The organism is Candidatus Merdisoma sp. JLR.KK006 (assembly GCF_036941035.1).
GTDB lineage: Bacteria > Bacillota > Clostridia > Lachnospirales > Lachnospiraceae > Laedolimicola.
Genome location: NZ_JAYMNS010000015.1, coordinates 1 through 57,671, shown reverse-complemented (window position 1 = coordinate 57,671; position 57,671 = coordinate 1). Strand labels below are relative to the sequence as shown.

The 57,671-nt window shown below is 45.0% G+C and carries 58 protein-coding genes and 4 pseudogenes (1 of these 62 running past the window's edge); 50 read left to right on the top strand and 12 right to left on the bottom strand.

Annotated features, from left to right (window positions below):
- The 7 genes from VSQ61_RS12785 to VSQ61_RS12755 form a co-directional block, all read left to right on the top strand.
- Positions 1-1,325, top strand: the 3' portion of a protein-coding gene (locus tag VSQ61_RS12785; protein ID WP_334344808.1) for a GldG family protein. The gene continues 130 nt to the left of window position 1, outside the view; the window shows 1,325 of its 1,455 coding nt (coding positions 131-1,455); its start codon lies beyond the left edge, outside the window; its stop codon occupies positions 1,323-1,325.
- Positions 1,312-2,736 carry a DUF4340 domain-containing protein gene (locus VSQ61_RS12780; RefSeq protein WP_334344807.1) on the top strand — a complete coding sequence of 475 codons (1,425 nt, stop codon included), beginning with the start codon at positions 1,312-1,314 and terminating at the stop codon, positions 2,734-2,736. Before VSQ61_RS12785 ends, VSQ61_RS12780 begins: the two co-directional genes overlap by 14 nt.
- A 167-nt stretch (positions 2,737-2,903) precedes the next feature.
- On the top strand, positions 2,904-5,666 hold the full coding sequence (locus VSQ61_RS12775) for an NYN domain-containing protein (protein ID WP_334344806.1): 2,763 nt from the start codon (positions 2,904-2,906) through the stop codon (positions 5,664-5,666).
- Positions 5,667-5,802: 136 nt separating this feature from the next.
- On the top strand, positions 5,803-6,972 hold the full coding sequence (locus VSQ61_RS12770) for a DUF4317 domain-containing protein (RefSeq protein ID WP_334344805.1): 1,170 nt from the start codon (positions 5,803-5,805) through the stop codon (positions 6,970-6,972).
- On the top strand, positions 6,947-7,447 hold the full coding sequence (locus VSQ61_RS12765; protein ID WP_334344804.1) for a GreA/GreB family elongation factor: 501 nt from the start codon (positions 6,947-6,949) through the stop codon (positions 7,445-7,447). Before VSQ61_RS12770 ends, VSQ61_RS12765 begins: the two co-directional genes overlap by 26 nt.
- Before the next feature lie 325 nt (positions 7,448-7,772).
- Complete coding sequence (locus VSQ61_RS12760; protein ID WP_334344803.1) at positions 7,773-8,390, top strand: flavodoxin family protein; 618 nt, start codon at positions 7,773-7,775, stop codon at positions 8,388-8,390.
- 239 nt (positions 8,391-8,629) lie between these two features.
- Entirely contained in the window at positions 8,630-8,800 is a 171-nt protein-coding gene (locus tag VSQ61_RS12755) for a hypothetical protein (protein ID WP_334344802.1), read from the top strand.
- Between the two features lie 638 nt (positions 8,801-9,438).
- Here the strand turns inward: VSQ61_RS12755 and VSQ61_RS12750 are convergent.
- Both VSQ61_RS12750 and VSQ61_RS12745 read right to left on the bottom strand, forming a co-directional pair.
- Complete coding sequence (locus tag VSQ61_RS12750; RefSeq protein WP_334344801.1) at positions 9,439-10,560, bottom strand: M56 family metallopeptidase; 1,122 nt, start codon at positions 10,558-10,560, stop codon at positions 9,439-9,441.
- On the bottom strand, positions 10,557-10,994 hold the full coding sequence (locus VSQ61_RS12745) for a BlaI/MecI/CopY family transcriptional regulator (RefSeq protein WP_334344800.1): 438 nt from the start codon (positions 10,992-10,994) through the stop codon (positions 10,557-10,559). Before VSQ61_RS12745 ends, VSQ61_RS12750 begins: the two co-directional genes overlap by 4 nt.
- Positions 10,995-11,151: 157 nt before the next feature.
- Here VSQ61_RS12745 and VSQ61_RS12740 point away from each other — a divergent pair, with 157 nt between their 5' ends.
- Positions 11,152-11,364, top strand: coding sequence for a hypothetical protein (locus VSQ61_RS12740; protein ID WP_334344799.1), 213 nt, complete (start codon positions 11,152-11,154; stop codon positions 11,362-11,364).
- Between the two features lie 188 nt (positions 11,365-11,552).
- The gene (locus VSQ61_RS12735) at positions 11,553-12,383 is read left to right on the top strand and encodes a hypothetical protein (RefSeq protein WP_334344798.1); all 831 of its coding nucleotides are present in this window, start codon (positions 11,553-11,555) and stop codon (positions 12,381-12,383) included.
- A gap of 15 nt (positions 12,384-12,398) precedes the next feature.
- Here the strand turns inward: VSQ61_RS12735 and VSQ61_RS12730 are convergent, their stop codons facing one another.
- The gene (locus tag VSQ61_RS12730; RefSeq protein ID WP_334344797.1) at positions 12,399-13,328 is read right to left on the bottom strand and encodes a LysR family transcriptional regulator; all 930 of its coding nucleotides are present in this window, start codon (positions 13,326-13,328) and stop codon (positions 12,399-12,401) included.
- 60 nt (positions 13,329-13,388) lie between these two features.
- The gene (locus VSQ61_RS12725) at positions 13,389-13,694 is read right to left on the bottom strand and encodes a hypothetical protein (RefSeq protein WP_334344796.1); all 306 of its coding nucleotides are present in this window, start codon (positions 13,692-13,694) and stop codon (positions 13,389-13,391) included.
- A 91-nt stretch (positions 13,695-13,785) separates the two neighbouring features.
- Here VSQ61_RS12725 and VSQ61_RS12720 point away from each other — a divergent pair, with 91 nt between their 5' ends.
- A complete protein-coding gene (locus VSQ61_RS12720) occupies positions 13,786-15,189 on the top strand; it encodes an alanine/glycine:cation symporter family protein (protein ID WP_334344795.1) in 1,404 nt (467 codons plus the stop codon).
- A 133-nt stretch (positions 15,190-15,322) separates the two neighbouring features.
- Here VSQ61_RS12720 and VSQ61_RS12715 read toward each other — a convergent pair whose 3' ends face one another.
- Positions 15,323-15,655 (bottom strand): winged helix-turn-helix transcriptional regulator, encoded by a 333-nt coding sequence (locus tag VSQ61_RS12715; protein WP_334344794.1) that lies wholly within the window; start codon positions 15,653-15,655, stop codon positions 15,323-15,325.
- A gap of 140 nt (positions 15,656-15,795) precedes the next feature.
- Here VSQ61_RS12715 and VSQ61_RS12710 point away from each other — a divergent pair, with 140 nt between their 5' ends.
- The 10 genes and pseudogenes from VSQ61_RS12710 to VSQ61_RS22955 form a co-directional block, all read left to right on the top strand.
- Positions 15,796-16,341, top strand: a complete 546-nt coding sequence (locus VSQ61_RS12710; protein WP_334344793.1) for a flavodoxin family protein — start codon at positions 15,796-15,798, stop codon at positions 16,339-16,341.
- Positions 16,342-16,352: 11 nt separating this feature from the next.
- Complete coding sequence (locus tag VSQ61_RS12705; RefSeq protein WP_334344792.1) at positions 16,353-16,901, top strand: flavodoxin family protein; 549 nt, start codon at positions 16,353-16,355, stop codon at positions 16,899-16,901.
- Positions 16,902-17,060: 159 nt separating this feature from the next.
- Positions 17,061-18,968 carry a BglG family transcription antiterminator gene (locus VSQ61_RS12700; protein WP_334344791.1) on the top strand — a complete coding sequence of 636 codons (1,908 nt, stop codon included), beginning with the start codon at positions 17,061-17,063 and terminating at the stop codon, positions 18,966-18,968.
- A 177-nt stretch (positions 18,969-19,145) separates the two neighbouring features.
- Positions 19,146-19,454, top strand: coding sequence for a PTS sugar transporter subunit IIA (locus tag VSQ61_RS12695; RefSeq protein WP_334344790.1), 309 nt, complete (start codon positions 19,146-19,148; stop codon positions 19,452-19,454).
- A 23-nt stretch (positions 19,455-19,477) separates the two neighbouring features.
- Entirely contained in the window at positions 19,478-19,786 is a 309-nt protein-coding gene (locus tag VSQ61_RS12690) for a PTS sugar transporter subunit IIB (RefSeq protein WP_334344789.1), read from the top strand.
- Between the two features lie 34 nt (positions 19,787-19,820).
- Positions 19,821-21,104, top strand: a complete 1,284-nt coding sequence (locus VSQ61_RS12685) for a PTS sugar transporter subunit IIC (RefSeq protein ID WP_334344788.1) — start codon at positions 19,821-19,823, stop codon at positions 21,102-21,104.
- Positions 21,097-21,750, top strand: coding sequence for a ribulose-phosphate 3-epimerase (locus tag VSQ61_RS12680; protein WP_334344787.1), 654 nt, complete (start codon positions 21,097-21,099; stop codon positions 21,748-21,750). The genes VSQ61_RS12685 and VSQ61_RS12680 overlap by 8 nt, the downstream gene beginning before the upstream one ends.
- A 20-nt stretch (positions 21,751-21,770) precedes the next feature.
- A complete protein-coding gene (locus VSQ61_RS12675; RefSeq protein WP_334344786.1) occupies positions 21,771-22,745 on the top strand; it encodes a DUF7916 family protein in 975 nt (324 codons plus the stop codon).
- 13 nt (positions 22,746-22,758) lie between these two features.
- Positions 22,759-23,207 (top strand): annotated as a pseudogene (gene rpiB / locus VSQ61_RS12670) (ribose 5-phosphate isomerase B).
- Between the two features lie 251 nt (positions 23,208-23,458).
- Positions 23,459-23,713, top strand: a pseudogene (locus VSQ61_RS22955) (family 1 glycosylhydrolase); the annotation flags it as partial.
- A 246-nt stretch (positions 23,714-23,959) separates the two neighbouring features.
- Here the strand turns inward: VSQ61_RS22955 and VSQ61_RS12655 are convergent.
- Positions 23,960-24,382, bottom strand: coding sequence for an acyl-CoA thioesterase (locus VSQ61_RS12655; protein ID WP_334344785.1), 423 nt, complete (start codon positions 24,380-24,382; stop codon positions 23,960-23,962).
- Between the two features lie 114 nt (positions 24,383-24,496).
- The gene (locus VSQ61_RS12650) at positions 24,497-25,555 is read right to left on the bottom strand and encodes a LacI family DNA-binding transcriptional regulator (RefSeq protein ID WP_334344784.1); all 1,059 of its coding nucleotides are present in this window, start codon (positions 25,553-25,555) and stop codon (positions 24,497-24,499) included.
- 271 nt (positions 25,556-25,826) lie between these two features.
- On the opposite strand from VSQ61_RS12650, the gene VSQ61_RS12645 reads away from it, so the two are divergent.
- The 9 genes from VSQ61_RS12645 (at position 25,827) to VSQ61_RS12605 (ending at position 36,879) form a co-directional block, all read left to right on the top strand.
- Positions 25,827-26,561, top strand: a complete 735-nt coding sequence (locus VSQ61_RS12645; protein WP_334344783.1) for a D-lyxose/D-mannose family sugar isomerase — start codon at positions 25,827-25,829, stop codon at positions 26,559-26,561.
- A 75-nt stretch (positions 26,562-26,636) separates the two neighbouring features.
- Positions 26,637-27,761, top strand: a complete 1,125-nt coding sequence (locus tag VSQ61_RS12640; protein WP_334344782.1) for a substrate-binding domain-containing protein — start codon at positions 26,637-26,639, stop codon at positions 27,759-27,761.
- A gap of 120 nt (positions 27,762-27,881) precedes the next feature.
- Positions 27,882-29,372, top strand: a complete 1,491-nt coding sequence (locus tag VSQ61_RS12635; RefSeq protein ID WP_334344781.1) for a sugar ABC transporter ATP-binding protein — start codon at positions 27,882-27,884, stop codon at positions 29,370-29,372.
- A 48-nt stretch (positions 29,373-29,420) separates the two neighbouring features.
- Entirely contained in the window at positions 29,421-30,389 is a 969-nt protein-coding gene (locus VSQ61_RS12630; RefSeq protein WP_334344780.1) for an ABC transporter permease, read from the top strand.
- A 49-nt stretch (positions 30,390-30,438) separates the two neighbouring features.
- Entirely contained in the window at positions 30,439-31,926 is a 1,488-nt protein-coding gene (locus tag VSQ61_RS12625) for an FGGY-family carbohydrate kinase (protein WP_334344779.1), read from the top strand.
- A 33-nt stretch (positions 31,927-31,959) separates the two neighbouring features.
- Positions 31,960-33,474 (top strand): FGGY-family carbohydrate kinase, encoded by a 1,515-nt coding sequence (locus tag VSQ61_RS12620; protein WP_334344778.1) that lies wholly within the window; start codon positions 31,960-31,962, stop codon positions 33,472-33,474.
- Positions 33,475-33,491: 17 nt separating this feature from the next.
- Positions 33,492-34,499, top strand: a complete 1,008-nt coding sequence (locus VSQ61_RS12615; protein WP_334344777.1) for a class II fructose-bisphosphate aldolase — start codon at positions 33,492-33,494, stop codon at positions 34,497-34,499.
- 214 nt (positions 34,500-34,713) lie between these two features.
- Positions 34,714-35,928 (top strand): mannitol dehydrogenase family protein, encoded by a 1,215-nt coding sequence (locus VSQ61_RS12610; RefSeq protein ID WP_334344776.1) that lies wholly within the window; start codon positions 34,714-34,716, stop codon positions 35,926-35,928.
- 102 nt (positions 35,929-36,030) lie between these two features.
- On the top strand, positions 36,031-36,879 hold the full coding sequence (locus tag VSQ61_RS12605; RefSeq protein WP_334344775.1) for a DNA adenine methylase: 849 nt from the start codon (positions 36,031-36,033) through the stop codon (positions 36,877-36,879).
- Between the two features lie 70 nt (positions 36,880-36,949).
- On the opposite strand, the gene VSQ61_RS12600 is transcribed toward VSQ61_RS12605, so the two are convergent.
- From VSQ61_RS12600 to nudC, 4 genes are all read right to left on the bottom strand, one after another.
- Complete coding sequence (locus VSQ61_RS12600; RefSeq protein WP_334344774.1) at positions 36,950-37,633, bottom strand: LrgB family protein; 684 nt, start codon at positions 37,631-37,633, stop codon at positions 36,950-36,952.
- Between the two features lie 110 nt (positions 37,634-37,743).
- Positions 37,744-38,103 (bottom strand): CidA/LrgA family protein, encoded by a 360-nt coding sequence (locus tag VSQ61_RS12595; protein WP_334344773.1) that lies wholly within the window; start codon positions 38,101-38,103, stop codon positions 37,744-37,746.
- Between the two features lie 43 nt (positions 38,104-38,146).
- Entirely contained in the window at positions 38,147-38,881 is a 735-nt protein-coding gene (gene ymfI, locus VSQ61_RS12590) for an elongation factor P 5-aminopentanone reductase (protein WP_334344772.1), read from the bottom strand.
- A gap of 63 nt (positions 38,882-38,944) precedes the next feature.
- The gene (gene nudC / locus VSQ61_RS12585; RefSeq protein WP_334344771.1) at positions 38,945-39,790 is read right to left on the bottom strand and encodes an NAD(+) diphosphatase; all 846 of its coding nucleotides are present in this window, start codon (positions 39,788-39,790) and stop codon (positions 38,945-38,947) included.
- Between the two features lie 304 nt (positions 39,791-40,094).
- Here nudC and ispF point away from each other — a divergent pair, with 304 nt between their 5' ends.
- The 5 genes from ispF to VSQ61_RS12560 all read left to right on the top strand — a co-directional run bounded on the left by ispF (position 40,095) and on the right by VSQ61_RS12560 (position 43,180).
- Positions 40,095-40,646, top strand: a complete 552-nt coding sequence (gene ispF, locus VSQ61_RS12580; RefSeq protein ID WP_334344770.1) for a 2-C-methyl-D-erythritol 2,4-cyclodiphosphate synthase — start codon at positions 40,095-40,097, stop codon at positions 40,644-40,646.
- Between the two features lie 3 nt (positions 40,647-40,649).
- Positions 40,650-41,495, top strand: a complete 846-nt coding sequence (locus tag VSQ61_RS12575; protein ID WP_334344769.1) for a GNAT family N-acetyltransferase — start codon at positions 40,650-40,652, stop codon at positions 41,493-41,495.
- 295 nt (positions 41,496-41,790) lie between these two features.
- On the top strand, positions 41,791-42,630 hold the full coding sequence (locus tag VSQ61_RS12570) for a DegV family protein (RefSeq protein ID WP_334344768.1): 840 nt from the start codon (positions 41,791-41,793) through the stop codon (positions 42,628-42,630).
- 159 nt (positions 42,631-42,789) lie between these two features.
- A complete protein-coding gene (locus tag VSQ61_RS12565; RefSeq protein ID WP_334344767.1) occupies positions 42,790-43,035 on the top strand; it encodes a hypothetical protein in 246 nt (81 codons plus the stop codon).
- A 4-nt stretch (positions 43,036-43,039) separates the two neighbouring features.
- Positions 43,040-43,180: a hypothetical protein gene (locus VSQ61_RS12560; protein WP_334344766.1), complete on the top strand. Its 141-nt coding sequence runs from the start codon at positions 43,040-43,042 to the stop codon at positions 43,178-43,180.
- Between the two features lie 46 nt (positions 43,181-43,226).
- Here the strand turns inward: VSQ61_RS12560 and VSQ61_RS12555 are convergent, their stop codons facing one another.
- Positions 43,227-44,453: an argininosuccinate synthase gene (locus tag VSQ61_RS12555; RefSeq protein WP_334344765.1), complete on the bottom strand. Its 1,227-nt coding sequence runs from the start codon at positions 44,451-44,453 to the stop codon at positions 43,227-43,229.
- 359 nt (positions 44,454-44,812) lie between these two features.
- On the opposite strand from VSQ61_RS12555, the pseudogene VSQ61_RS22950 reads away from it, so the two are divergent.
- The 16 genes and pseudogenes from VSQ61_RS22950 to VSQ61_RS12485 form a co-directional block, all read left to right on the top strand.
- Positions 44,813-44,909: pseudogene (locus tag VSQ61_RS22950) on the top strand (IS200/IS605 family transposase); the annotation flags it as partial.
- A gap of 67 nt (positions 44,910-44,976) precedes the next feature.
- Positions 44,977-45,177 (top strand): annotated as a pseudogene (locus VSQ61_RS22845) (transposase); the annotation flags it as partial.
- Positions 45,178-45,283: 106 nt separating this feature from the next.
- Complete coding sequence (locus tag VSQ61_RS12550; RefSeq protein WP_334344764.1) at positions 45,284-45,418, top strand: hypothetical protein; 135 nt, start codon at positions 45,284-45,286, stop codon at positions 45,416-45,418.
- Positions 45,419-45,501: 83 nt separating this feature from the next.
- Positions 45,502-45,648, top strand: a complete 147-nt coding sequence (locus tag VSQ61_RS12545; RefSeq protein WP_334344763.1) for a hypothetical protein — start codon at positions 45,502-45,504, stop codon at positions 45,646-45,648.
- 93 nt (positions 45,649-45,741) lie between these two features.
- Positions 45,742-45,987 carry an NAD(P)-dependent oxidoreductase gene (locus VSQ61_RS22945; protein WP_502877036.1) on the top strand — a complete coding sequence of 82 codons (246 nt, stop codon included), beginning with the start codon at positions 45,742-45,744 and terminating at the stop codon, positions 45,985-45,987.
- A gap of 51 nt (positions 45,988-46,038) precedes the next feature.
- A complete protein-coding gene (locus tag VSQ61_RS12535; protein WP_334344762.1) occupies positions 46,039-46,836 on the top strand; it encodes a sirohydrochlorin cobaltochelatase in 798 nt (265 codons plus the stop codon).
- 84 nt (positions 46,837-46,920) lie between these two features.
- A complete protein-coding gene (locus VSQ61_RS12530) occupies positions 46,921-48,276 on the top strand; it encodes an MATE family efflux transporter (protein ID WP_334344761.1) in 1,356 nt (451 codons plus the stop codon).
- Between the two features lie 220 nt (positions 48,277-48,496).
- Entirely contained in the window at positions 48,497-49,657 is a 1,161-nt protein-coding gene (locus VSQ61_RS12525; protein WP_334344760.1) for an FprA family A-type flavoprotein, read from the top strand.
- A gap of 246 nt (positions 49,658-49,903) precedes the next feature.
- Positions 49,904-50,857, top strand: coding sequence for a ComEC/Rec2 family competence protein (locus VSQ61_RS12520; protein ID WP_334344759.1), 954 nt, complete (start codon positions 49,904-49,906; stop codon positions 50,855-50,857).
- Between the two features lie 133 nt (positions 50,858-50,990).
- Positions 50,991-51,968, top strand: coding sequence for an NYN domain-containing protein (locus tag VSQ61_RS12515; RefSeq protein ID WP_334344758.1), 978 nt, complete (start codon positions 50,991-50,993; stop codon positions 51,966-51,968).
- Positions 51,969-52,320: 352 nt separating this feature from the next.
- On the top strand, positions 52,321-53,556 hold the full coding sequence (locus VSQ61_RS12510) for an ABC transporter substrate-binding protein (protein ID WP_334344757.1): 1,236 nt from the start codon (positions 52,321-52,323) through the stop codon (positions 53,554-53,556).
- Between the two features lie 195 nt (positions 53,557-53,751).
- Positions 53,752-54,633, top strand: a complete 882-nt coding sequence (locus tag VSQ61_RS12505; protein ID WP_334344852.1) for a branched-chain amino acid ABC transporter permease — start codon at positions 53,752-53,754, stop codon at positions 54,631-54,633.
- A 9-nt stretch (positions 54,634-54,642) separates the two neighbouring features.
- On the top strand, positions 54,643-55,719 hold the full coding sequence (locus VSQ61_RS12500) for a branched-chain amino acid ABC transporter permease (RefSeq protein WP_334344851.1): 1,077 nt from the start codon (positions 54,643-54,645) through the stop codon (positions 55,717-55,719).
- Between the two features lies 1 nt (position 55,720).
- The gene (locus VSQ61_RS12495) at positions 55,721-56,479 is read left to right on the top strand and encodes an ABC transporter ATP-binding protein (protein WP_334344756.1); all 759 of its coding nucleotides are present in this window, start codon (positions 55,721-55,723) and stop codon (positions 56,477-56,479) included.
- A 13-nt stretch (positions 56,480-56,492) separates the two neighbouring features.
- Positions 56,493-57,203 (top strand): ABC transporter ATP-binding protein, encoded by a 711-nt coding sequence (locus tag VSQ61_RS12490; protein WP_334344755.1) that lies wholly within the window; start codon positions 56,493-56,495, stop codon positions 57,201-57,203.
- A gap of 206 nt (positions 57,204-57,409) precedes the next feature.
- Positions 57,410-57,589, top strand: a complete 180-nt coding sequence (locus VSQ61_RS12485) for a hypothetical protein (RefSeq protein ID WP_334344754.1) — start codon at positions 57,410-57,412, stop codon at positions 57,587-57,589.
- The last annotated feature ends 82 nt before the right edge of the window (positions 57,590-57,671 follow it).

Here is a 57,671-nt window from a genome sequence, read left to right as displayed (position 1 = left end):
TCTCAGTGCTGCCTGCGTCACTTACGAAATTTGACATCAGCGCTGCGAAGCTTTATTCCATTACCAGTAATACGAAGGTAGTTGTAAATGCCCTGGAGCAGGATGTGACCATCTATTGGATCGTCCAGTCCGGTCAGGAGGATGAGGTGATTGAGAATCTCCTTGATAAATACGACAGCCTTTCCGAACACATTGAGGTTGTCAAAAAGAATCCGGATGTATTTCCTACCTTTGCCCAGCAGTATACGGATGAGATGGTTCAGAACAACAGTCTGGTGGTGGAGTGCGGGGAGCGAAATCGGTTTATAAGCTATGCCGATATCTATATTCAGGAGGCGGATCTCTATTCCTATGCCTACAATACCTCCTTTGACGGGGAAGGCGCTATTACCTCCGCCATTGATTATGTGGTCAGTGAGGAGCTTCCAAAGGTGTATGTTCTGGAGGGACATGGAGAGGCGGAGCTTCCCGCATCCTTCCGTGAACAGATTGAGAAGGAAAATATGGAGCTTCAGTCCTTTTCCCTGCTGACGTCGGAAGGGATTCCTGAGGATGCTGCCTGTGTTCTGATTTATGCGCCGGAAAGTGATATTTCGGAGGAGGAAAGGAACCTGCTGGCCGATTACATGGCAGAGGGCGGAAAGCTTCTGGTTGTGGCAGGCCCTTTGGAGAATGGAGCATTGGAAAATCTGTATGGTCTCCTTGAGGACTATGGGGTTGAGGTGCAGGAGGGAATTGTGGTAGAGGCGGACAGAGATTATTTTGCATTCCAGACGCCTTATGTATTGATTCCGGATATGGCGGACGGTGAGATAACGGATTCTCTCATTGAGGAACATTATTATCCGATTATGCCCATAGCTTCGGGGCTTACAGTAAAGGAAGAGACCGGAAACGGCACGGTGACGGAGCTGCTTACTACATCCGACTATGCTTTCAGCAAGGTATCCGGCTATGGCCTGTCTACCTATGAGAGAGAGGAAGGGGATATGGACGGCCCCTTTGCGCTGGCGGTTTCCATAGAAAATGATAAGGAAGGGAAGCTTGTCTGGTTTGCGTCCTCCGGTTTCCTGGAGGATATGTACAATGCCTATTCTTCCGGCGCCAATGGGGATCTGGGCATGAATGCCTTATCCTCTCTTATCGGGGAGAGTGAAGCAATGGCGATCCGCAGCAAGTCGCTGAATTATAACTATCTGACTATCAGTGCTTCTACGTCATCTTTCTTGAAGGTGATGATGATTGGCATTTTCCCGCTGCTTTATCTGGGATTTGGAATTGGCGTGGTTCTTAACAGAAGGAGGTTGCAAAGTGAAGCGGTTTAAGAAAATATATATTCTGCTTGGGGTTCTTGCTGCGGCCTGTATACTGACCTTTGGCGCCATGCAGATAAAGGAGCGTAAGGAACAGATTAAAAACAGTGAGGAAATTATTCTGGAGATTCCTGCGGATTCGGTTGAAGCCCTGTCCTGGGAATATGGAGCGGAGACACTGGCATTTCATAAGGGTGAAGTGTGGGTTTATGACGAGGATGAGACATTCCCGGTGGATGAGGAAAAAATAAGCGGGCTTTTGGACATTTTTCAGCAATTCGGGGTTTCCTTTGTGATTGAGGAGGTGGAGGATTACGGGCAGTACGGCCTTGAGGACCCCATCTGTACTATCCGGCTTACGACAGGGGAGCAGTCCTATGAGATTCTGCTGGGGGATTACAGCAGCATGGATTCCCAGCGGTATGTTTCCATTGGGGATGGAAATGTGTATCTGGTGAAACAGGATCCCCTGGAGCTGTATGACGGACCCCTCAGTGAGCTGATTCGGCATGATAAGATTCCGCTGTTTGACGGGGCAGATGAGATTCGTTTTACGGGAAATGAGGCTTATACGATTGCCTATGAGGAAAACAGTACGGATACCTACTGTAAGGATGACGTATATTTCACGGAGCAGGACGGTCAAAAGCAGCCCCTTGATACCTCCAGGGTGGATGGCTATCTGAGTGATATCAGCTATCTGAATCTGACGGATTATGTAACCTATCATGCATCGGAGGAGGAGATTAAGGATTGCGGCTTGGACGCGCCGGAGCTGTCCGTGGAGGTGAGCTATACAAGGGAAGATGAGGATGGTCAGGAGGTATCTGACACGTTTACCCTGCATGTGAGCCGGGACCCGGATGAAAAGGCATCCGCCACGGATGGGGAAGCGGAGGATGAAGCGGAAAATGGCGAGGATACGGAGGAAGAAGAGGTAACGGCTTATGCAAGGGTGGGAGAATCCGGAATTCTTTATCGGATTTCCCCGGAGGATTATAAAAGGGTTATGGATGCTTCTTTTGATTCCCTTCGGCATTCCAAGGTATTTACCGGGGATTTTGCGGATGTGACCCAGATCGATATTGCTTTGGAGGGAGTGACTTACACCCTTACCTCCGAGAAAAAGGATGATGAGCGTATCTTTTATTATCAAGGAGAGCAGATTGAGAGCCTGGAGCTTCGAAGAGCCATAGAGGGGCTGAATGCGGACAGCTTTACGAAGGAGCAGCCTGCAGGAACGGAGGAGATCGGGTTGACACTGTATCTGGATAATGAGAATTTTCCAAGGATAGAGATTGAATTGTACCGATATGACGGGAAGGATTGTCTGGCGGTTGTGAATAAAGAGCCGGTGTCGCTTGTGGAGCGGGCGTTGGTGGTGGATTTGATGGAAGTGGTTTATGGGTTTGTTTTAGAATAGTGGAAATGAAGAGGAAATTCAGTTTGTAGTTGATTCACAGACTGGATTTCTTCGTATTTAGAGCAATTAAATATATTTGAAATATGAAAATACAAAACATTTATTCGACTTATGCCCTTATTTGTGCTATAATGGCTCATTATAGATAGCAGAAAGTGACATTTTCTATGGGAGATGTATTAGAAAATAAGCCTAAAAAATATATGAGCGTGGGCCTTTTGGCCCATGTGGATGCCGGAAAGACAACCCTTGCGGAGGCTATGCTCTACCAGTGCGGCAGCATCCGGAGCCTGGGGAGAGTGGACCATGGAACGGCCGTTTTGGATACTCATGAGCTGGAACGGCAGAGAGGAATCACGATCTTTTCCAAGCAGGCCAGGCTTACATTGGGGGAGCAGGAGGTAACTCTTCTCGACACGCCGGGACATGTGGACTTTTCCGCAGAGATGGAACGGACCTTGCAGATCCTTGACTGTGCGGTGCTGATTATCAGCGGAGCCGACGGGGTACAGGGACATGTGCGGACCTTGTGGCGGCTTCTTAAGCGTTACCAGGTGCCGACATTTCTTTTTGTCAATAAAATGGATCAGCCGGGGACGGATCGTGAGAAGCTTTTGCAGGAATTAAAGGAAAAGCTGGATGAGCGGTGTGTGGATTTTTCTTCGGACAGGCAGGAGGATGATCTATGGGAGGATCTGGCCGTGTGTAAGGAAAGTCTTTTGGATGCTTACCTGGAACAGGGCAGTCTGCAGGATGAGCAGATCGGGGAGCAGATTCAAAAGAGAGCCGTATTTCCCTGTTACTTTGGATCGGCCCTTCGCCTGGAGGGTGTGGAGGAACTGCTTGCAGGACTGGCACGTTTTGGCCCGGCACCCTTATACCTTTCAGAATTCGGGGCCAGGGTGTATAAGATTAGCCGGGATGCACAGGGAAACCGGCTGACCCATCTCAAAATTACAGGAGGGAGCCTGAAGGTGAAGGCTTTGCTTAAGGGGAGAGGGGAGGAAGGGGATTGGGAGGAAAAGGCAGATCAGATTCGCCTTTATTCCGGCGAGAGCTTTCGAACTGTCCCGGAAGCCCCGGCCGGAATGATTTGTGCACTGACAGGCCTCACACAGACAAGGGCCGGCGACGGCCTGGGCTTTGAGAAGCGGGCATCCGATCCGCTTCTGGAGCCGGTTTTGACCTATCAGCTGCTCCTTCCTCCTGATTGTGATGTTCACGGAATGCTTGCAAAGCTTCGCAGGCTGGAGGAGGAGCTTCCGGAGCTGCATGTGGTCTGGAAGGATGCCCTTGGAGAGATCCATGTACAGGTTATGGGAGCAGTTCAGCTTGAGATTTTAAAAAGCCTGATTTTGGAGCGTTTTGGGGAGAATGTGGAATTTGGCCCAGGCAGCATCATATATAAGGAAACGATTGCCTCTACCGCAGAGGGTGTCGGGCATTTTGAGCCCTTGCGCCATTATGCGGAGGTGCATCTTCTTCTGGAGCCTGGAGAGCCTGGAAGCGGTGTGGTTCTTGACACCAATTGCAGCGAGGATGTGTTGGATCGGAACTGGCAGCGGCTTATTCTCACCCATCTGGCAGAGCGGAAGCATCCGGGGGTTCTTATGGGAGCGGAGCTTACGGATGTGAAAATCACACTGGCAGCAGGAAAAGCCCACTTAAAGCATACGGAGGGCGGGGATTTCCGACAGGCGACCTACCGGGCGGTCCGCCAGGGGCTTTGCCAGGCGAAGTGTGTGCTTCTTGAGCCTTTTTATGAATTCCGTCTGGAGGTTCCCCTTGACAAAGTGGGAAGAGCCATGGCGGATATTCAGAAAATGTCAGGAACTTTTTCAGAACCGCAGCAGGGAGGGGATACACCCTACGGGCATACCTTTATGTCCGGAAAAGACGGACAAATTGGGGATACTGCTGTTCTGACGGGCACGGCTCCGGTATCGGCTATGGGAGATTACCAGGGGGAGGTTTATGCTTACACCAGAGGGACAGGCCGTCTGTTCTGTGCGCCGGGCGGCTATGGCCCCTGCCACAATGCCTCGGAGGTAATTGCGGCCGCAGGCTACGATCCGGAGCAGGATGCGGAAAATCCCACCGGCTCGGTTTTCTGCGCCCATGGGGCAGGCTTTTATGTTCCCTGGAACCGGGTACAGGACTATATGCATCTGGAGAGTGTGCGAAAGACGGCGAACCGTCCTATCACTGGCCAGGCATTTGCCAGGCAGAGCGCAGCGGCCAGGGACTTTGCGGACCCGAAGGAACTTGAGGAGATCTTTGTGCGCACCTACGGTCCTATCCGCAGGGACCGCCAGGGAGTGGGGCGGGTGGAAAAAAGCTTTCACAGAGAGCCGGAACAGCAGCCGGTGAGAAAATCCGCACCCAGGAAGCCGGAGAGGGAATATCTTCTGGTAGATGGGTACAATATTATATTTTCCTGGGAGGATCTGAAGGAGCTGGCCAAGGTGAATTTGGAAGCGGCCAGAGGGAAGCTTAAGGATATCCTCTGCAATCTCCAGGGGTATCGGAAAAATACGGTGATTCTTGTATTTGACGCCTATCGTGTGGAGGGCAGCAAAGGAAGTATTTCCAAATATCACAATATCCATGTGGTTTACACAAAGGAAGCGGAGACGGCGGATCAGTATATTGAGAAGACGGCCCATGAGCTTGGACGGCAGTATGACGTGACAGTTGCCACCTCGGATGCTCTGGAGCAGGTGATTATTCTGGGCCAGGGGGCAAAGCGGATGTCTGCGCAGGGGCTTCTTGAGGAAGTTCAGAATGTAAATGCCGAGATTCGGGACAGCTTTCTTGCGCAATATTCCGGCAGTAAGCAGTATTTGCTTGAGAATCTTCCGGATGAGCTTGCGAAGTTTATGGAGGAGGTGCGCTTGGGAAAGCGCAGCTTTGAGGAAGAACCGTCCTGATTCTATTTATGGAAAATGTACGTTTTATAGAATCATTTAATAGGTTTTCCTATTTTCTTTATAGATTGTAAAAAAGGAATTCAGGAGTACAAAAGTCTGCGTTTATTGTAATAAAAGCAAGGAGAGTTTACATAATATGAACAAAAAAGAAATATCAGAGATTAAAAAACAGTTTACCCCGGAGCATTGCGCCCTCACACGCTTATGCGGCTGCTATGTGGATGGAGAGAAGAACAAGAAAACCGAGATGGAGGAAGCTTTTCTGTCATTGCCGGAAGAGGAAGCTTTTAAATATTTTGAGATATTTCGAAAGGCTCTGTCCGGGACAATAGGAAAGAATCTTTTGAATCTTGAGTTCCCTTTGGATACGGAGATGCCCGGAGGAACCCAGGAATTTTTGATGAAGCTGAAAAAAAGCCGTCTTCAGGAGGAGGCTTTGGTAGAGGCATTCTATGATCGGGTGATTGAGACCTTTCCTTATGGGGAAAATTATCTGATTCTGCTGGTTCACGGCGCTTACGATATTCCGGGGAAAGCTTCGGATAATGAGGAGCTTTTTGATGCTTCCGATGAGGTTTACGAGTATCTGCTCTGCACCATCTGCCCGGTGAAGCTGTCTAAGGCAGGCTTAAGCTATGATGCGGACGGCAACCGCTTTGGGGCTCGGACAAGGGACTGGCTGGTGGAGCTTCCTATGGCCGGATTTTTGTTCCCGGCATTTCAGGATCGGAGTACGGATCTGCACAGTATGCTCTATTATTCCAAGAATCCGGAGGAACTGAATGAGATCTTTGCGGAGAGTATGTTCGGCTGTCCCATGCCCATGTCCGCAGGGGGACAGAAGGAAACCTTTAATGCTATTATTGAGGAAACTTTGGGTGAGGATTGTGCTTATGAGGTGGTTCGGAATATCCATGAAAAGCTCCATGAGCTGGTGGAGGAACGCAAAGACGAGCCGGAGCCGGTGACTTTGGACAAGACGGAGGTAAAGCATATCTTAGCAGCCAGCGGTGTGCAGCCGGAAAAGCTGGAAGAGCTGGAGGAACACTATGAAGCATCAGCCGGAGAGAAGACGGAATTTCTGGCATCCAATGTGATGAGCACCCGGAAGTTTGAGATCAAGACGCCGGATATTGTGATTCAGGTGAATCCGGAACGGGCGGATCTAGTGGAAACCCGTATGATTGACGGGCGGCAGTGCCTGGTGATTGGGGTGGATGACCATGTGGAGGTTAACGGGATCTTTGTGAAAACAATTGAAACGGAGAAGAGAGGATATTATGCAGGAACAGCTGACGAAGAGTGATGTGGCAAAGATAGAGGCGGAGATTGAGCACCGGAAGCTGGTAGTTCGAAAGGAAGCTATTGAGGCGGTGAAAGAGGCCAGGGCCCATGGAGATTTGAGTGAGAATTTTGAGTATTATGCGGCTAAGCGTGATAAGAACAAGAATGAAAGCCGGATTCGCTATCTGGAGCGGATGCTGCGGACGGCCCGGATTGTATCGGATGAATCCGGAGCAGATGAGGTGGGTCTTAATAATCTGGTGGAATTGTATTTTGAAGAGGATGATGAGACAGAGCAGGTGAAGCTTGTTACCTCTATTCGGGGCAATTCTCTGGATGGACGCATCAGTATTGAATCTCCGCTTGGCAAGGCGATTCTGGGCCGGAAAGTGGGCGAACGGGTGCATGTTCAGGTGAATGAGGGATATGGCTATGAGGTAGTGATTAAGGCTATTGATAAGTCGGGGGATGATGCGGATGATATTCGTGGGTTTTAAAATAGTTTAAGAGCACTGTTAAAGATGTGGTACTTAAAACAGTAAAATTCCCACAGAGCCAGAGCGATTTGCAGACACATGCCCTTGTGGCTGGAAATTGTTCTAGACAGGGGGAGCTGGAGAGAATATTATGGAAGTAGTCTAGCTAAGAAATGTCAAGTGTTTTAAGAAATATTTTATGCTGGACGGTAAAGTCGCAAAGGCACACGAGAGGAACTTTCATGAGTGCCCTTTCGAATGAAAGTTCCTCTCATTACAGGTGTGCCGAAGTGACTTTACCCTTTAGTACCGTTGCGTAGCAACTTAAGATAGGAGGAATTACAGAATGAAAGTATTAATGATTAACGGAAGTCCCCATGCAAAAGGCAATACCTACATTGCTCTTCACGAGATGGAGCAGATTTTTGCAGCCGAAGGCATAGAGACAGAATTGCTCCATATTGGCAATAAGGATATCCGGGGATGTATTGCCTGTGGGTCCTGTGCAAAAAACGGAAAATGTGTCTTTGAGGATCTGGTAAATGAGACAGCGCCCAAGTTTGAAGCCTGTGACGGTCTGGTGGTGGCAAGTCCGGTATACTATGCATCGGCCAATGCTACTCTTATTGCATTTTTGGATCGGCTGTTCTACAGTACGGGCTTTGACAAGACTATGAAGGTTGGGGCAAGTGTAGTTGCAGCAAGACGAGGCGGTCTTTCCGCAACCTTTGATGAGCTGAATAAATATTTTACTATCACAGGAATGCCGGTTGCTTCCAGCCAGTATTGGAACAGTATTCATGGAAGGGCCCAGGGCGAGGCGGCGCAGGATGCGGAGGGCCTGCAGACTATGCGTACTCTTGCAAGGAATATGACCTTTTTGATGAAGAGTATTGCTCTTGGGAAAGAGCAGTATGGGCTGCCGGAGAAGGAAGCGCCGGAGAGGACGCACTTTATCCGGTAATAGGGGCAAAATAAGCCATCAGTCGAAAACTCTTCGGGGGCAGATTTGTGATTATGTTCTCATATCCATCTTCCGATATCTTGAATCTAAGGATGCACAGGGCAATTATATATTCCGGTTGCTTTTCCGGAACGATATCGTCAAAAGAAACATCCTGGTAGATAAACTTATATTGATCCGCCAATTCAGGGTGGAGCCTCTTTTTTCTTTGAATTGGATCGGGTAAGGATACGATTGACTTGGATGTCAAAGCAATCTTGGTTCGGGAGATCCATGTCAAGCAGGTGCTGCATTTTGATGTCAGTAGCCCGGATTATGAAATAGAAATGATGTTCTATGGCATGGGCAAAGACATTCAGGGAATGAAATCCCCAATCAGCAATGAACATAGGAATTATACCAGGAGCTGACGAATGTCTGTCAATTAAGGTGCAAAGAGCTCAGAATTATTCAATTGGTATATCTTTTTGAGAGGATGTCAAAAAGCGGGCTCAGATGAAGCTGATTATAACCGTTGGTAGTCTTGCCGTCCGAGGCGAAATAAGAATCGACATTAAAAAAATTGGGGGTAGCCCCTTGTTCCAGATTTAACCTATGGCTTAACTAACTGACATTGGGAGTGAGCAGTAACTTTGCAGATTCTCTTTGTTTAAATCAAAAAGAGAGTATATTCTCTATAGCCTACTACGCAACAAACAACGAGTAAAGCGCATCTGGGGCTGATACCTTGCAGCTCTGTTGCGAGGAGTTTCATTATTGAAAATGTCTGACGACTTACTTGTTGAAAGTTCCTTTTTGTGGGAGATGCTGGGGAATTAATTAACAGGTTCCCAATCTCCAACCCATATATTTCGGGTAGCGTTGTAGAGTCTGCGGTGCAATAGCCCGTTTATTATCTTGAATCTCCATTCCAGATTATCGGCTCGAGGGGAGATTTGGTTCGTTATTTCCGTAGCATATAGTTCAGGGGTTTTGGCAACACAAGGAAATGTAGCCGAGGACAGAATACAGGAAAAAAGGCCTGTTAAAATTATTTTTTTTATTGGTTTCATATATTTGAATCCTCCTTAATCAATATCTGCTCATCTAGTATCTGATTTGCGGTGAAACAGTATTCATCATTATAGATGCTGTAGTAATCATAGGCACCATCTTCGTTGGGGCGGCAGTAAAGCTCGGAAGCTCCTATTGTGTCAGGGTCATCAGAGGGGCTATATGTTGGTTCTAAAATAATGGTATAGGATAAAATAAACAGTAAAACCGTTCCTATCAATAACATATGATTGAGACGGGCAGTTCCGGATGACTGCCTAGTGTCTAAGGTTCTCTTGATTCGTGAATCTAAGTCAGAGGAAGCAAAGGAAATGCCTGGGGTATGAACTGCAGGCTGCTTCGCCTGTAGGCGCAACATTTTCAGCAGGCAGTGTGAGTAGTCAATTTTTTGCAGGCCGTCTAGTGATGTGCACACCTCTTCGTCCGCATCGAATTCGTATAGCCTTGGAAGATGCCGATTCAGAATTAGTAGCAGCGGATTCCAAAAATAAAGAGCGGCTAATATTTCCATTAAAAACTGAAACAGCAGATGCCCTTTGTAGTAGTGGCTAAGCTCATGTATAAAAATATATTCCCATTCCTTTTCGCTTAGACGGATATCCGGTATAACAATAACAGGGGACAGGATTCCTGTTATAAATGGACTGGAAATATGAGAAGCCGTGAAAAGCCGGACTGGTGCAAAATGGCGAAACCTGACATTGCATTTTTCCAAAGCCTGAACAGCGCATGGATCAGATGTTCTTGGAAGCAGGTTGATTGAGTCCATGCTTTTTTTATATTTGTAAAGAGTATGTGCTAGCTTGCATAAAGTACCGGTACTCCATAATGAGAATAGAACATGTTCATATGTCATATCTATATTGAAAAAATGAATATAATTATTGTTCAGAACGGAATATAATCCATACCATAGATTCTTAATATATATGGAATGGGTAAAGAAAAATTCAAGAGGCATAAACAAGCGTACCACAGCCATTACACATAAAAAGGATACTGCATATAGCTTTATGCGTCTATTAGCAATACCAATATAGCTCAAAGGAACAGCAATACATATAAAAATACTGCTGGCAATAGTGGCATTGATTACCGTGGATAAGGAAAAGTTCATGGGTTGTTGTCTCCTTTCTTCATAAGCTCCTGCTTCTTTTTTTCTAAAAGTAATTCAAGCTCATCAATTTCCTGCAGCGCTTTTGCCCTGTCATGCTCCTGTCCTAAAAAAGCCGCCATAAAATGAGAACAGGTAAAATTGCCATTATAGAGCTGATTCATACTGTCCATGTATTTTTGCGTCTCAAACTCTTCCTGTGACATGGATGGCAGATAGGCTCGGGACAAGACGGTTCCGCTGTAAACAATTTGATCGATTCGGATGAACTCTCGCTTAAGCAATTTTTTGAGAGTGGCCTGTACTGTATTTATAGAAAGGGCATCTCCCCGTTCAACAATATTGGAAGCGGTCAGAGGGGTTTCAGAAGCCCATAAAATCTTCAGGATCTCGTATTCCTTATTGGTAAGCTTGTGTTTATTTCCTGTTTTTTTCATAATTTTCACATCACCTCGTTATTAAAATAAAGATAATATTTTTTTTTAACAATGTCAATAAAAATATTGCTTTTTCATAAAAATGTGTTATGATAATAATGTAAAAAAAATATATAATCAATAAAATTCTTACATTCAACAGGTGGCGGCAGAATTATTGAGAAGTAAAGCGGTTACGGGTATGACAGCACTGGAGATTGCACAGGAAATACATGCACATGCAGTTGTGTGTTATAAATTTGAAGCTGTTAAGAATATTCCAGGCGTGAAGGGTATTTATGAAAGTGCTGCCAATGGCATTCACATTGAGGATGGAGGTGATACAGCTGTAAGGAAACGTGCCTATTCTACAATTTGGTATTTGTTCTAAAAAAATTATCATGGTGCTGCTTTTATATTAATTCCTGCGGGTGACGAGCCAAGCGGATATGTAAATATTTCCATTTGGCGACTGCCGCAAGGGTCAAATACCCTGTGGCTTGCTACACTACAAGCTTGATACCTTGTCAGCTTGCTGTGGGGTATTTGATTACAATCAGTGCCAGGAGATTTGGGAGGATGAAAATGAAAAAGGGCATTAAATTATTGCTTATGGTTTTGGCAGTTCTTATGGTAATCTCATTGGTTGATATATCCTATAGCGCTTACCGGAATGATGCAGAATATCTGACCAAAGCGTTCTATGGTCCATTTGCCTACCGGGACGAGATTTATGTGCTTTCCGATTTATCCACATTTCCGACTGAAAACGACACAGATGTATTAGACTACATTCATGAAGATATTTCCGATTTTTTTACTGTAAAAAGGCTGTTTTACAAGAACATGGAAGGATTGCCGGAGTTGATTGGAGATGAGACGGATTCGGAGCGTAACTATTTAAAAGTGCGAATGGAGACGGATAACTATGCTGCAAAAGCATCTGAGTTGGAGAAAAGCGGAGCAATTGATCAGGTGGTGGAGCAATTCGATGAATTTATCATCTGGGAATGTAAGGAAAAGCATTATGGTCTTGAAGAATTAGAGCAAAGGGGAGTGGATGATGGGTATGAGCTTCAGCGTGCTTCCCTGGATCAGCAATATGTAAAGAATATTTTGGAAGCCTATGAAAACACGGAGCTTCGTCAGGAGGATTTTCGGAGAGACAACACAGTTTATCTTTTACTGGCAGGGACTGCCGATATGTCTGATTTTCTGCGTGAGCACTATCAAGGCGTATATAGGGTTCCCGGAACCTCAGAAGGATATATAAAGCGGAACCCGCATTTTTATGTGGGAGTGCTATTTTTAGAGGATGGGAAATTATATTTTTGTAACTATGAGAATGAAGTTGAGGGGCAGCTTAAAGATGTTGTATTAGAGCGAATTAAAATAATTTCGGAAGCGTAATTAGAATACTGCAATTTAAATCGTAAATTCTCTCTCTGCGCAATACTCAAGCACCGCCTCCAACTGGGGCGAAACCCACTTATCACGATGATAAAGAAGCTGTTTCCAAATCTCCACTTCAAAATCCGTCACATCCAGCCGTACAAGTAAACCGGCTTCCACATCCTGCTGCGTCACATAATCCGGCAGGAAAGAGATACCGGCCCCCTCACCAATAAGCGAGCAGATAAGACGGGCGCTGCCCATCTCAAGGATTGGCTTTACCTCCAGAGAGCGTTCCGCCAGTCCCTCATCCAGAAGCCGCCGGTAGCTCATGCCTTTCTCCGTCAGAAGAAAAGGCCAGGAAAGAAGTTCAGTCACAGATAAAGCGCCCTTGCGTGTCAGAGGACATCCGGCAGAGGCAACAAAGTGCATCTTTACAGTCTCCTCACGGAAAATCACATATTCAGTGTCATAAATATGGCTGTCTAAAGTTAATATGGCATCCGCTTCATTGTGGTTCATCAGCCGGAACATTTCTTCTGTTCCGGCGGCAGTGATCTTAAGGGTAATCCCCGGATGCTGCCTGCAGAAATCAGGAAAGTTCCGATCAAATAAAGAATCACACAAAGAATCAGCCATAGCCAGTCGAATATGCCCTTTGAGATCCTGCTGATCCGCCATGTTTTCCGTAAGTTCCATAGTCATTCGCCGAATCCGGTGGGCATAATTAAGGACCTCCCGCCCTTTCTCCGTGAGAGCAACCGTATGATTAATCCGCTCAAAAAGCTGTGCATTCAATTCTGTTTCTAATTGGCGAATTTGAAAGGATACTGTTGACTGGGAGTAACCCAGCACAGTAGCGGCTTTCGTAAAACTGTTCAATTCTGCAACATGAATAAATGTAGTCAGATTCTTCAGATCCATTACCATACCCCATTCCAAAGAGTAATATCCTGCAGGCATACCGTAATGCACCTCATTAAATAAGGCATACCCAAGGGGAACACCGTAAGACATGCCCTTTTAGGGCAGGTGCACTTTGTCTAATGAGATATACTTTACGAGTACACCGTAAGTCATGCCTTTCCAGGGCAGACTGACTTCATCCAATAAGATAACCATTTCGCCAAGACTCAGAAAATTACCGGCGGAGGGGAGGAGGGCCGCCCCGAGCAGGGGTGGCGGTTCCTGCCCGCAGCCTGCACAATCTTTCCGAACCCAGCGAGAAAAAATATTATACCAAAGCGTCCTTCCCAAAACATATTCGCTGTCCTCATCACTCACAAAAATAAAATCTAAAATTTCGATATCAAAAATCGTATTTATCAATTTTACAGATGTTCCCTTTTACTATATACTGAATATAACAAAATTACAAGAGCAACTATTCAACAATCACCAGATACAAAAGGAAAAAGTCATGTCAATATTCAAAGCAATCTTTCAAGCAGTCTATTATTGCCTGTGGGGCGATCTTTTCACCATCCCCCTGCCCGGCGGAAGCACACTGGGAATCTCCCTGCTGGTGCTGATCCTCATACCCTCCGGCATTTACTTTACCATCCGAACCCGTTTCTTACCATTCCGCCTTTTCCCGGAAATGCTGAGGATCACAGCAGAAAAGCGGAACAAATCCAGGGAGGGAGCCATTTCAGGCGTCCAGGCCCTGATTGTATCCACGGCAACCCGTGTAGGCATGGGTAATCTGGTAGGCGTAGTGGCAGCCATCTCACTTGGCGGAGCAGGCGCCGTATTCTGGATGTGGGTAACGGCTCTTCTGGGAGCATCCACAGCCTTTATAGAAGCTACCCTGGCACAGATATATAAGGAAAAGGATCCTCTGTACGGCGGTTACCGTGGAGGTCCGGCCTATTACATACACCATCTTTTTGTAAAGCCGGGAAGCCCAAAGAAAAAATCCGTCATTGCCATACTTTTTGCCCTCTCCGGCCTTATCTGCTGGTGCGGAATCAGCCAGGTAATTGCAAATTCCGTATCCTCAGCCTTTTACAATGCTTTTCAGATACCGCCCCTCTATACGACGATCCTGCTGGTAGTCGTATCTGCGGTAATCGTGCTGCGCAAATATGCTACTGTCAAGGTGCTGGACGTGGTAGTGCCGGTTATGGCAGTTCTGTATTTTCTGTTTACCATATTTATTATGATCAAAAATGCCGGCCTGCTTCCCTCCGTATTCCGCCAAATCTTTGAGGAAGCCTTTGGAATACGTCAGGCAGCGGCAGGAGGCTTTGGTGCTGTTCTGATGAATGGTGCAAAAAGAGGTCTTTTTTCCAACGAGGCAGGTTCCGGCTCTGCGCCCTGTGCGGCAGCGGCGGCAGACATCAGCCATCCGGCAAAAGAGGGATTGCTGCAGGCATTGGGCGTATTTATTGATACTCTTGTGATCTGCACCTGCTCAGCCATGATTATGCTGCTGACTCCGGCAGGACTAACGGATGGACTGGCAGGAATGGATCTGCTGCAGAAAACTATGGGACACCATCTGGGAGAATTCGGCGTTATCTTTATTGCCGTGATTTTGTGGCTGTTCAGCTTTTCCACCTTTATCGGAATCCTGTTCTATGCAAGGCCCAATGTGGCATATCTTTTCGGGGATAACTGGCTGTCCCAGACCCTGTACAAGATTCTCGCCCTGATCATGCTGTTTGTGGGCGGGCTGGCAGCTTACACCTTTGTTTGGGATTTGGGTGATGTAGGAGTAGGGCTGATGACCGTATTCAATATGATAGCCCTGTTCCCAATGGCACGCTATGCACTGGATTCTTTGAAAGATTACGAGGAAAAACGAAAGTCAAATAGCTAACATAAGATAAACTAAAAATGAATAATCAGGAACCGACACAAAATAAGTTCTCGAAATTTTGTGCCGGTTCTTTTTAATGGATACGGAGAAGCTTTTGGATTTTTAACCCCATTCGGAAAAAAAGCTTATAATATTAAAGTCTGTTTTTATCCCCCCATTCGCACATACCGTCCAGAATGGGAATCAGGGATTTGCCCCGCTCCGTCAGGCTGTATTCCACCTTGGGCGGTATCTGTGGATATTCCTCACGGTGGACCAGCTGATCGGCTTCCAGCTCCTTGAGCGTAGAGCTTAATGTCTTATATGAAATCTCTTTTATATACTTTTTCATTTCATTAAACCGTACAACGCCGAATTCCATCAGGGTATATAGAATTGTCATTTTGTATTTCCCATTGATAAGGGACAGGGTATAGCTAAAACCGGTGTCATTTAAGCATTCTTTTGAGATACAGCGATCACTCATGTCTTACACTCTCCTTTGAGTAAGTATACAACTTATTTGTAAGTATTACACTTGAATGTGCGTACTTGTTTTTAATTCCATTCTAGCTATAATTATAATATCAGTATAAGAAAAAGTCAAAAATAAAGGAGGAGATTGTTATGAGCAAAAAGATCGTAGTAATTACAGGAAGTCCCCGGAAAAATGGAAATAGCTTTGCTATGACAGATGCGTTTATCAAAGCTGCCGAAGAGAAAGGGCATACCATCACCAGGTTTGATGCGGCTTTGAAAAAGGTAGGCGGATGCCGTGCGTGTGAGACCTGCTTTTCCACAGGGAAAGCCTGTACCTATGATGATGATTTTAACGCCATTGCACCGGCCATTCGGGAGGCGGATGCCATTGTATTTACCATGCCGGTTTACTGGTATTCTATTCCGGCACAGATCAAGGGCGTTATCGACCATATCTTTTCTCTGGTTGTGGGGGGCAAGGATATTGCAGGTAAGGAATGTGCACTTATTACCTGCTGTGAAGAGGAAGACATGTCTGTTATGGACGGAGTCCGCATTCCCATGGAACGGATGTGCGCTCTCAATAAATGGAAGATGGTCGGAGAGGTTCTGATTCCCGGAGTACTGAATGCCGGAGATATCGGGAAGACGGATGGATGTAAAAAAGCGGCGGCTTTGGCTGATGCGATCTAAGGAGGGGGAGCATGAGTAAGAAAATCATTATTTTAAATGGAAGTCCACGAAAGGCAGGGAATACAGCGGCATTAACCTCAGAGTTTGCAAAAGGAGCCAGAGAAGCGGGAAATACTGTCACAGAATTTTTTCTTGGCAGCATGAATATTCATGGCTGCAAAGGATGTTTTGGGGGCGGAAAAAATCCGGACAGTCCATGTGTGCAAAAGGATGATATGGATAAAATCTATCCGGTGTACAAAGAAGCTGATATTGTTGTTCTTGCGTCTCCGCTTTACTACTGGACCATCAGCGGCCAGCTCAAAACTGCCTTTGACCGTCTGTTTGCCGTAGCGGAGTGTGATCCAAACTACCGCAATCCCAAGAAAGAAAGTGTTTTGATTATGGCGGCGGAGGGACATGGCTTTGAGGAAAGCGAGCACTGGTATGATCGTCTGGAAAAGCATTTGGGGTGGAAGAGTCTTGGAAAGATCCTTTGCGGAGGGGTTATGGCTGTTGGGGATATTAAGGATAAACAGGAATTAAAGGATGCTTATGAGTTGGGGAAAGCTATTGGCTGATTCAATTTTTATCTGTTCTTCGGAGTAACCCCTTTTCGAAGTTTTTCTATCTTGCCTTTCAAATATAATGTTCAAAAGTTAAAATGTACTGTATAATATATTATTAGCTGCACAACAAATCGAACGGTTTACAGGAGAAAAAGAACGGGCAGGGCAGATATGTTAAGAGGTAATTTACGTGATTTACTAGATATACTTCCGGAAGAACATTATATAACGATAGAAATGGTTTCAAAACAGATGAAATTGAGTAAAAGGACGATCAGCACAAGGATTGGTGAACTCAATGCATTGTTAAGAAATAATGGGGCGTTTATTGAATCTAAGCCTCGGTATGGCATACGGCTGTGTATTGTAGATATTGATAGATTTACGGCCTTTCAGCAGAATAAGAAAAGGAATGCAGATTTTATACCGGATAATACGAATGAGAGAGTTGAATTTCTTGTTGTATATTTATTAAATCAGGAGAATTACGTTAAGAGCGATGATTTATGTGATTTGCTGTGTGTTTCAAGGGGGACATTATCAGCGGCAATAAAGCGTGTGGAAATATGGTTCTCAAATTATAATGTATCACTTGAAAGAAGACCAAATTACGGAATTCGTATTGTTGGGGAAGAACAGGACTTCCGAAATTGCCTTGTCAAAGTAATGCTTAAAACGGATCTGTTTAGGAGTATGACAGATATAACCTGGATGGGTGAAGTGCGGGAACTGACAGCAGAGGTTCTTCAGTATTTACCTGAACACATGATCAATTTATCGGAAACAGCTATAGAAAACTTTGTCATGTACTTATATGTTTCGCTCAAAAGAATGAAGAGGGGGAAAACGGTAAATGTAATAATCCAGGATATGCCTCAAATTTATAACCATGAATGGAGATATATTGACAAGCTGATTAGCATATTTGAAGAGAAAACAGAGGTGACTTATACTGAATCGGAAAGGCAGTATCTGGCACTGCAGTTAGCCGGCACACGAATGATCGGAAATGCGGAACAGGATGAAGTGAATGTTGTCATAAAGAGTGATATAGAGCAAAGCGTTATTCAAATGTTAGAACTGATAAATATACATTTCGGTTATGATTTCAGAAATTCTCTGGATATCCGAATGCAGCTATGCCAACATATGGTTTCGTTTGATATCAGGATGCGCTTTGGAATTCCTTTAAAAAATCCGTCACTGCAGGAAGTGAAAAAGCAATGCATGCTGGGGTATCAGATGGCATCAGTAGCAGCTACCAGCTTGGCAGTTAAATATGGTAAAGAAATACCAGAGGATGAAATTGGATTCTTTGCAATTATTTTTGCTTATGCGGCACATAAGTACAAATCAAAAATTGAAAAAAAGAATATATTAGTTGTCTGTGGCTCCGGCAAAAGCAGCTCACGGCTGCTGAAGTTCCAATACCAACAGACTTTTGGTGATTATTTAGAGAATATTTATGTATGTGATATGCTGGAACTAAATACATTTGATTTTAATAAAGTTGATTATGTATTTACCACAGTGCCAATTGAAGGATATATCCCAGTACCTGTGATGCAGGTCAATATGTTTCTGATAGACAATGACAAAAAGCGTGTTGCACATGTACTTGAAATTGGAAAAAATGATTTTTTGAGAAAATATTTTCAAAGAGATCTTTTTTGTACGGAGATAAAAGGTACGGACAGGGAGATGATTATCCAGGAACTATGTGAAAAGGTAATGCAGCAATATAATCTTCCGGAAAATTTTACAGATTTGGTTTTACAAAGAGAAAAATTAGGTGCGACCGATTATGGGAATTTCGTTGCAATTCCTCATCCTTTAAAAGCAGTAACGAAAACCAGTTTTGTTTATACAGCCATATTGGATAAACCGATATATTGGTGGCAGCATGATGTGCAGGTCATTTTTTTGATTGTTGTAGGAGAAGAGGAAGATCCGGATATTCAGAAATTTTATGAAATGACAACCAGGTTTATCTCAGATAATGAAACGGTCAAAAAGCTGATTCAATATAAGGATTATGATAGGATGATGGGTTTATTTGATGAATTGTGTACATCCTGACAGTGAGACATAATGCAGTCAGTTTCAAAAAATAAGATAATTGTAACAGTAGAAAAAGCAACCACGTTCAATTTTTGCATGATTGAATGTGGTTGTTTTGATCATGGAGTTTTAACATTGTGCTAGTAAAATTAGGGCATAAAATAAATCACAGCTAACGAGGAAGGAGGAAAGTATATGGATGTGGAAACAATTGTTATGGAACTGGTGGTAAATGGAGGAAATGCCAGAAGCTTGGCCCTTGAAGCAATTGATGCAGCGAAAGATAAGGATTTTGCTGCGGCGGAAAAAAAGATGAAAGAATGCGAAGAAGTGTTGAATGAGGCACATCACTTCCAGACAAAGCTTATCAGTGAAGAAGCAGGCGGCAATAAAACCGAGTGGAGCCTTTTGATGGTACACGGTCAGGATCATCTGATGAATGCTATGACAGTCAGAGATCTTGCCTTGCATATGATTGAGATGTATAAGATTATGTATTCTTAAAAAATGAAAAGGAGATTGAAAAAATGTTATATATTACATTAGTCTGCGCAGCGGGAATGTCTACCAGTCTGCTGGTAAATAAAATGAAAGAGGCTGCTAAAAAGGAGAATATTGAGGCGGAGATAATTGCAATGTCAGAAGCAGCGTTTGCAAAGTATGATAAGCCGACAGATGTACTTTTACTGGGGCCGCAGGTAAGATATCTGCTTAGTAAAATGAAAAAGACGTATGAACCCAGAGGTATGAAAGTGGATGTTGTAGATATGAGAGCCTATGGATTGATGGATGGGAAAAAGGTGCTGGATACCGCATTAAACATGGCAAAGTCATAAAAGAAAGTCAACAACACGTTTGGAGGTAAAGTAAATGGAGAAATCGAAAAGTAGTTTTATGGATAAAATGACAGCGGTAATTGAGGAGAAAATTGCTCCTGTCCTTATGAGAATATTTAACAGACCTACCTTAAACATCATTAAGAACAGTATGGTGAATGTAATGCCTTTGATTCTGTTTGGCAGTATTATGCTTCTTATTTCCCTTTTGGGAACGACTTCTATGGGAACGGAAAAACCAATATTGCCTTTTTTGGCACCGTTTTCCGATCAAATTGGTCTGATGAATAATTTGACGATGGGCTTTATGACATTATTTTTCTCAGTTTCCGTAGGCTTGAATTATGCTGAAGAGTATGAATTGGATAAAGTAAGCTGCGGATTACTCAGCTTAATGTCCTTTCTGCTGATTAATCAAAATACAACCGCAGATAACATGCTGGATGTAAGTTCCTTTGGAGCAAAGGCACTTTTCCCGACAATGATTACATCAATATTAGCGCTTAAAATTTATAAGACCTGTATTCAGAAGAAAATTGAAATACGCATGCCGGACGGAGTACCGCCTGCTGTTGGAAAAGCGTTTTCATCTTTAATACCATATACAATTGTAGGCGTTTTTTATTGGCTGATCAGAACAATTTTCAATATAAACCTTGTGGCAATTATTTCTGGATTACTGGAGCCGGTTTTCAAGGGAGCTGACAATATTTTTGTCTTTTCATTTTTCTGTATCATCAACAAATTGCTTTGGGGGCTGGGGATACATGCAGACACTCTGTTTCAGGGAATTCTCGATCCGATGAAAATGATGTGGATAGCTGCAAATTCAGAGGCTGCTCAGGCAGGGATGGAGCTGCCATATATATGGACCACTGCGGTAGAGAGGACATGTCTGTGGACAGGACCGGTTTTGGGATTACTGATATTGCTTCTCTTTTCGAAAGTTAAGCATTTAAAAACATTTTCAATCGCTTCTTTACCGGCAGCGTTCTTTTCCATTGTGGAGCCGGTGGTATTCGGACTTCCTTTGGTTATGAATCCGATTCTGCTTCTGCCGTTTATCTTGAGCGGACTTGCAGGGGCAATCGTAACGTATGGAGCAGTTTTAATTGGATTTGTTAGTGCGCCCTTTGTAGAATTACCGTGGGCAACTCCGCCGCTTTTGATAGGCTCTATTGCATCAGGAGACTGGAAATATATTATTTTGACTCTTATCAATATTGCAATCGGTGTAGTTATCTATTACCCGTTTGTCAAAGTGTATGAGCAGCAGGAATTGCAGAGAATTGCCAGTGAGGAAAATGCAAATGCATAAGATATTATGTCCATCTATGATGTGTGCTGATTTTGGAAACCTTGATAACGAAATCAAAGAATTGGAACAGAGCGGGATTGATATTTTTCATTTAGATGTTATGGATGGGCAATTTGTTCCAAACTTTGGAATGGGGCTGCAGGATATTGAATATATCTGCAGCCATTCAACAAAACCCTGTGATGTACACCTTATGATTATGAATCCCGGTGATTATATTAAGAAGTTTGTGGATTTAGGTGCAAAGATTATTTATGTTCATCCGGAAGCGGATGTTCAGATATGTAGAACCCTGCAAATGATACGAGATCTTGGGGCAATTCCCGGAATTGCTCTTAATCCGGGGACTTCTTTTGAAGCAGTGAGGGATTTTCTGGTACTCTGTGATTATGTTTTGATAATGAGCGTAAATCCGGGGTTTGCAAGTCAGAAGTATTTGGAATTTATTACTCCCAAGATTCAAAGATTTATCAGTGAGGCTGATAAATATGGCGGGTATAAGGTTATTCTTGACGGTGCCTGCAGCCCGGAAAAAATCACATTATTGTCCCAAATTGGAGTTGCAGGATTTGTACTGGGTACAAGTGCATTGTTCGGAAAGCAGGAAAATTATGATACAATATGTGCATCTCTTAGATGCGGGTAATGAAAGGAATGAATTTTACAATGGCAAGAAGATTGATCAGCAGCAGTAGAAGTGAAATTATGAATATGAGTGCCGGGGAACTGAAAGCATCCGTATTGGCAAGTGAGGGCAGGACAGTTTTATGTCAGAATTATGTGGGGCTGTCATTGTGTGAAGGAACGACGAATCCGGAGATTGCTCAGGCGTTTGGAGCAGATATGATTTTTTTAAATGGATATTCCATGGACGAAAATGTTCAGCAGCCGGGATTGCTGGTAGAAGAATGGGACGAAGATAATAAAACCTATAAGGCCAGACAGTATCGGGTAAAGGATATGAAAAAGCTGATAAATGTTCCTTTAGGAATTTATTTGGAATGTGGACAGGGGGATGATGCTGCCACATCCACGTCACCGGAAAAATCTTTGGTTCGTTCAGATCGCATTGCCTCTTCTGAAAATATTGAAAAGGTAATAAAGGAAGAGTGTGATTTTATTGTTTTGGGTGGTAATCCGGGAACTCGTACCTCTTATGATGTAATTGTAAATGCGACAAAACGGGCAAAAGAACTGATTGGAGAAAGAATGCTCATATTTGCAGGAAAATGGGAGGATGGTGTAGACGAAAAGGTTATCGGAGATCCACAGGTCCCCATGTCCGTACATGAACAGTTTGTGAAAGATCTGATTGATGGGGGAGCGGATGTAATATGTCTGCCGATGCCCGGATGCCGGCCGGGAATTACGGTAGAAGATATACGATCATTGGTGACCCTGGTTCATACTTATCGACCTGGAACACTGGCATTAAATTTCCTTGACTGTTCTGTAGAGGGAGCAGATGACAACTCTATCAGACAGTGTGCGTTGTGGTCCAAAATGACAGGAGCCGATATCCATGCTATTGGCGATGCCGGATTATCAGGTATGAGTTCACCTGAGGGAATTTATACTATGTCACTGGCATTAAAGGGAAGAAGATTAACATTTAGAAGAGTGGCAGCAGGAAGACGATAAGGAGGAAGACCAGATGAAAATTGCAATCGGGAATGATCACGTTGCTGTTGAATACAAGCAGATGATTCGTGATTACATTCAAGATACATATGGATATGAAGTAATTAATGTGGGGACAGATTCACATGAAAGATTTGATTATCCAATATCCGGTGAAGCGGTTGCCAATATGGTCGCAAATGGGGAAGCAGATGCCGGAATTGTGATTTGTGGTACTGGTGTGGGGATATCCATAGCTGCAAATAAGGTGCAGGGAATAAGATGTGTCACCTGTTCAGAACCATATTCGGCATCTCTTTCCAGACAGCATAATAATACAAATATGTTGGCTTTTGGAGCACGTGTAATAGAATCGAACTGGCAAAGATGATTGTAGATGCCTGGCTTACAGGAAAGTATGAGGGCGGAAGACATCAGCGGCGAATTGATATGATAAAAGAAATCGAGGAGCGGCAGAAATAGCACCGGCTTTTGGGAGTGCTGTTTTCACCCGCACTGGCTATATAAGAAAAGCTGGAAGTTTTATAAAAAACTTCCGGCTTTGTTTTTTGGATTGCTGAAAGCACTGAAGTATTGCAATCTAACTTGCAGATTCGGCTTCATATTTTATTTATTTCCGAAGAAAAAATACATTAACCGCCAGGAGAATTGACGGAAGAGATATCCTCGATTAAAATGAAACCATCATAAAGAAAGTATTTGAAGTGAAAAAAATGCAGAAGACATTTCCTGAAAACTTTTTATGGGACGGTGCAATTGCCGCAAACCAGGAGGAAGAGGCTTACCTGGAGGATGGCAAAGGGCTGGATATTTCCTGTGGATTTGCTCATGGAATAAAGCATGACTATGATCCGGTCATTGACCCGGTGGGCCTTAGATATACATTAAATGAACTGTATGACAGATATCAAATTCCGCTGTTTGTAGTGGAAAACGGCCTTGGTCAGATTGACGAGATATCAGAAGACACGTTGAAGCGTTAAAAGAAGCAGTTTAAGGTAATTGCCTCTAATGGCGAGGAATTATAGTCGGGAGGAAACAGCCGTTATAAGAGACGATGCACGAATCAAAGGGATTTGACGAGTCGCTTGTGAATCACTAATCCGGATGCAACGAACAAAGGGTATTATTGGAAAGAGATTATTAGGAGATAAATGGATGGCATTTCTGTATTATACAGGAGTGCCATCCCGCTTTTGCATTATTTTGTGCTGCTAATTAATAGCGGCCTTACCGGCTAACTCCGTTAAAACATGATAAAAATCAGGATATTCCTTATGGAGCTTGATTATTTTTCCGTTTTTGTCAAGAAAACAATGCTCTGAGGTTCCTTCGCAAACACATTTTTCGGCTGTGTTTCTCATTATATAAGAAAGCTTTAAACGCACTCCTTTAAATTCTTCCACTGATACGGTAATAGACACTTCATCCGAAAATGTAGTACTTGCTTTATATTTGCAGTTGATTGCCGTAACGGGTGATACAATTCCCAGGCTTTCGAGTTTTTCATAGTTCCATCCTATCTGCTTCAAAAAATCAATTCTTGCCTCTTCCATCCACCTGACATAATTGGAGTGATGCGTGACTCCCATTCGGTCTGTCTCATAGTATTGAACAGTATGTGTATAACTTTTCATGATCAGTTCCTCCGTATGTTTCCATTTATTGCAGTAATTATAAGCCTCTTTAGAAAATTAATAAGAGTGGTGTCAAGCTTAAAATAGAAATCAATGGTCTGACACTTTTATCATTTACCATCCGGAAGGAACCAAATACGACCGATTTACCCGATCGGTAGATTCCCGAATTACCAGATGATTTTCCAGTTCCAGCCGTTTTACTGATCCGACCCGGCGGTTCTCCAACTGTTCCAACAGAGCTTGAATAGCCTCTGTCCCTAAAAGATTTTTGCGGATATGGATGGTTGATAAGGGCGGTTCCACAATGGCAGTGACAAAAACGTCATCACAGCCAATGACTTTCACATCCTTTGGAATTCGTTTGTTGGCAGCTTTCAAGGCCATGCAGGCGCCAATAGCCATCTGATCGTTGGCGGCAAAAACGCCGTCTATATCCGGATTCCAGTCTAAGAGCGTATTCATGGCATTGTAGCCGCTCATGTGACTGTAATCACCATATGCGATAAGATGTTCCCGGATAGGGATCTGGTTTTGAGTGAGAATATCCTTGTAGCCATTTAAACGATCCTGTACAATCTCCACGTCTATGGGACCTGTAATGTGTCCGATTACCCTGCAGCTCTTGTCCAATAGGTGCTGTACGGCTTTCTGGCCGGCGGCATGCATATCGGTATAAACGGAATCAATTCCGTATCGGGTTAAATCTCGCTCAATGCTTACAAGGCTGATGGAGCGATGGGAACTTTCAATTAACTGCCGCAGATTGGCAACGAAATTCGGAAGTTCCACAGGAGGGGTGGATGTGCTGAATATAATTCCGTCAATCTGGGAGTATACAAGGCTCTGAAAAATCTTCCATTCCTTTTCCGGATTGCTGTTAGTGTCATACAACACCAATTCATAATTATATTTCTCTGCAATCTGGCGAATGGGCTGGATGACATATGGATAAAAAAGGCCGCACAAATCATCAACAATCATGCCGATTCTTTTGGGCTGCTTGCTTTTCATAAGCTTGGCAATATAATTTGTCTGATAGTTTAATTCTTTAATTGCATCGTTTACTTTCTGCACAGTGGCAGGAGCCACATTCCCCTTATTGTTAATTACATTGGATACAGTTGAAATTGCGACGCCTGCACGTTTGGCAACATCCTTGATGGTGGACACGCTTACTTCTCCCTTTTTTCCTGAAAATAAAAATAATTAAAAATTTTTATAAAAACTACCGGCTTATTTTTTAATTAAATCAGTCTAATTTTAGATAAAATACACAAAAAAGTCAATAATATTTGGTTAAAATATAAAGATTACTGGGATTAATTACGAAAAATTTAAATCTTGGAAATGATATTGAATAAAAACGTTTTTTTTCTTAAAATTTCTTACAGGTAGAAAAAAATAAATGCTTTTTATGAAAAAGCAAAGGAGATGTCTTTTTATGAAACGTTCGGAACTGAATAGGATTATCGGGAAAACAATCCGCTTTATGGAGGATGAGAAAGGACTTCCCATGCCAGGCTTTGCGCATTGGGGGCCTGAGGACTGGAAGAAAGCCGGAGAGGATTATCAGGAGTTGGTGGATAATATGCTTGGCTGGGATATCTCGGACTTTGGAAGCGGGGACTTTAAAAAGATTGGCCTGACTATTTTTACATATAGAAACGGCAATTTTCACAACAAGGAAAAATATCCAAAGCCTTATGCCGAGAAGCTTCTTCTGGTTGATGACGGTCAGATCCTTCCTTATCATTATCACTGGAGCAAAATGGAGGATATTATCAATAAGGGCGGAGGAGACTTGGTGATTACCCTCTATAATGCCACAAAAGAAGATTTTGAGGATGTGGAAGGGGGACGCAGCGGAAAGAAAGGAACCTTTGATACAACTCCTGTTACGGTCAGCGTGGACGGACATACGGTGACGGTTCCGGCAGGGGGACAGGTTACTTTGAAGCCGGGGGAGAGCATTACCTTAAAGCCGGGCCAGTACCATTCCTGGCAGGGAGTGCCGGGAACCGGACCGGTTATGCTGTTTGAGGTGTCTACCACCAATGATGATACGATTGACAACCGTTTCCATACGGCCGGAGAGAGGATTCCGGAAATTATAGAGGACGAAGAGCCCAAGTATCTCATTTTTGCGGATTACAAGGACTACTATGGAAACAAATAAACACATAGAATCGTATTTAATGGCACGCTGCTGTGCTTATTAAATAAAAAGAAAAGTAAATGGAGGTAAAAACAAATGAAAAAGTTACTGGCAATGTTACTGGCTGTAACAGTATTCGGAGCAACTCTCGCAGGCTGTGGTTCTAAAGGAGAAGAACCGGCTGCACCTGCAGAGGAGACTGAGGCACCAGCAGATGCAGAAGAACCTGCAGAAGCAGAAACGGAAGCTCCTGAGGCTACACCTGCCGGGGAAGAAGACACCATGACCATGGATGAAGTAATTGCTGCGGTTCAGGCATCAGATGTACCCAAGGATTTAAAGCTTGGATATGTCTGCATGAATCTGGCAAATCCCTGGTTTGTACAGGTGGTAGAGGGTTTCAATGATGCCTGCAAGGAAATGGGATTAAGCGAGCCGCTGACCATTGATTCCCAGTATGATGTTGACAAGCAGGTTTCCGATGTGGAGACTCTTGTAAATGATAACTACAATGCGATTATGATTTCCCCGATTGATCAGAATGCATTGGAGAGCATTGTGACAACTGCCAATGAGGCAGGTATTGTAACCAGTTGTGCAGCACAGAGTGTTGACATTTCTGATTTCCGTTACATCTGCGAGGAGTATTCTTATGGGCAGGCAATCGGAAAGAATGCAGCAAACTGGATTAATGAGAATCTGGCGGATCAGGAAGAAGTTCAGGTTTGCCTGATTACACAGGACAATGTAGCAGACACGATTGCACGTGCGGACGGCATTCAGGATACTTTGGAAGCAGAGTGCAAAAATATAAATATTGTTGCACGTCAGGCAGGTGATACACCAGAACTCGGACTTCAGATTGTTGAAAGTACACTGGCAGCTTATCCGGATCTTCAGGTAGTAGTTGCATCTAACGATTCCGGCGGAATCGGCGGATATCAGGCAATGGTAAATGCAGGCTATACAGGTGACGATCCTGTTGCAGTATTCTCCGGTGATGCTACAGATGAAGCTTTGAACAATATGCTTGAAGAGAATACCATTTACAGAGGAACCGTAGACTTGTTCCCATACGCTTGCGGCTATGAGTCGGCTTATCAGTTGGTATACTATATTATGAACGGAAAACCGGCAGCAACCAAGACAGTAATCTTCGATCCGGTACTTGTTCCCCTGGCAGACTTGCTGGATGGTACTTATAAGTACGATCCCTCCTAAGGGAAATGTGATTTAAGAATTAAATATGTAGTTGAACATGGGGGCTGTTGTAAAATGTGCGACAGCCCCCGCGTAAGTTAAGTGTTATAGCCCATGAATGAAAAGGGCAGGAATGGAGGGATGGAAGTGGAAGATGTGATCCTGAGAGTTCAAGACATATGCAAATATTATCCTGGTGTCAAGGCGTTGGACGGAGTGTCTTTTGAGGTAAAACGGGGAGAAGTCCATGCGATCTGTGGTGAAAACGGTGCCGGAAAATCTACTTTTATAAAAATCCTGACAGGGGCGATTGAACCCACGTCAGGCAGTATCGCATTTAATGGAAAAATATACGAAAAGCTGAATCCAAAACAGTCTATGGAACTTGGAATCAGCGTAATCTATCAGGAATTCAGTCTGGTGCCCTATCTGACTGTTGCGGAAAATATCTTTTATGGAAGAGAAGTAAAAAAGGGTATTTTTCGGGATGTAAATGTCATGGAAGAAAAAGCCAGAGAGCTTTGCATGGAAATGGGTGTAGATCTGGATGTTCGCAAGCGGGTATGTGATCTGGGAGTTGCTTATCAGCAGATTGTAGAGATTTTGAAAGCTGTTTCCAGAAATACGGAATTTATTATTATGGATGAACCCACAGCACCTCTTACCATTAAAGAGACAGAAGTTTTTTTCAAGATTATTGAAAAGCTGAAAAAAGAAAAGGTAACCATTATCTTTATATCACATCGCTTGGAAGAGGTATTTGAACTTTGCGATCGGGCGAGTGTTTTCTGTGACGGAAAGTATATTGTGACAAAAGAGGTTGATGAGTTAGATAGGAAGCAACTTATTGCTTATATGGTAGGCCGGGAACTTTCGGATGACTATCCGGTTCCCAATCGCCAGATTGGGGAGACGGTTCTGAAAGTGGAGGGACTGGTGAATAAGCAAGTAAAAAATGTAAGTTTTGAGATAAAGAAAGGAGAGATCCTTGGGTTTGGCGGTTTGGTTGGAGCCGGACGTACAGAACTGGTTCGGGCACTCTATGGAGCAGATCCCATTCAAGCCGGAGAGATTACGCTCATGGGAAAGAAGTACCACCCCAAAAATCCGAGAACCGGGTTGAACGCAGGCATTGGCCTGATTCCGGAGGATCGAAAAGCTCAGGGCGTAGTGCTTTCCCTGCCTATTCGGGAGAATATTGTTTACAGTATTCTGAAAAAGGTATCCAGATTCTTTTTCATGGATAAGAAGAAGGAAAAGGATTATGTGGAAGGGTATATTAATGACTTGAATATTAAAACACCCGGAGCAGAACAGCTGGTGAAAAATTTATCCGGTGGAAATCAACAGAAAGTGGTGCTGGCAAAGGCAATGGCTACCAATTGTGATATTTTGATTTTTGATGAACCCACCAGAGGAATTGATGTAGGTGCTAAGCAGGAGATTTATGGTTTGATGTGCAAACTGGTAGAATCCGGAAAGAGTGTGATTATGATCAGTTCTGAGATGCCGGAGTTGCTTGGTATGTCGGATCGAATTCTGGTTATGAGTAACGGAACGATAGCAGGAGAGCTTAGCAGAAGTGAATACAGCCAGGCAAAAGTACTGGAGATGGCTTCCAGCCAGCTATAATTTCAAAAAGCAGTACTGTGAGGAACCGAAATAGGAGGATTTAAGAAAATGAAAAAAAATAATAAAGCAGTTATAGTGCTTTTAAATTATGGTATTATTGTGGCGTTTTTGCTGATGATTGTAATTTTTTCCATCGCATCTCATAATTTTTTAACAACGAATACAGCATTTACTATTTTAAAACAAGTATCTATTACAGGAATTATTTCTATCGGAATGACCTTGGTACTGCTTACCGGAGGCATTGATCTTTCCGTAGGCTCCATAGCTGGTGTTACGGCCGTAACTGCTGCTATCTGTCTGAAAAATTTTGAACTGCCAATTTTGCTGACTTGTATCATTGCATTATTGTTAGCCATTGTCTATGGAGCGATTAGCGGCGTTTGTGTGACAAAGATGAATATGCCGCCTTTTATTGCCACTCTGGGTGTTCAAACCTCCCTTAGAGGACTGGCTTACATTGTTACCGGAGGACTTCCGGTATATGGATTTACCAAGGCATTCAGCCGTTTTGCAGCCGCTTCTTTGTTTGGCATACCCTTGCAGGTCCTTCTGGCTGTAGTACTGTTCGTCATATTTATTATTATGTTGACAAAGACAACCTTAGGGCGTTATCTTTATGGCGTGGGTGGCAACGAGGAGGCTTCAAGGCTTTCCGGTGTGAATGTTACAAACATTAAGATCATGGCATACAGCATCAGTGGATTTCTTTCCGGAATCGCAGGGCTGGTATTGCTGTCTAAGACCAGTTCGGGTCAGCCCTCTTCCGGAAGCGGATATGAGATGGATGCTATTACCGCAGCAGTGATTGGCGGTGTATCCTTAAGTGGTGGCGAAGGCCGGCTGTCTATGGTGATTATCGGTGTGTTGCTGATGGGAACTTTACAGACAGGTATGATTATGTGTGGTATTAATGATTACGTTCAGCAGTTGGTAAAGGGAATTGTGTTGATTGCCGCAGTTGCTTACTCCCAGTTCTCCCAGAAGATTCGGAACCGTATGGTGGCCGCTTCTTAATATCTGGGCTGTGAACTGAAAATAATAGAGTTTGCGGAGGCATAAGGTTATGGCAGTAGTAGGAATTGATATTGGGGCGACAGGAAGCAAATGTTGTGTTTACAGTGAGAATGGAATGCTTTTGGCAGAGGCCTATGAAGAGTATCAGGGCAAATCAGGAGCTGGTATCTATGAGGTGGAGGCTGCCCAAGTATGGGAAGGCACCAAATGTGCAGTACGGCGTGCCATAAACAGGATTTCAGATATACAGGCAATTGCTTTGACTTCCTTTGGAGAATCTTTTGTCCTTCTGGATGAGGCAGATCGCCCCTTGACCTCCTTTATGCTCTATTCGGATAACAGGGGCGCTGAAGAAAGCCTGGAACTGCAAAGAGAGTTTGGGGCAAAGGCATTCAGTCAGCTTATGGGTATAAAACCCAGCTCTATGATGAGTGCCCCAAAGCTTATGTGGGTAAAAAAGCATTATCCCGATTTGTTTGCACAGACTAAACGTGTTTTATTTGGTGCGGATTATATAATATATTGTCTATGTGGGGCTTTTGTGACAGATTATACTTTGGCAGCCCGGACAGCTATGTTTGACGTACATAAGATGGATTGGAATGAGAAGGTTCTTAAGTTTGTCGGCGTTTCCAGAGATCAGTTACCCAGACCTCTTCCTACGGGAAGTATTGTTGGCAGAATTGGCAGAAAAATTGCCAGGGAACTAGAGTTGCCAGAACATGTTGCAATTGTGACCGGCTGTCATGATCAGGTGGCCTCTGCCATAGGAACAGGAATTTTAAAGCCAGGAATGGCTATTGACAGTGTGGGAAGCCTGGAGTGTATTACTAGCTTCTATAATGGGTGCCCAGAATATCTGGCTCTTTATCAGGGGGGATATGCGATTGTACCCTATGTTTTGCCAGGGGCATATGTAACCTATGCATTTTCCCTTACAGGCGGCTCACTGTTGCGTTGGTGCAGGGAACATATAGGAAAAAAGGAGCAGGAGACGGCTCAGAGACAGGGAAAAAGTTTTTATCAGTATTTGGATGAGACTATGGCGGATATGCCAACAGATTTGTTGGTACTGCCCCATTTTACCGGGGCAGGTACGCCTTATATGGATAGTGAATCCAGAGGGGCTATCATAGGTCTGACGACGGAAACTAGACTGGAGGAGATCTATCGGGCCATGATGGAGGGAAGTACCTATGAGATGCGGTATAATTTGGAAAGACTTTCAGAGGGTGGACTCCATGTGAAAGAGCTTCGGGCTACAGGCGGAGGCTCTCAGTCAGCCCAATGGCTGCAGATCAAAGCAGATATTTTGAATATTCCCATTACTTCTCAGGGTGATTATCGGGCAGGCGGGATAGGATGTGCTATGCTGGCCGGAAAAGCAACAGGAGTATTCTCCAGTTTGAAAGAAGCGGCAGAGGTTTTTGTGAAACAGGGGAAAACCTATGAACCCAGGCAGCATGTACGAGAGCAATATAACAGGAACTATGAGCGTTATCAGAATTTATATCAGGCAGTAAAAATGGTTTTGTGAAAATAAATGTGAATGGAGAAAGAAGGGATCAGAATGGCCATAGCGGGTGTGGATGTGGGTACTACAGGCTGTAAATGTACGGTATGTGATTCGGACGGCAGTCTGCTTAGCGAGGCATATCGGGAATATGATATTCAAAAAGATGACGATGGACGGGAATTGGACGCCTGGGAGGTTTGGACAAATGTAAAAGCAGTGATCCGGCAAGCTGTATCAGGAATTGACAGGATTCACGCCATTGGAATTACATCTTTTGGTGAAACTACAATTTTCGTTGGAGAAAATGATAAGCCTTTGATGAATTCATTGCTTTATGTAGATCCCAGAGGGGAGGAGCAGTGTAAAAAGCTGATAAATCATTTTGGAAGAGATTATCTGTTTCAGATAACCGGAATTAATCCGCACGCTATGTACAGTATTTCCAAGCTAATGTGGGTGGCGGAGAACCGCCGGGACGTCTATGAGAGAACAAAACACATCTGCCAGTTTGGAGATTATATTGTCTATATGTTGAGTGGCGTTTGGCAGATCGATTATTCTCTGGCTTGCCGTACGATGGCTTTTGATTATCGGAAACTGGACTGGGCAGAAGATATTCTGCAATTTGCGGGAATTGATAAAGGGCTGATGTCTGCGTCGGCACCTACCGGAAGCACGGCAGGGCTGATTCGTAAAGAGATGGCCTCAGAGCTTGGGCTTTCAGAGGATACTCTTATTGTATCAGGCTGCCATGATCAGATTGCAGCAGCGATTGGAACCGGTTGTCTGAAATGTGGAATGGCAGTAGACGGTACAGGAACGGTGGAATGTATTACGCCTATTTTTTCACATCCCCAGTGTTCAAAGGCAATGCAGAAATATAATTTTGTTATGGTGCCTTATGTGGAGAAAGACACTTATGTAACCTATGCTTTTTCTTTTAATGGTGGCTCTCTGCTGAAATGGTATCGGGACAACCTGGCGGCCCTGGAGGCGGGGGGATTCCGAAAAAACGGTATAAATCCCTATGACGGCTTTAATGAACAGATGAAAAAGGGAGAACCTTCCGGACTTCTGGTGCTGCCGTATTTCTCAGGCTCAGCAACACCTTACATGGATGGAGAAATTACGGGTGCTATATTGGGAATACGTGACAATACGACTTCCATAGATCTCTATCAGGGATTAATGGAGGGGGTTACCTATGAAATGCGTTTGAATCTGGAATGCTTAAAAGAGGCAGGAATTGAGGTAACAGAACTCCGGGCTACAGGTGGTGGAGCACAGGCAGAGGTGTGGCTGCAGATGAAAGCAGATATCCTCAACAAGAAGATTGTTACTTTGGGAAATGCCCAATCCGGAACATTGGGATGTATTATGATGGCCGGAACTTCCTGCGGCATTTATAGGAATTTGGAAGAAGCGGCGAAAGTTTTTGTGAAGACAGGCAAAGAATATCTGCCGGATCCAAAGAAACATAAAATGTATGAAGCTTTTTATATAAAATATAAAAGACTGTACGAGGCGGTCGGCCGTGTTTGGAAAGAGGATGATGGCAGAACCGCATAAAAGAGAGGAAGATAAAGATGCCAATTATTACAGAGAAAGAAAAGGTAATAAAAATATATGAAGAGGCTTCGAAAAAGGGATGGGTGATTCCCTGTCTCTGCACGGAGAATCTGACCACCACAGAAGCAATTATTTCCGCAGCCAGTGAGTTTGCAAAGGATCACGGATTGAAGAGCGTACCTGTAACACTGGCTATTACGGTTCAATATGAGCATCGCTCTCAGTCTCGAAATTATACGCACAGCAGAAATTGGGAGACCGGATTGAAGCTTTTCCAGGCAGATGCGGAAGTGTTAATGCGAAAGGGCGGCGATTATGAGAACGTGGATTTGCTGCTTCATCTGGATCATGTGCAGCATGATTTGGATGCGGAACTTTGTGAAAGTGATTTAAGTGATTTTTCCACGATTATGTATGATGCTTCTAACCTGCCGCTGGAGGAAAACATAGCAAAGACAAGAGCCTTTGTTGAGAAAAAGGGACAGGAGATTATGATTGAGGGAGCCTGCGATGAGATTGTGGATGCAGGCGGCGAGGCGCACAATGATATTACTACCGCAGATAAATGCGCAGATTATATGAAGCGTACAGGGGTGGATATGGTAGTGGCAAATCTGGGAACGGAGCATCGGGCTTCCGGAAAGGATTTAAAATATCACGGGGAGGCGGCACGTGCCATAAAAGAGCTGATTGGCCCAAAGATTGTCCTTCATGGAACATCTTCCGTGTCGAATGAACAGGTACGCAGATTATTTGACGACGGTGTCTGCAAGGTGAATATCTGGACTGCCCTGGAGCGTGACGCATCACCGAAGCTTCTGGAATTTCTAGTACATCATGCATCTGAGGCTGCAGGGCCAAAGATGGCAGAAGCGCTTAAAAGGGACGGATATCTGACAGAAAAGTGTGCAACCGGAGAAAAGGAATCCTTAACAGCTTTTACTACGGTTGCCCGTCAGGACGTGATTTTCCAGGCGATGAAGAAAATGGTTCGGGAGTATCTGGATATGTGGTATGTTTTTTAACTACCCTTTAGTGCTATTGCGTAGCAATTTTTAACTACTCTTTAGTGCTATTGCGCAGCAATTTTTAACAGTAAAGTCGCAAAGACGCACGAGAGGAACTTTCATGAGAGTCCTTTCGAATGGAAGTTTCTCTCATTACAGGTGTGTTGAAGCGACTTTACCCTTTAGTGCTATTGCGCAGCAATTTTTAAATAAGAAAGGAATGGCGAAATATATGAAAGCGGTTATGTACGGCGGCGGAAATATTGGCCGGGGTTTTATTGGCATGCTCTTTTCTGAGTCAGGATATGAAGTAACCTTTGTGGATGTGGCAGATTCAGTAGTACAGGAGCTGCAGAAAAAGGGAGAGTATCCATTGCGGTATGTTACTAGCCAGGGACATCGGGATCTGTTGGTAAAGCCAGTCACAGCAGTTAACGGAAATGATATGGACCGTGTGGCGGACGCTATTGCAGAATGTGACATTATGGCAACGGCTGTAGGCGCCCGTATCTTAAAATTCATTGTTCCCAATCTGGTTGCAGGATTGCGGAAACGCTGGGCGGCAGGTAAGGGACCTTTGAATATTATTATCTGTGAAAATCTGATGGATGCAAATAAAGTATTGGAAACAATGCTGAAAGAACAATTAACAGAAGAGGAATGTAAGATTCTGGATGAACAGGTGGGACTGGTAGAGGCGTCAATAGGCCGAATGGTTCCTGTTCAGACAGATGAAATGAAAGATGGGGAACCTTTGCGTGTCTGTGTGGAGCAATATGGGTTTTTGCCTGTGGATCAGGCGGCGTTTAAAGGAGAAGCTCCCCAAATCAAGAATATGATTCCTTTTGAACCCTTTGACTTTTTTATAAAACGGAAGCTATATATTCACAATATGGGACATGCAACCTGCGCCTATCTGGGTGATATCTTAGGACTAGACTATATCTGTCAGGCAATTGATCACAATGAGATTTATATCATTGTCCGAAATGCCATGGAAGAGAGTGCGGCAGCATTATCGGCAAAGTATCATGTACCGCTGGAAGATATTATGAAGCATATTTCGGATTTGCTGTACCGGTTTACCAATGCGGCGCTTAAGGATACCTGTAAGCGGGTAGGAGGAGATCCGGGACGTAAACTGTCGCCGCAGGATCGTCTCATAGGCTCCGCAAGCCTGGCTCTTTCACAGGAGATTGTGCCGGCCTATATCGCCATAGGGGCGGCGGCAGGCGTATGGCGCTATATAGAAGAGGCAGAAGATATGGTGCAGGATGCGGAGCAGGCTGAAAATGTTCTGGCGGAGGTTTCCGGCCTTAAGAGAGGGGCGAAATTAACAGAGCTTATCTTAAATATGTATCAACTGATTTTAAAGGGAAGAGATCTTGGGGAAATCCGCAGAGCGGCGGATGCGATTAAGGTGGAAAGCTTACAAGATGTAGTGTAGTCGGAGACTTTTAAAGGCTCATGAAAAATAAAAAAATTTCATTCGTCTTTTTCACGTTTTTATAGTAGAATAGAAATATCGCATAAAGACGGGAGAAAAAATATGAGCAGTACAAATACAGTACCCTTTGTAAAATGGGCAGGCGGAAAACGGCAGCTATTGGAATCCTTAAGCGTTCGGATGCCGGAAGAATATAAGGACTACTATGAGCCCTTTGTGGGCGGCGGAGCGCTGCTGTTCCATCAAAAACCGGCGTGGGCCTTTATCAACGATATTAACCGTGAACTGATTCATGCCTATACAGAGATTCGGGATCACGTGAATCATCTAACCGTGGTCTTAGGCTCTATGGATCAAGTGACCTGTACAAAAGAATTCTACTATGAAATGCGTGAGCGCTACAATGGTAAGCTGAAAGCCGAGGATTATGACACGGAGATGGCGGCATTGTTTATCTATCTGAACAAGCACTGTTTCAATGGTCTCTATCGAGTGAACCAGAAAGGGCAGTTTAACGTTCCATGGAATCAAAAAGAACAGGTTCGTTCCGTGGATGTGGAGAATATAAAAAATGTTTCTTACTACCTGAAGTCCGTAACCATCACCTGTCAGGATTTTGAAAAGTCTTTGGAGACGGCAAAGAAAGGTGATTTTATTTATTTTGACAGTCCGTATGCGCCCTTGAATCCTGCTTCCTTTGACTCTTATACCAAGGAAGGTTTCACGGAGGAAGAGCACAGACGTCTTTCAAAGGTATTTAAGGAGCTGTCGGACAGGGGCTGCTATTGTATGCTGACCAATCACAATACGGAGCTGATTCAGGAATTATATCACGACTTCCTCAGAGAAGAAGTGGATGTGCGCCGGGCCATTAATTCCGATCCGAAGAAGCGGGTGGGAAAAGAGATAATAATCCGAAATTACGGGGAAGTGATTTCCTGTGAGAATTAAACCTACATGCGCCCCATTATCGTACCACCATAACTCAAAGTCGGTAGTGGCGCATGTGGTATTCCTGAACTTAGTGAAGAAAAATCATTGAAATAAGCACTGTAATAATTCCGCAGATGCCAATGGCCAGGCCGCTCATGGCTCCTTCCGTTTCCCCAATCTGTATAGCCCGGGAGGTTCCCACAGCATGGCTGCAGGCTCCGATAGAGAGTCCAGCAGCTACTGGGTCATTTACCCGGAACAGGCGGATCAGAAAGGGAGCGAGAATGCTTCCCAGAATCCCTGTAAAAATAACGGCAATCACCGTCACGGGAACAATTCCCCCATGAGAGCTGCTGACCTCCACGGCAATAGGGGTAGTGATAGACTTGGGAAGCAAAGAGGAAGTCATAGCTTCATCCAGACGAAACAGTCTGCAGAGCAGATAGACACTGCCCATGGAAGTAAGAGAACCCACGGTACAGCCCACTACAATAGGCAGCCAGTTTTCTTTCAATATTTGAATCTTGCTGTAAATGGAGACCGCCAGACAGGCAGTAGCCGGGGCAAGAAACATATTGATGACAGCGCCGCCCTCATTGTAGCTTTCGTAAGGAATTTTAAACAGGGACAAAAGCCCCACAATCAGTAAAATAGCAATCAGCAGCGGATTGCAGAGAACAGATTTCAGTCGTGCCTGAAGCTTGACGCCCAGCCAAAAAGCCAGAATACTTACAGCAATTCCGAAAAAGGGGGAAGCCCATAATTCATTCATAACGTTTCCTTTCCACATTCTGATTTTGTGATATATGAACATCATACCTTTGCCCGTAAAAATATTGCGCTGCAAAAGCATATGTCCATAAAATTTTTCTGTGCATTGTCCTAATATTGCCGTTTTTTCAATAAGCGTACCGTAAGCCGGATGCTGAAAGCTGTGGCGGCAAAGGTGATAACCGTGGTCAGGGTACAGATAACCACCAGCGGAAGCCAGCTTGCTTTCAGGATATCCAGATAGTTAATCACATTTACCCCTGCCGGAATAAAGAAAAAGGCCATATTTCCCAAAAGGAAATCGGACTTTTCCCGAATATGATCCACCTTTAAAATACCCGTCAGCAGACAAAGCAGCAGCAAAAGCATGGCAATGACGCTGGACGGAAAAGCAAAGGGAAGGAAATGTTCGATCAGAGTCCCCAACCAGCAGATGGAAAAGATAATTCCGAATTGTTTGATAATATTCATATAATACCCCTTATAAAAACTATGTTGAATAATTTTTTCTTATTTAAATCCAGCCCCCATCCAGCCGCATAATCTGTCCCGTTAAATAAGAAGGCTGGCATGCCACAGCAAATACAAGCCCGGCAACCTCATCCGGCGTCCCAAAGCGTCCGGCGGGAATTTCTTCTGCAATGTCAGCTTTTTCTTCCTCTGTAAAGCAGGCATTCATATCCGTGTCAATAGCGCCGCAGGCAATAGCGTTGACGGCAATTCCGCTTGGGGCTAATTCCTTAGCCAAGGCCATAGTTAGGGCATTGACAGCGCCCTTGGAAGCGGAATAGGCGGTTTCACAGGAAGCCCCCACACAGCCCCAGACAGAAGAAATGTTTACAATGGATCCGGATTTCTGTTTCAGCATATAGGGAAGCGCCTGCCGGGTGCAGAGGAAAACGGAAGTGGAGTTTGTCCGCATAACCTGCTCCCAATCCTCCAAAGAAAGCTCTGTAAAAAGCCCTGCATGAGAAATGCCGGCATTGTTTATGAGAACATCAACACCTTCAAAACGTTCTTCCATCCGGCGAAAGCAGTCCTGAACATCCCTCTTGCTTCCCATATCTCCTGCAAAAGTAAAGCAGGTGATACCATAAGCAGCATGAAGCTCCAAAGCCTGCGTTTCCAGCTTCTCTTTGCTGTGAAGGCAAGTCAAAACCAGATTCCAGCCCTCTGCTGCGAATTTTTTAGCAATGGCAGCTCCAATGCCTCTGGAAGCGCCGGTGATCATTGCTGTATGCTGTTTCATAGGAACCTCCTGGTTTGTATAAGCAAATATTTCCATTTTGAAACGGAAATTGGTGTTAAGTCTCTAAAAAATAACTTCCCCATTTTTAAATTTCCAAATCATTTCACTTGTCAGGCTGATATCCGAAGGCTGGGCAGGCGCTTCCTCCCGGGTGAACCAGTCAGCAGTGGCAAGCTCCTGAGTATCCAGAGTGATGGTCTCATCCTCCCCATCCAATTCCGCAAAAAAGCCAAACAGCAGAGAACCGGAAAAAGACCAGGGCTGACTCTTGTAATAGTGCAGATTTTTTACATGAAGTCCTACTTCCTCATAGACTTCTCGATTGACAGTCTCCTCAATGGTTTCTCCAATCTCTGCAAAGCCTGCTATCAGGGCATAATGGGTAGTAGTGCGGCCCGCATATTTTGACATAAGGATACGGCCGTTATGAAGGATTCCCACAATTACAGCCGGAGAAATCTTCGGATACTCCATGATGCCGCAGTCCGGGCAGTAAACCATCCGTTCTTTGCCGGAGTGAACCAGCGGCTTTTTGCAGTGTCCGCAGAAACGGCGGGAATCATACCACTGATAAAGCTGATGGGCAGTGATACCAGCAAAGGACAGCCAGCCGGGGCAGGTATCACGAAAGATGCGGATGCTTTTCATCTGAAAATGCTCCGGATCAAAAGAAGGGCACTGTCTGGACAGATAAAAACTACAATTATCAATTGAAAATAAATAAATAAGTTCAGAAGAAAGCTCCCGCTTTGTCCCTGGAAGCTCCTGAAATCTGGGAAAAGCCAATGCGTCTTTCTGACATCCTGCCAAAACCTGCTCCCCCTCAAAGTAGAGAAGAAAGCTATCCGCCGCAGGAAGAGCGGGACGGTATTCGTTGTGGTAAATATGTGGTGCAATATCTTGTATCATATGTAAGCCTTTCTAGTTTGATAACTGACCGCTGGGAGTTAAGCCAATGAAGCCAGATCACCAGTTGATGCAAAATGTATTTTTACTGAAATATCTGAGAACAGTATACACAAAAAATCCTTTTTGGTAAAGACATGAAAAATACATACCTTACATACAAAGCCTGGTTCACACCCATGGTGTTCACAGTAACCTCCCGTCCTTGCCTTGATGGTTATGTATTAGGAGATGTCTTTTGGGTATAGTAGAATAAAAAGTAATGTGGTATACTTACCCTATATGGGAAAAAGGAGAAGAATGCAATATGCGTGTAGGAATGGGCTATGATGTACACAAATTGGCAAAGGACCGTGCACTGATTCTGGGAGGCGTGGAGATCCCCTACGAAAAAGGACTTCTCGGCCATTCAGATGCGGATGTACTGCTTCATGCCATTATGGATGCACTTTTAGGTGCTGCAGCCTTGGGTGATATCGGGAAGCATTTTCCGGATACAGATCCGGCTTACAAAGGCATCTCCAGTATCCGGCTTTTGGAGCAGGTAGGAGCGCTTTTGGAGGAGGCAAATTATGTGATAGGAAATATGGATGCTACCATCATTGCCCAGCGGCCGAAGATGGCTCCCTATATTCCTGTTATGAGGGAGAATGTGGCGAAGGCATTGCAGATTTCTGTGGATCAGATTAATATTAAGGCTACAACGGAAGAAGGCTTGGGCTTTACGGGAACAGGAGAAGGGATTTCCGCTCAGGCCATATGCGCCCTGATTCCCATAGCAAATTATGCCTATGAGGATGTGATGGAAAGCCCCTGTGGAGGGTGTTCCGGCTGCAAAAGAACAACAGGAGAGGAATAAAAAATGGAGATACGATATCTTTCTCATGAGGAAAAAGAAGATTCCCGGGCTCTCTATGAAGAAATATTTGTAGAGGATGAGGAAGCGTTTGTGGATGCCTATTATCAGATTAAAGCGGCGGACAACCAGATCCTGGCAGCCGTGGAGGAAGGGAACATCCTTGCTATGCTGCACCGGAATCCTTATACCTTCCGCTTTTGCGGAGCGTGTGTTCAGGCGGATTACCTGGTTGCAGTAGCAACTAAGGTTCAATATCGCCATCAGGGCTTGATGCGGCAGCTTCTGACGAAGGCCCTTGGGGATATGAAGCGCGAACAGCAGCCCTTTGCTTTTTTGATGCCTGCGGACGAGGCTATTTACCTGCCCTTTGATTTTCGCCTTATGGGAAACGAGGATGAGGAGGGACTGGCATCTCTGGAAGAGAATCAGTTGGCAGAAGAATACGATCTTTATATTGAAAAGGATGCGTCTTACCAAAGGCGTCATATCCACTGGCCGGAATGGGAGACAACCCCTATGATGATGCGGCTGGTGCATCTGCCTGCTTTTATGGCTCAGATTGGAGCAAAGGAGGAGCAAAGTCTGGTACTTGCCATTACGGACCCCATTCTGGAAGAAAATCAGGGAACCTTTCAATGGGAATTTACTGCAGAAAGCAGCCGCTTGCTGCCATCTAAAAAGGAGCCGGAGCTTTCTGTCTCCATAGCTGATTTAGGAAGCTTCCTTTGCGGAATGCTGGGGCCCAAAGAGCTGATAAAGACCTGCACGGAGGAAAAACGGGCAGAGGTGCACGAAAAGCTGTCCTTGATACGGGTGTTAGAAGGAATCTATATCAATGAAACAGTATAAATCATAAGAAGCTGTTGTAAAATAAGTCAGCAGGTTGCCATAACCAATGTGAACCACCAGGACACGGATATGGAAATGCCTGCTGACTTATTCTATAATTAAATAATTGCGGCATAATTGCAAAAACTACTTGAAAAACATGTAGTGGCATGTTACTATCATATGTAGTATTGAAAACTAGATTCTATGGTAGTAAAAGCAAGCGGAAGTGAGATTGAAAGTACATGTTTCGTTTTGGGATGATACCGAAAATGAACATATGAGCATGTCCGCTTGTGGTATTGGGAGGCAAATTATGAGTTATAAGATTATTGTTGACAGCTGCGGTGAACTGCCAAAGAGCTACAAGGAGGATAAGTGCTTTGAAAGCGTGCCGCTGGTGCTGGACATTGACGGACACCATGTGATAGATGACGAGACTTTTGATCAGGCAGATTTTTTGCGCAGAGTGGCAGCAAGCCCTAACTGTCCAAAGTCTTCCTGCCCTTCGCCCCAGCGTTATCTGGAAGCTTATACCTGTGAAGCTGAGAATGTGTATGCGGTTACTCTTTCGGCAGAGCTCAGCGGCTCTTATAACAGTGCGGAGCTGGGGAAAAAGCTGTATATAGAGGAAAAGGGTCAGAAAAATATTCATGTATTTAATTCCTGTTCGGCTTCCATTGGCCAGACGTTGATTGCCATGAAGATTGAAGCATGTGAGAAAGCAGGAATGACTTTTGAGAAGGTTATTGAGACGGTGGATGCCTATATAGCAGGGCAGAATACGTATTTTGTACTGGAATCTCTGGAGGCCCTTCGTAAAAATGGCAGACTCAGCAACTTGAAGGCTTTTGTTGCCAATGCCCTGAATATTAAACCGGTTATGGGGGCTACTCCCATAGGGACTATCTGTCAGCTGGATCAGGCAAGAGGAATCAATCGTGCGCTGAAGAAGATGGTAGAATATATTGCAAAGGATTTGAAGAATCCGGCGGAGAAGCGATTGGCCATCTCTCACTGTAATTGTCCGGAACGGGCAAGGATGGTGAAGGAAGAGATCTTAAAGCATGTAAAGGTAAAGGATGTTATGATTCTGGATACTGCCGGAGTCAGCAGCCTTTATGCCAGTGATGGGGGGATTATTGTAGTTGTTTAAGCCTTTTTCCGGGCAAGGTACGATTGTATGGAAATATGGCGGCAGATTTTTTAAAATTTTCATGCTTTTTTCATAATAGTGTGGTATACTGTCTAAGATAGAGCAGCGGCAGGCGGCCCTGCAGACGAAAAGAGAGAAATAAAGAGAGGATTTCGCAAGATGAGTCAGGAAAAGGTAAACCGCTATAAACAGGAGAAAGCGAACCGCAAGGAGATATTGGCAAAGGAGAAGAAGAAGCAGACTATAACGAAGGCCGCAGCGGGGGTTATTGTGCTGGCTTTGGTGTGCTGGCTGGGATATTCTGTGTATGATATGGCAACGAGGCCGGATACTTCTACGATTGAGATGGATGCTTCTGCTTTGGATTCTTATCTTTCTTCTATGGGAGCGGAGAGTGCGGAGTAGGTTTTTGGTTATAAGAAGAGTGGAATTTGTGTGGAAAAAGTTCAGGGGAGCCTTCTGGATGATGGGGGCTCCTTTTTGCTGTGGTTTTTGGAGCTATGGAAAAGTGGGGGGATTGGTGACAGATGGGACGGAGGGACGACTGTAAAATAGGCCGTCCCTCCTGACTTTAGAGTGTTGTTATTTTAGGTTTCTTATTTTTTGGAGGCTTCAGCTTCAGCCATCTTCATAGCACGGACTTTTAAGGGCAGACCGAAGAGGGTGATGAAGCCGCTGGCGTCGTGGTGGTCGTAGAGGTCTCCGGTGGTGAAGGAGGCCAGGGATTCGTTGTACAGGGTGTAGGGAGAGGTGGTTCCGGCTTTGATGATGTTGCCTTTGTAGAGCTTGAACTTTACTTCTCCGGTTACGTATTCCTGGGTGCTGGTTACGAAAGCCTGTACTGCTTCGCGCAGGGGAGTGAACCATTTGCCTTCATATACGATCTGGGCGAATTTGCTGCCCATGTCTTTTTTTACTTCCATGGTGGCGCGATCCAGGACCAGTTCTTCCAGCTGCTGGTGGGCTTCCATGAGGATGGTTCCTCCGGGAGTCTCGTAGACGCCGCGGGATTTCATGCCTACTACGCGGTTCTCTACAATGTCTACAATGCCGATGCCGTGCTTGCCGCCAAGGGTGTTGAGTTCGGTGATGATCTCGGATACTTTCATGGCTTTGCCGTTTAAGGAGGTGGGGATTCCTTTTTCAAAGGTCATGGTTACATACTCGCCTTCGTCTGGTGCCTTTTCCGGGGTGACGCCAAGTACCAGCATATGTTCGTAGTTGGGCTCATTGGCCGGATCTTCCAGTTCCAGACCTTCATGGCTGATATGCCACAAATTACGGTCACGGCTGTAGCTCTGGCTGTGATCAAAGGGAAGGTTGATGCCGTGCTGACGGCAGTACTCGATCTCATCTTCCCGGGACTGCATAGTCCATACGTCTGTCATCCGCCAGGGGGCGATGATGGTCAGATCCGGAGCCAGAGCTTTGATGGCAAGCTCAAAACGAATCTGATCGTTTCCTTTTCCGGTTGCGCCGTGGCAGATGGCGGAAGCGCCCTCTTTGCGGGCAATCTCTACAAGACGCTTTGCAATGACCGGACGGGCCATGGAGGTGCCCAGCAGGTATTTGTTTTCGTAAACGGCTCCAGCCTGTACGCAGGGCATAATGTAGTCGTCACAGAATTCGTCAATGATATTCTCAATGTACAGCTTTGCGGCGCCGGACAGCTTTGCACGCTCTTCCAGACCATCTAATTCATTTCCCTGTCCGCAGTCGATGCAGCAGCAGATAACTTCGTAGTCGAAATTTTCTTTCAGCCAGGGAATAATGGCTGTAGTGTCCAATCCGCCGGAATAGGCTAATACAACTTTTTCTTTCATATCTATATCCTCCTCGATCTTGTTTCTCTATGTGGGAAAGCTTTGGGTATCCCACAAACTCTGTTGTTTTATCACTGACAAATAATATACAACATCCTCTAGGAAGATGCAAGTGAAATTTTATACATATTTATAAAGGGGTTTTATGAAAATATTGTATAAAATGAAACGAATATGCATAATATGCATTGATTATGTATAAATATTTCTTCATGAAAGTGAGTAGAAATAAAATTTTCTATCCAGTGTTTCACTTACAGCAGTGAACGATTCTTTAAATGAAACTCCTAATCCCCCGGCTATGCTGGGGAGAATGGAGTAAGCGGAAGTGGTAAGGACAATCGTAAAAAACCTCCTGTGAAATAATAAAAACACTATGCAGATATAAAAGTGTAGAAATAATAGACGGGGCAGTGTGTGAGGAGCTTGTACATTTAAGTGCGGCAATCCCGCCGGGGTCAAATACCCCGCAGCTCTGCTGCGCTGCAAGCTTGATGCCCCGTCAGCTTGCTGCGGGGTATTTGATTTGCAAAGCAAATGGGATAAAGCATTCTGGGCCGGAGGATATTATGTGTCAATAATCGGTAGGATAACAGAACAAGCAATAAAGAAATATATAAGGGAGCAGGCGGCAATAATAGCCCTTTTGAGGGCTCATACCAAATTACCAGTTAAACTGGTGGTTGGTGACTTTTTCCTTTCCTTTTTTCATATGAAATGTTAATATAGAATTACAGGAATTGTAAATATGTGGTGCAAAATCAGAGACATGGATATGCAATATATAGCATTTACAATATGCAGATGAAAAAGAGGGGGAGAGTAAGGAGATGGTATTAAGGGAATTGCTGGACAAAGGTAAGTTTCGGTATTTAAAGGCATTGAATAACAAACCGGTTATGGTTATGGATTTATTTGGAAGCATTTTGGCCCATGGGTGTACATTCACTACAGAAGCCGGATAAAAGGCTGCGGAGCTGGTAACAAGGGAAAAGGATTTTCCAAAAAAGAAGAGTAGTATATTCTTATCTATGATTGGATGCAGTATATGCTGGATGAAGAAAATGAGATTTTAATTTTTCCCCAGAAGTCAAATTGGCGTTATGTCTGTCTGATTCAGAGCAGGAAGGATGAATATATAAAGATGCAGCCGGGGCAGGGAACGGATGATAAGAAGGAGGATAATGAGAAATGAAAATTGTATTATTGGAGGGCTTAGGCGTCTCAGATAAGGTGCTGGAAAAGCATGCGGCCCGGTTAAAGGAGATGGGACACACCTTTGCAGCCTATGAAAAAGATGCTTCTTTGGAGGCGCAGGAAGAGCGGCACGAAGGATGGTCTTGTAGGAAACCTGCTGTGCAAAAAGACTGTGGGCATCGTGGGCGCCGGAGCCATCGGGAAGAGGACAGCTGCCATCTGCAAAGCCTTTGGCTGCACCGTGATTGCTTACAGCGAAGAAGTGCTGAAGCGTTCGGATATTGTGTTTGAGAATCTGTATTCATGGTTGGATGGAAAGCAGATCAACTGCATTTAAAGAGGTGACTTCTCTTAGCCAATCACAGAAACGCCAAAAGGAGCATAGGTAATGAAAACATACATAGGAAAAAAAGCATTGCTCGTCGTTAGCTTCGGCACAAGCTTTGGAAGAACCAGAGCAAAAACCATCGATCAAATAGAAAAAGATCTGGCCGAAGCTTTCCCGGATTATCAGATGTACCGGGCATGGACCAGCAAAATGATTATAGCAAAGATATTAAGACGGGACGGAATTAAGATCCCCACCGTGAAAGAAGCAGTGGAGCAGATGCTTGCGGACGGAGTCAGTGAGATTCTGGTACAGCCCACCCATCTGGTAAACGGTATAGAAAATGACCAAATGAAAGAGGATATACGTTCCTATGAATCTGCATTTGCATCCGTCTCCTTTGGGGAACCGCTGCTTAGCAGTACGGAGGATCAGGAGAAAGCCATTCAGGCAGTAATGGAGGAATTTACGGAACTAACGGAAGAACAGGCCCTTGTATTTATGGGACATGGAACCACTCATTATGCCAATTCCGTCTATGCGGCCCTGGACTATATGATGAAAGACCTTGGGTATTCAAATGCATTTTTAGGAACGGTAGAGGCATACCCTTCCCTGGATACCCTGATGAAAAAAGTGGGAGAGCTTCGTCCCGGAAAAGTTCTCTTAGCTCCTTTCATGGTAGTGGCCGGCGATCATGCCATCCGCGACATGTCCGGCGAAGACGAGGATTCCTGGCGCAGCCGCTTTGAGGCGGCAGGCTTTACCGTAGAATGTGTCATGAAAGGCTTGGGCGAATACCCCGGTATTCGGAAGCTCTACATAGAGCACGCAAAAGCAGCCGAGTCTGGTCTTTGATGAATTATGGTATAGATAAATAATATGTAGGAAACCTTCCTTGCTTTGTTGTTTTGTACTATAATAGGCAGGGGAGGTTTTTTTATGTCTTGCACTTCAAAAGATAAACACGATTTTACAAAAGGAAGCATGGCCGGAAGTATTGTGCGTTTATCCCTGCCTATGATTCTGGCTCAGCTTGTAAATGTGCTTTATAATATTGTAGACCGGATGTATCTGGGACATATGCCGGGAGACGGTCGTTTGGCACTGACAGGTGTGGGAGTGGCATTTCCTATCATTACAATTATAAATGCCTTTGCCAACCTTTGTGGAAGCGGCGGCGCCCCCTTGTGTTCCATTGAACGGGGCAGGGGAGATGAAAAAAAGGCCGAGCAGATCATGGGCAATTCGCTGACGCTCCTACTGATATTCGGTATCTTTCTGACATTTACAGGCTATCTCATCAAAACGCCTCTTTTGTATCTGTTTGGAGCCAGCAGTGAAACGATTTCCTATGCCAATGCTTATATGGACGTATATCTTGCCGGAAATATATTTGTTATGCTGGGGCTTGGCATGAATCCCTTTATTGAATCCCAGGGCTTTGCCAAAACAGGCATGCTGACCGTAGTAATCGGAGCCTTTCTAAACCTTATTCTGGATCCAATCTTCATTTTTGACCTGAATTTAGGAGTGAGAGGGGCGGCCGCCGCCACAATACTGTCTCAGCTGATATCTGCCGTCTGGGTATTAAGCTTTTTGCACAGCAAAAAAGCCATACTGCGTCTCCGCCTGTCTACCCTGCGGCTTCAGGGAAAATTAGTAAAGGAAATAATAGCCCTGGGACTTTCCGGCTTCACCATGTCCGTAACCAACAGCCTGGTTCAGATATTCTGCAACGCTTCCCTGCAATTTTACGGAGGAGATCTTTATGTGGGAGCTATGACCATCATTTACTCCGTTCGGGAGGTAGTGCAGATGCCTATGCAGGGATTCACCCAGGGCGCTCAGCCCGTACTTGGCTATAACTACGGCGCAGGAAAGAACGGCCGGGTAAAAGAGGGAATCCGGTTCATTCGCCGGGTAACTCTGACATATGCGCTGGCGGTCTGGGCTGTTCTTATGCTGCTTCCGGGGACCGTAGTAAGACTTTTCAATGGGGAACCGGAGTTGTTGCAAATATCCATAACATCCATGCGCTGGCACTTTGTCCTGTTCTTCTTCATGGCATTCCAATATGTAGGCCAGACCGTGTTCGTAAGCCTGGGAAAAGCAAAACAGGCAGTATTCTTCTCCCTGTTCCGAAAAGCAATCTTAGGCGTCCCCTTGATATTGCTTCTCCCACATCTGTGGAGCCTGGGAATCTACGGCGTATTAGCAGCAGAACCAATCACCAATATTATTGGAGGATTAGCCTGCTATTGTACAATGATAGCAGTCGTATGGAAAAATCTATAATTAAATACCCACAAAATCAGCCGCCGGCGGCGTCCGTGCTCCTATGAGTTTCCCGCCATCCCCCCGCCGCCCATGAAAAAAGTAAAGCCCGCAATCTCTCTAAAACACTTGCCAGAAAACAAAAAGTTGTGTACAATTTGTAATGGTGCAAAACCCTGCCTGGGCATCTTTACCAGGCTGATACATCATACATATTAAAAAGAATCGGAGGATAAACAGAGTGAAAAAGCAGATAACAGATTCTGTATATTATGTAGGCGTAGACGACAAAACCATAGATCTCTTTGAGAGCCAGTATGTAGTCCCCAACGGCGTTTCCTACAATTCCTATGTGATTAAGGATGAAAAGACAGCCATTCTTGATACGGTAGATCCAAGAGCGGGGGAAGCATGGCTTTCCAACCTGGAGGAAGTGCTGGAGGGGCAGGAGCCGGACTATCTGGTAGTATCCCACTTAGAGCCGGATCACGCAGGAAATATCGGAAAACTGGCGGAAAAATACCCCCATATGCAGCTGGTAGGCAACCCCAAGACCTTTGCCATGCTGCCCCAGTTTTTTGAGTTTGACCTGACAGAACGCTGCGTCACCGTAAAAGAGGGTGATACCTTAAGCCTTGGCGCTCATACCCTGACGTTCGTTATGGCTCCCATGGTACACTGGCCCGAGGTAATGGTGGCTTACGAGTCCAAAGAGAAGATCCTGTTTTCCGCAGATGGCTTCGGCAAATTCGGAGCACTGGATGCCAAAGAGGACTGGGCTGATGAGGCCAGACGCTATTACATCAATATCGTAGGAAAATACGGCGCACAGGTACAGGCTCTTTTAAAGAAAGCAGCGGCTCTTGACATTGCCATGATTTGCCCGCTTCATGGCCCTGTTTTAAAGGAGAATCTGGGCTATTATCTGGAAAAATACCAGACTTGGAGCAGCTACGAGCCGGAGGAGCCGGGTATTGTCATTGCTTACGCATCCATTCATGGCAACACGGCCAAGGCGGCAAAGGAATTGGCAAAGATGCTGGAAGCACAGACAAAAGATCCCGTAAAGGTGTATGACCTTGCAAGAGCAGATATGCCTACAGTAGTAGCGGAAGCTTTCCGGTATGATCGTCTCGTATTAGCAGCGGCAAGCTATGACGGAGGCGTATTCCCCTGCATGGAGGACTTCTTACATCATCTGAGAGCAAAGACCTACCGGAACCGTAAGGTGGCTCTTCTGGAAAACGGAACCTGGGCGCCCTCAGCAGCCCGCACCATGAAAGGCGTATTGGATGAGATGAAGAATCTTACCGTCTGCGAACCGGTAGTTACCATTCGGTCTACCATGAAAGAAGCAGATAGGGAAGCTATGAAAGCATTGGCGGATGCAATTCTGGCCTAGCAGCGTATTTGGATTTACACAAGAATTTTGGAGTATCATTCTCTGATGGGATTGTCTGTTTATTCTGAATGGATAGGCATGACGAGGTACTCAAAGTATACGGTAGGGGACAAAATGGATATGTCTTTGTCGAGCGTACAAATGTCTTTTGCCAAGAGGAAGAAGAGGGAAGCGGACCCACCGGCTTCCCCCTCTTTATAATAGGAAGAAACACCTAAGATTTGATAGGCTCAGGGGAGCGAAAGCATGGGAAAAAGAAGAAAAAAGAAACAAAAGCATCCAAGGGGAAAATGGCTGAAATTCGGGCTGGTTTTAATAGTTCTTACGATCTTTCTGGCTCTTGGGGAAAAGCTTCCGAAGAAAATGACAGAAGCCTTTTCGGAGCAGGCAGAGGATGCATTCAGGGATGGTTCCGGTTTAGAGATTCACTATCTGGATGTAGGGCAGGGGGATTCCACATTGATTCTCTGTGACGGACATGCCATGCTTATTGACGCAGGGGACAATGACAGGGGAACGGCAGTGCAGAGTTATCTGGAGAGTCAGGGAGTGACCACATTGGATTATGTCATCGGAACTCATCCGGATGCGGATCATATTGGGGGATTGGATGTAGTTCTCTATAAATTTGACTGCCGAACGGTAATAATGCCGGATTTTGAGAAAGATACACGAACCTATGATGATGTGGTTCAGACTATGAAGCAGAAGCGGTACAAAAATACCTTGCCGGAGGTTGGTACAGTATATGAGCTTGGATCGGCCGTATTTACCATTGTAGCGCCAAATGGGGAATATGGGGACAGCGCCAACGACTACTCCGTAGGAATTCTGCTTCAGCATGGGGAGAACCGCTTTCTCTTTACCGGTGATGCGGAGGAAGCAGCGGAGACCGATATGCTGGAAAATGGGATTGATTTAAAGGTGGATGTGTTCAAAGCGGCTCATCACGGCAGCCGGACAGCCAATACGGAGGAATTTCTACAAGCGGTTGATTCGGATTATGCAGTTATTAGCTGCGGACAGGACAACAGCTACGGCCATCCCCATGCAGAGGTCATGAACCGCCTGCGTGCTATGGGGATTTCGGTATTTCGGACGGATGAGCAGGGGACAATAGTGGCTTATTCTGATGGGACGCAGATTACATTTAATATGTCTCCGGATGAGAGCTGGAAAGCGGGGGAACCCAAAAACTAAAACTGGAAACAGCAATATCTTATGTAGTGCCAGAACGATTTACAGGCACGTGTATTAGTGACTGGAAATTGTTCTTATAAAGGGGTACGGAGTAAGATATTGCGGAACTATAATAAAGAAAAGGAGTTTATGCATGGAGCAAATCGAAGATAAAAAACAGTTTGCAGTCTTAATCGATGCGGACAATATCAGCGCAAAATATGCGGCAAGCATTTTCAACGAGATAGAAAACTATGGCTATGCGTCTTTCCGGAGGATCTACGGCAACTGGTCCACCAAAGGAAACGGCTGGAAAGAGGATGTGCTCTTGGAGAATTCCATTACTCCGGTCCAGCAGTTTTCCTATACATCAGGAAAAAATGCGACGGATATGGCTATGGTTATTGATGCTATGGATATCTTATATTCCCGCAAGGTGGACGGCTTCTGCCTGGTGACCAGTGACAGCGACTTTACCCGTCTGGCCATGCGCCTGCGAGAGGAGAATATGTACGTTATCGGCATGGGAGAGTCCAAGACCCCCATGGCCCTCACCAAAGCCTGCAACAAATTTATCCACCTGAACCTGATCAATAAGCAGGTCAATGATGTGGAGAGCGGAGCCTTAAGCCCGGCAAGCAAAAAGGGCTCCAAGGCTGCGGAGGAGGATCACGGAAGTGCCGTTACCTCTCTGCCCCAGATCGAGGAAGCCATTATTTCCTTTATCAACGATAATGAAAATAAAGGGAAGATCACCTATCTTGGGGAAATCGGAAGCCGTCTCAATGACAAGTTTACGGACTTTGACGTGCGGAATTACGGGTACACGAAGCTGGTGGTATTTTTGGAGGATACCTGTCCAAGGCTTTATCTCTATAAAATTGATTCGGCCTATGCGGTGGGGCTGGTAGGCCAATTGGATCGGCACAAGCTGGAGAAAGAGATTCTGCTTTTTATCCGGGAAAACGGCGGACAGGTGGAGAATCTCTCTATGGTTTATGAGGAGATCCACAGGAAGCATCCGGCTTTTGACCCGAAAGATTATGGATACAGCCGCCTTTCCAGCTTTCTTAGAAGTATCCGGCAGCTTTCCGTAAGCGGCAATATGGTCAGCATCAAAGAGCGAAAATAGCGAGAAAGTCTTCATATGCAAAGGGGCAAATCCTGTCTGTTACGTTAAAAAGGCAGCGGTTTGCCCTTTTAAAGCGGTGAAAATGTAAATATTCGGAAAATGTGGCAAAAAAATTACGATTTTCCGCAGAAAAGGAATTGACAAATTTATTTTGTTGGGGGTAATATAGAGAACGATATAAATACGAGCTGCATTTTTTGAGGGAGCCCCCCTTCGGTTCCAGGACAGACACAGATAGCTTATCGGATGTCAGTCCCGGAAGACAGCAGATACGGGGTATCCAAAATGGAATCAGACCAATGCAGCAGGTATATATATCAAATGAATGAAATAGATAAGGAGGATAAACATTATGAAAAAGAAAGCATTAAGCTTACTGCTGGCTTGTGCTATGACTTTCTCCCTGGCAGCATGCGGCGGCAATAGCGGAGATACTCAGGCACCGGCGGCAGGCAATGAAGAGACAGAAGCACCGGCAGAGTCCGGCGATGACGCAGAGACAGAGGCTCCTGCAGCAAGCGATGGTTCCGTATTCAAGATCGGCGGTATTGGACCTACTACCGGCGGCGCATCTGCTTACGGTATTGCCGTACAGAGAGGTATGGAGATTGCGGTTGAGGAGATCAACGCAGCAGGCGGCATAGGTGGAGTTCAGATTGAGCTGAACTTCCAGGACGATGAGCATGACCCGGAGAAGTCCGTAAACGCATATAATACTCTGAAAGACTGGGGTATGCAGGTACTGGTTGGAAGCGTAACCTCCAATCCCTGTATTGCAGTTGCTGAGCAGAGCTACAATGACAACATGTTCCAGCTTACACCGTCCGGAACAGCCGTAAAGTGCGTACAGTATGACAATGCGTTCCGTATGTGCTTCTCTGACCCAAACCAGGGTCTTGAGTCCGCTAAGTATATTGGCGAGAACAGCCTTGCAACTAAGGTGGCGGTTATCTATGACAGCTCCGATCCCTACTCCGTAGGTATCTATGAGGCATTCCGGGCAGAGGCCGGCAACCAGAATATTGAAATCGTATCTGATGCAGCATTTACCGCTGACAACAAGACTGATTTCTCCACAGCCGTACAGGGTGCAAAGAATGCAGGCGCAGAGCTTCTGTACATGCCTTTCTACTATACAGAGGCTTCTTTGGTACTGGCAGAGTGCAGCAAGCAGAGTTATGCTCCCCTGTTCTTCGGTGTAGACGGAATGGACGGAATTTTGTCCGTAGAGAACTTTGACGCATCCCTGGCAGAGAATCTGATGTACATGGCTCCCTTTGTTCCGAACTCAGATGATGAGCTGGTAAAGAGCTTTGTAACAAAGTACCAGGAGAAGTACAGCGAGGTTCCCAACCAGTTTGCAGCAGATGCTTATGACTGCGTATACGTAGTAAAGGCAGCTATGGAAGAGGCAGGCGTGACTGCTGATATGGATGCATCCGCAATCTGCGATGCCATGAAGACCGCTATGACCACCATCACCTTTGACGGTATCACCGGCAAGGGAATCAGCTGGGAAGCAAGCGGCGAGCCCAACAAGGCTCCTCTGATTGTACAGATCAAGGGCGGCGAGGGTGTTGCGCTGTAAGAATCGGAACAGCCATAGAAAATAAAGCGCCGGTTTTCCTGCGGGGGCTGGCACAATGAGAGAATTTGGACAGAGGAGCCCGCAGGGTTCCTCTGTTTTGTTTTTCAGCTTTTCCACTTGTGCATGCTTGGTATCTATGCTATAATACATTGCAAATTGTGTAGAACTTTAAAGAATAAAGAGGTGTTATGTATGATGGGATTTATATCCTACCTGGTGAATGGAATCAGTCTGGGCAGTGTGTATGCCATTATTGCCTTGGGCTACACCATGGTATACGGAATTGCGAAGATGCTGAACTTCGCCCACGGTGATGTAATTATGATCGGCGGATTTGTAGTGTTTACAACAGTGAGCGGCATGGGACTGCCGCCGATGCTTGGTGTGCTGATTTCCGTGGTGGTCTGTACGGTATTGGGAATGGTGATTGAGCGGATTGCTTATAAGCCTTTACGAGGAGCTTCTAAGCTGGCGGTATTGATTACGGCCATTGGTGTCAGCTATTTTCTGCAGAATGTGGCGCTCCTTATCTATGGCTCCAATACGAAGTCCTTTACTTCCGTGGTGTCTATAGAGCCTCTTTCTCTGGCGGATGGTGCGATTATTATTTCCGGCGAGACAATGGTTACAATTCTTGCGTGTATTGTAATTATGGTTGTACTGACCTCTTTTATCAAGTATTCCAAGTCCGGTCAGGCTATGTTAGCCGTGTCCGAGGACAGCGGAGCGGCTCAGCTTATGGGTGTGAATGTAAATGCAACCATTGCGCTGACCTTTGCCATCGGCTCCGCCCTGGCAGCTATTGCAGGTGTGCTTCTGTGTTCTTCTTATCCGGCCCTGACCCCTTATACGGGAGCGATGCCTGGTATCAAGGCATTTGTTGCGGCGGTATTTGGCGGAATTGGTTCCATACCGGGTGCGTTTATCGGTGGAATTCTGCTGGGTGTGATTGAGATTCTGGGGAAAGCTTACATTTCTTCCCAGCTTGCGGATGCCATTGTGTTTGCAGTATTGATTATTGTGCTGCTGGTAAAGCCTACGGGACTTTTGGGTAAGCAGATTCAGGAGAAAGTGTAGGTGAAGCAGATGAAAGTGAAAGCATTGAGTAAGAATACAAAAAGTAATCTGATTACATACGGCATGGTGATTGCTGCCTATGTAGTGATGGAGATTTTGACAAAATCCGGGATGGTTTCCAGTCTGCTTCAGGGACTTCTTGTACCCCTGTGTACGTATGTGATTCTGGCGGTATCTTTAAACCTTGTAGTGGGAATCTCCGGAGAATTAAGCCTGGGACATGCGGGATTTATGTGTGTGGGCGCTTTTGCCAGCGCATTTTTCTCCAATTATACCAAGGATGCCATTACGGTCAGCGGACTTCGGTTTTTCCTGGCCCTATTGATTGGTGCGGCGGTGGCAGCGCTGTTTGGCTTTCTGATTGGAATTCCCGTTCTCCGTCTGCGGGGAGATTATCTGGCCATTGTAACTCTGGCCTTTGGAGAGATTATTAAGAATGTCATCAACGTTATTTTCCTGGGACATGACAGCAAGGGCTTTCACATCTCCTTTAAGGATGCATTTTCCATGAACATGGAGCCGGACGGGGAGGTGCTGATTAACGGTCCTCAGGGAATTACGGGAACTCCTCATGATTCCTCTTTTCTGATTGGCATTATTTTGATTCTGATTACGCTCTTTATTGTAATTAATATGGTAAATTCCCGCACAGGACGGGCGATTATGGCCATTCGGGATAACCGGATTGCGGCGGAATCCGTGGGAATCCATATTACCAAATATAAGCTGCTGGCTTTTACGGTATCTGCATCTCTGGCTGGTGTGGCCGGTGTGCTCTATGCTCACAATCTTTCTACTTTGGCGGCGCAGCCCAAGAACTTTGGCTATAATATGTCTATTATGATTCTGGTATTTGTGGTTTTGGGCGGAATCGGGAATATCCGTGGCTCTATCATTGCTGCCGTGGTTCTGACATTGCTGCCGGAGCTCCTTAGAAGCCTTAACGACTATCGTATGCTGATGTATGCCATTGTATTGATAGCGACTATGATCTTTACCTCCAGTCCGGGAGGGCAGGCTTTCAGGGAGCGCTATTCCTTAAAGAAGCTTCTTGGACAGAAGAATCAGGAAGAGGAGGCGAAGTGATATGTCATTATTGGAAGTAAAAGAATTGGGAATTTCTTTCGGAGGTTTACGTGCGGTAGATGATTTTCATATGACCATTGAGCCGGGAGAGCTTTATGGCCTTATAGGCCCCAACGGAGCCGGAAAAACTACGGTGTTTAACCTTTTGACAGGTGTATATAAGCCTACGGACGGCTATATTCTGCTGGACGGGGAGAATATTACAGGGAAGAAGACCATTGAGATCAATCGGCATGGAATTGCAAGAACTTTCCAGAATATTCGTCTGTTTAACGAGCTGACGGTTCTTGATAATGTTAAGGTGGGGCTTCACAATCATCACAGCTATTCTACGCTTACAGGTATCCTGCGTCTGCCGAAATACTATAAGGTGGAGAAAGAGATGGATGAGAGAGCCATGGAGCTGCTGAAAGTTTTTGATCTGGACGGGGAAGCGGATTACAAGGCTTCCAATCTGCCCTATGGTAAGCAGCGTAAGCTGGAGATTGCCAGGGCGCTGGCTACGGAGCCGAAGCTTCTTCTCTTAGATGAGCCGGCGGCAGGCATGAATCCTCAGGAAACCAAGGAGCTGATGAACACCATCCGCTTTGTGCGGGATGAATTTCACATGACCATTCTTCTGATTGAGCATGATATGAAGCTGGTGTCCGGAATCTGCGAAAAGTTGACCGTGCTGAACTTCGGTCAGATTTTGACAGAGGGGGAGACCAGTGAGGTGCTGAACGACCCGAAGGTAATTACGGCATATTTGGGAGAATAGGAGGATACTTGTTATGGCAATGCTGGAAATCAAGGATGTAGAAGTATTTTATGGAATGATTCAGGCCATTAAAGGCGTATCCTTTCAGGTAAATGAGGGCGAGGTCATTGCCCTGATTGGCGCTAACGGAGCGGGAAAGACAACGATTCTTCACAGCATCACGGGCCTGATTGCTCCCAAAAAGGGACAGATTCTATTTGAGGGACAGGATATTACCACCACGCCGGCCCACAAGATTGTGTCTATGGGAATGGCCCATGTGCCGGAGGGACGCCGGGTATTTGCCCAGCTGACTGTGCTGGAGAACTTAAAGATGGGTGCCTTTACACGTAAGGATAAGGAAGAGGTGGAGGAAAGCCTTATTCGTGTTTATAAGCGCTTTCCGCGTCTGGAGGAGAGAAAGAACCAGATGGCTGGAACTCTCTCGGGCGGTGAGCAGCAGATGCTGGCTATGGGCCGGGCGCTCATGTCACGTCCCAGGATTATTCTGATGGATGAGCCGTCTATGGGCCTGTCCCCTATCTTTGTCAATGAGATTTTTGACATTATCCGGGAGGTAAGCGAGGGCGGAACTACGGTTCTTTTAGTGGAGCAGAATGCAAAGAAAGCGCTTTCCATTGCGGATCGCGCCTATGTATTGGAGACCGGCAGGATTGTGCTGGATGGCAAGGCGGAGGAACTTTTGAACGATGATTCGGTGAAGAAAGCTTATCTGGGTGAGTAGGACTTTAAAAACAATGGCATTCCTATGGCAATAGCTGTTGGGAAGCTGGAATGAGAAAGGGTATTTTTCGGGCTTTTAGGCTTGGGAGATATCCTTTTTTGTAATTTTAAGAATTTCTAAAATGCATTGCAGGTTTCATGCCCTGTCAGCTCGCAGCAGGGTATTTTATTATCTGTAGATTGATACTACAGAGAAAGGGGGATTTTATGCAGATGGAGGATGTTTTGAGGTCATATGAAAATGCGCTGTGCAAAGAGGCGCTTGCGTCAGCAACAAGACAGATCTATATTCGGGCGGCGGCAATAGAATTGCCTGAATTGCTCTTATGCTTTGAACGGCTGCAGAAGCCATTGCAGACAGTTGACTTTGTGCTGTTCATACTTTAAAATAAAGAATGATGGAGATTCGGGAAATCTCTAAGTGTGAAGCGTGATATCCCTTGTGGAGAGGTATATTGCGGAACTGGAA

Coding starts and splice junctions, on each gene's coding strand:
- ymfI (WP_334344772.1), bottom strand. CDS start 38,881: ATGAAACAGCATACAGCAATGATCACCGGCGCTTCCAGAGGCATTGGA.
- VSQ61_RS12710 (WP_334344793.1), top strand. CDS start 15,796: ATGAGCAAAAAGATCGTAGTAATTACAGGAAGTCCCCGGAAAAATGGA.
- VSQ61_RS12500 (WP_334344851.1), top strand. CDS start 54,643: ATGAAAGTGAAAGCATTGAGTAAGAATACAAAAAGTAATCTGATTACA.
- VSQ61_RS12485 (WP_334344754.1), top strand. CDS start 57,410: ATGCAGATGGAGGATGTTTTGAGGTCATATGAAAATGCGCTGTGCAAA.
- VSQ61_RS12675 (WP_334344786.1), top strand. CDS start 21,771: ATGGCAAGAAGATTGATCAGCAGCAGTAGAAGTGAAATTATGAATATG.
- VSQ61_RS12730 (WP_334344797.1), bottom strand. CDS start 13,328: ATGCCTGCAGGATATTACTCTTTGGAATGGGGTATGGTAATGGATCTG.
- VSQ61_RS12595 (WP_334344773.1), bottom strand. CDS start 38,103: ATGAATATTATCAAACAATTCGGAATTATCTTTTCCATCTGCTGGTTG.
- VSQ61_RS12535 (WP_334344762.1), top strand. CDS start 46,039: ATGAAAACATACATAGGAAAAAAAGCATTGCTCGTCGTTAGCTTCGGC.
- VSQ61_RS12640 (WP_334344782.1), top strand. CDS start 26,637: ATGAAAAAGTTACTGGCAATGTTACTGGCTGTAACAGTATTCGGAGCA.
- VSQ61_RS12720 (WP_334344795.1), top strand. CDS start 13,786: ATGTCAATATTCAAAGCAATCTTTCAAGCAGTCTATTATTGCCTGTGG.
- VSQ61_RS12490 (WP_334344755.1), top strand. CDS start 56,493: ATGGCAATGCTGGAAATCAAGGATGTAGAAGTATTTTATGGAATGATT.
- VSQ61_RS12510 (WP_334344757.1), top strand. CDS start 52,321: ATGAAAAAGAAAGCATTAAGCTTACTGCTGGCTTGTGCTATGACTTTC.
- VSQ61_RS12620 (WP_334344778.1), top strand. CDS start 31,960: ATGGCCATAGCGGGTGTGGATGTGGGTACTACAGGCTGTAAATGTACG.
- VSQ61_RS12695 (WP_334344790.1), top strand. CDS start 19,146: ATGGATGTGGAAACAATTGTTATGGAACTGGTGGTAAATGGAGGAAAT.
- VSQ61_RS12575 (WP_334344769.1), top strand. CDS start 40,650: ATGGAGATACGATATCTTTCTCATGAGGAAAAAGAAGATTCCCGGGCT.
- VSQ61_RS12555 (WP_334344765.1), bottom strand. CDS start 44,453: ATGAAAGAAAAAGTTGTATTAGCCTATTCCGGCGGATTGGACACTACA.
- VSQ61_RS12770 (WP_334344805.1), top strand. CDS start 5,803: ATGAACAAAAAAGAAATATCAGAGATTAAAAAACAGTTTACCCCGGAG.
- VSQ61_RS12600 (WP_334344774.1), bottom strand. CDS start 37,633: ATGAATGAATTATGGGCTTCCCCCTTTTTCGGAATTGCTGTAAGTATT.
- VSQ61_RS22945 (WP_502877036.1), top strand. CDS start 45,742: ATGAAAAAGATGCTTCTTTGGAGGCGCAGGAAGAGCGGCACGAAGGAT.
- VSQ61_RS12615 (WP_334344777.1), top strand. CDS start 33,492: ATGCCAATTATTACAGAGAAAGAAAAGGTAATAAAAATATATGAAGAG.
- VSQ61_RS12625 (WP_334344779.1), top strand. CDS start 30,439: ATGGCAGTAGTAGGAATTGATATTGGGGCGACAGGAAGCAAATGTTGT.
- VSQ61_RS12630 (WP_334344780.1), top strand. CDS start 29,421: ATGAAAAAAAATAATAAAGCAGTTATAGTGCTTTTAAATTATGGTATT.
- VSQ61_RS12735 (WP_334344798.1), top strand. CDS start 11,553: ATGAAAATGAAAAAGGGCATTAAATTATTGCTTATGGTTTTGGCAGTT.
- VSQ61_RS12645 (WP_334344783.1), top strand. CDS start 25,827: ATGAAACGTTCGGAACTGAATAGGATTATCGGGAAAACAATCCGCTTT.
- VSQ61_RS12610 (WP_334344776.1), top strand. CDS start 34,714: ATGAAAGCGGTTATGTACGGCGGCGGAAATATTGGCCGGGGTTTTATT.
- VSQ61_RS12715 (WP_334344794.1), bottom strand. CDS start 15,655: ATGAGTGATCGCTGTATCTCAAAAGAATGCTTAAATGACACCGGTTTT.
- VSQ61_RS12495 (WP_334344756.1), top strand. CDS start 55,721: ATGTCATTATTGGAAGTAAAAGAATTGGGAATTTCTTTCGGAGGTTTA.
- VSQ61_RS12505 (WP_334344852.1), top strand. CDS start 53,752: ATGGGATTTATATCCTACCTGGTGAATGGAATCAGTCTGGGCAGTGTG.
- VSQ61_RS12705 (WP_334344792.1), top strand. CDS start 16,353: ATGAGTAAGAAAATCATTATTTTAAATGGAAGTCCACGAAAGGCAGGG.
- VSQ61_RS12690 (WP_334344789.1), top strand. CDS start 19,478: ATGTTATATATTACATTAGTCTGCGCAGCGGGAATGTCTACCAGTCTG.
- nudC (WP_334344771.1), bottom strand. CDS start 39,790: ATGATACAAGATATTGCACCACATATTTACCACAACGAATACCGTCCC.
- VSQ61_RS12570 (WP_334344768.1), top strand. CDS start 41,791: ATGAGTTATAAGATTATTGTTGACAGCTGCGGTGAACTGCCAAAGAGC.
- VSQ61_RS12760 (WP_334344803.1), top strand. CDS start 7,773: ATGAAAGTATTAATGATTAACGGAAGTCCCCATGCAAAAGGCAATACC.
- VSQ61_RS12775 (WP_334344806.1), top strand. CDS start 2,904: ATGGGAGATGTATTAGAAAATAAGCCTAAAAAATATATGAGCGTGGGC.
- VSQ61_RS12745 (WP_334344800.1), bottom strand. CDS start 10,994: ATGAAAAAAACAGGAAATAAACACAAGCTTACCAATAAGGAATACGAG.
- VSQ61_RS12680 (WP_334344787.1), top strand. CDS start 21,097: ATGCATAAGATATTATGTCCATCTATGATGTGTGCTGATTTTGGAAAC.
- VSQ61_RS12750 (WP_334344801.1), bottom strand. CDS start 10,560: ATGAACTTTTCCTTATCCACGGTAATCAATGCCACTATTGCCAGCAGT.
- VSQ61_RS12685 (WP_334344788.1), top strand. CDS start 19,821: ATGGAGAAATCGAAAAGTAGTTTTATGGATAAAATGACAGCGGTAATT.
- VSQ61_RS12550 (WP_334344764.1), top strand. CDS start 45,284: ATGGTATTAAGGGAATTGCTGGACAAAGGTAAGTTTCGGTATTTAAAG.
- VSQ61_RS12700 (WP_334344791.1), top strand. CDS start 17,061: ATGTTAAGAGGTAATTTACGTGATTTACTAGATATACTTCCGGAAGAA.
- VSQ61_RS12515 (WP_334344758.1), top strand. CDS start 50,991: ATGGAGCAAATCGAAGATAAAAAACAGTTTGCAGTCTTAATCGATGCG.
- VSQ61_RS12605 (WP_334344775.1), top strand. CDS start 36,031: ATGAGCAGTACAAATACAGTACCCTTTGTAAAATGGGCAGGCGGAAAA.
- VSQ61_RS12655 (WP_334344785.1), bottom strand. CDS start 24,382: ATGAAAAGTTATACACATACTGTTCAATACTATGAGACAGACCGAATG.
- ispF (WP_334344770.1), top strand. CDS start 40,095: ATGCGTGTAGGAATGGGCTATGATGTACACAAATTGGCAAAGGACCGT.
- VSQ61_RS12765 (WP_334344804.1), top strand. CDS start 6,947: ATGCAGGAACAGCTGACGAAGAGTGATGTGGCAAAGATAGAGGCGGAG.
- VSQ61_RS12565 (WP_334344767.1), top strand. CDS start 42,790: ATGAGTCAGGAAAAGGTAAACCGCTATAAACAGGAGAAAGCGAACCGC.
- VSQ61_RS12545 (WP_334344763.1), top strand. CDS start 45,502: ATGCTGGATGAAGAAAATGAGATTTTAATTTTTCCCCAGAAGTCAAAT.
- VSQ61_RS12520 (WP_334344759.1), top strand. CDS start 49,904: ATGGGAAAAAGAAGAAAAAAGAAACAAAAGCATCCAAGGGGAAAATGG.
- VSQ61_RS12635 (WP_334344781.1), top strand. CDS start 27,882: ATGGAAGTGGAAGATGTGATCCTGAGAGTTCAAGACATATGCAAATAT.
- VSQ61_RS12530 (WP_334344761.1), top strand. CDS start 46,921: ATGTCTTGCACTTCAAAAGATAAACACGATTTTACAAAAGGAAGCATG.